Raw genomic sequence first — 42,503 nt, forward strand, 5'->3', positions numbered from 1 at the left:
GCGGCGAACGGCCGCTCACCCGCCGCCACAGATCGATCATCGCGCCTTGCGTGATCTTGTTCTGCGCGATGCGGATTTCACGGCGGACAGCACCGGGATCCTCCAGCGCGCGCATGGTGACGGCGGCGATGTCCTTTTCGCTGACGAATGTCGCCGGCACATCGCCGTCGCCATAGAGCGTCACCTCGTCCGGCGGCAGGGGCGTCGAACCAAAGCGCGTCAGGTCGCCCAGTGTCGCCACCCAGGTCGAGAAGAACCCGTTGGTGTAGATCACCGTATAGGGCAGATCGGCCTCCCTGACCGCATCGAAGATGGCTCTCTTGAGGTCGAGCGGTTCGATCGAGCCCGGCGCGGCGGCGGCAAAGTCGAGGCCGAAGCCGGCGGAAGGCACATAGCGTGAAACGCCCGCGTCCTTGACGGCGCGCACCAGCGTCATCTCGCTGGCCGAACTCACATGCACCGAGCTGATGACGCGATCGGCCTTGCCGACGGCGCGCACCAGGCTGTCATAATCGTCGAGATCGCCGACATGGACCGTGGCGCCGAGCTCCTTCAGCGGGCGCATCCGCTCTTCATTGCCCGCGGTTGCCGGCCGGACCAGCACATGGACGCTGTCGCCATCGCGTGCACTGGCCTTGGCCATCTCGCTGCCGAGCAGCCCGGTGGCGCCGATGATAAGGGTGCTGGTCATATCCGCCTCCCATTGCCAAGGATTGAACCGTCCCAGTCGCGCTCCAGGCCGATGTCGCGCAAACGGCGGTCTGAAAGCCGGGAAATCCGGCGCAGCGTGCGGCGGCGCTCGAATGTTGCGGCACTGCGCCTGGCAAGGCCGCTCATCGCCGCGCCGATGGGTCCAAGGGTGAAGGTCATTGTCCGTCTCCTGTTTCACTGTGCGCAAGCGCGCCGGTGCCGCCGCGAGGGCGAGCATGACGATTGCTCACACTGTGATTGGTCACTTCAGCGCATCCGGTGTTCCGAAGGCCGATCTGGATGCGCGCTACACCTGGATATTGGGTGTTTTCGGGCTGGACGACAAACGACTCTTTGTGCAGGATTTGTGAGCAACGCTCACAGGTCGAGATCATGCCGCGCCGACTGCCACCTCTAACCGCCCTGCCCGCCTTCGACGCTGCCGCCAGGCATTTGAGTTTTTCCAGGGCGGCGGAAGAGCTCAACCTCACCCATGGCGCGGTCAGCCGCGCCGTCCGCAATATCGAAGACAGGCTTGGCATCCAGCTTTTCGATCGCGGGACAAGGTCCGTACGCCTGACAACAGTGGGCGCTGCCTACGCGGTGGAGGTCGGCAAGGCGCTCGACCGGATCGCCGCCGCGACCATCGCCGCCATGCCCGACCGCTCGACGCGCATCCTCAACGTCAGCACGTCGGACGGCTTCGCCGGCCGCTGGCTGGTGCCGAGGCTGCACCGCTTCCACCGCGCCAACGCCGACATCGACGTGCGGCTCTCCACCTCCGGTGTGCTCGCCGATTTCGTCAGCGACGGCATCGACATCGCCATCCGCTACGGCCGGGGCGGCTATGCCGGCGTGACGGCTGAATTCCTTGCCGACGAGGAGGTCTTCCCCGTCTGCAGCCCGGAACTCCTGCAAGGCGAACATCCGTTGCGCCAGCCCTCGGATCTCCGGCATCACAAGCTGATCCACGACGCCTTTCGCATCGACTGGGCGACATGGCTGCAACAGGCCGGCCTCGAGGACATCGACCCCAAGCGCGGCGTGCGCTTCGATTCCGCCACCTTCGCGGTGGAGGCCGCCGTGCATGGCGAAGGCGTGCTGCTCGGCCGCAGCGCGCTCGTCTCGGCCGACCTTGCGACGGGACGATTGGTGCGGCCGTTCAACCTCGCGCTGAAATCCGCCGCCCGCTACTACGTCGTCTACCCCGAGGGGGCACTGCGCCAGAAGAAGGTCCGGGCGTTCCGCGACTGGCTGTTCGCCGAGATCGCGGCAGACTGGTCCGGTGCGACAAGCAGCAGTTGAGTGGCTAATGGCTGCACGTGCCTTATCCAGGCGCCACGCTATCGCTTCGAGAAGGACCTTGCGGACGGCATGCTGGTCGAGGTGCTGGCCGATTACCCGCCCTCGCCGACGCCGCTGTCGGCGCTCTACCCGCAGAACCGGCAGCTCTCGCCGCGCTTGCGCGTGTTCCTCGACTGGGCGGCGCGCATCTTCGCCGAGGCGAACTTGTAAGAGGCCCCGCAATCCGGCCCCTGCCCGCCGCGCTCGGGCGGCCAGGCGCTGCGCAGCGTGCCTCCTCTGCCGCGGCTTCGACCGACCCGACATCGAGGCATCGCAAATGCAGCGGTCTTCATCACTATGAAGGGGGACGCGAGCCGGCGGCCGTGAGATGATGTCTGGCAAGGCAAACACACGCTTGCCCGAAACCCAGGCCGCAAAAGGCGGACCTGTCCAGGTCTGGTCGCCATGAGCGGATTGATGCTCCCGACACTTGAGAGGCCTTTCCCGTTCGGCCGCGGCATCGCCGAACACAGCCGCCGCCGTCACCGCCTGCGAAAGATGTTCCGAGACGGAAATCGGAGGCTGCGATGAAGCGCCTCTGTCTCATGCTTGGCTGTCTTCTGCTGGGTCTCTTGCCGGCCGGCAGCACTCTGGCGGCTGGCGCGGTCTTCTTCGGCGATGATGAGTCCTATGGTTGGTGCTCCGGCTACACAAGCAGGGAAGCCGCGCGTAAATGCGCGCTCGAGCAATGCAAGGGAGCAGAAGGCGTCAATTGCCAGCTGGCTTTGGAATGCCAGGGCGGATGGGGGGCGGTCGCCACAGGCGACAATGGCGGCTATGGCATAGCCTGTGAGGCCTCCATGGAGGTCAACGCACGCATTCAGGCCCAACTGGCATGCACCTTCGCGGTGAAAGGCTTGTGCCACACGCAAACCACCTTCTCCGAGCGCAATCAGTCCATCAGCCAGGAGGATAACGCGCTGTTTGACCGCACGATTTTCGCGCAGGTCCTGCTGCTCAAACTGGGTTACTACAAGGGCCGGATCGACGCCCACGCGGGATCGGATACAAAGAGCGCGTTGAAGTCGTTTCAAAGCCAGGCAGGCTTGCCGGTTACCAGCGAACCTGACGAGAAAACGCTCGACCAGCTGACGGCCAAGCTCGGTGGCGCCGGCGCGCTCGTGGCAGCCATCCTGGAGGGGAATCGCAATGTCGACACTTCGGACTGGCACATAAAAACGGCAGCGCCGCGCGCCGAGGCCGTGCAGCCATCGACGTCGCAAAACATACCGACCTCCCCGCTCGACGCATTCGGCGTGAACGAGGAGGCCCTGAACGGTGCCCTGTCGGAAGGCATCGGCAACATCAATGGCCAGACTGGCAATAATTTCAGTTTCCAGGGAACTTTCACCTGCGGCCGCCTGGCGGGCGACAGCAAGATCAGGTGCACGGCGACGGTGACCGATCCGGCCAGCCCGGAAGCGGATGTCGTCGATCTCTACCATGTCGATGGATCGGACGTATTCGCGCAAATGGAGGCGATGGCCGACAAGAGGTCGCGCGAGGAAGGCGGCGCCGACCATCTTGACAGGAAGTCGCAGGCGACGTTCACCACCAAGGACGGAGAAAAACGGGTGGTCGATTTCGGTTGCGTGCAGCACTTCGGAGACCGCGTCTCGCACGGCATCTGCTATATCGAAGTCACGAAAAGCATCGGCTTGATGACGACCGTGGCGCCGCCGTCGCCAAATCGCGATCCGGGCGGCGTGAAAGCCACGGACGATGGAACAGCCGAAATGCAAAGAGCGTTCGACTTGTTGGGAGGAATGTCGCTCGCCCTGCTCGACGTTGCGTTGAAGAAGTAGGGACCCGTCTTGGCCCGCCGACGCCCTCGACAAGGAGATGGGGCGTCGATCGTTGCCCATCGGCGCCATGTGATGCCATTGTCGCCGCGACAGCGCGCCATGCGATGGAGCGCCGCCAGGGGAAGATTGCCATGACCAGGATTGAAACCGGCTTGCCGCGCTATGAGGACGCCGTTCAGCGCTTTCGCATCGAGGACGAAATCGCCACGCTCGATGCCTCTTTCAGGCTCGGTGCTATGTTACCGCGGTGACCCTGCCCGCTTTATTGAGGCGACAACTGACCTGCGCTTGCCGAACTTCGATGCCGCCCTGTCTTGCATAGTCTATTCGCACCTTGATCGGCGCCGTGAGTACACCTCCACGGTGGTGCAAGGCACCCGCGCTGACGGCATTGACGCGCACGGCGCCAAGCGGCTTCGCGGCGGACATGATCGCCGCGCGGCAGGCTCGCGCGATCGCGGTTGGCGTGCCGGGTTTCGCTGTAACGGGCTCCAGGGATCGAAGAGGGTATCCCGGGGTGGGGTCGCCCTCGCCGGCTTTGGAAGGCCTGAGGACGGGTGGCAGGAAATTCGATTGCCTGGTGGCCTTGGCGGAGGCAGTGGCTGTCGTGGCCGCGGCCGGCTTGGCAGCGGCCGGCTTGCCGGGAACGGTCGCCGAACCGTTTTCGGCGGGCGGGGCGTTGCCGAGGCCGAGACCCTTCGAAAGGCTTCCGCTTGTATTGCCAAACTTGCCGCTGGCACCAACGCCCGCGGCGGGTGATCGGTTATCGACGCCGACCGACGCGCCGACGTTTGCTCCGCCTGCGCCGCCCACCTTCGTGCCCATCCCCACGGATCCGCCTTGCGAACCGACGCTCGCTCCGGCGCCGACCCCGAGGCCGCCAACCTTACCGCCTACACCTGCATCGAGAGCCGAGGCGGGCCCAATTCCGATACCGATCGCCAACGCGGCGGCGAAGTACTCTTTCATCATCATCCTCCCCTGCGGGATGCATGTCGCTCGCTTGTCTTTCACTGCGCAGGTGGTCGGGTTGGGAGCAATGCAATGGGAAGAGCAATGGTTGCCAGCAACACAGTTTGCGGAGGCTTTGGACCCTTCACTTTCTGTTTTTTCGGCAAACCCGGGTTACGGGCTGCGCCCGAACGCGTTGATGAACTTGCAAGTGCATTCGTACGTGCCTTGGGCGCGCGCTCAACGGCCGCGCTCCGACGCTTATCCTTCGCGCGGTCGATTTCCTCACGCGCGGCACTGAGGCTGCGGGCTAAACCGTTGGCCCTTTCACGCTCTTGCTCCAGCGCCGCATTCAATTCCATCGAGTTCTGCTTCAGGGCATCGCGTTCCTTGCGAGCACTCTCAAGGTCACGGATGGCTGCGTCTGCTCGTTCACGTTCCAGTTTGAGTGCTTGCCCGGCTTGGTTTGAAGCGGCGTCGGCCACCTGCCGGGCCTTCACGGCCTTGGCCCGCTCCTGCGCGGCCAGATTTGCGCCTGTCTTGAGGGCATCGATCGTTTGACGAGCCGTGGTGAGTTCTTGTTCCAGGAGCTCTGCCTTATGGCGCTCGTCATCAAGCGCTCGCGTCGCGGCGGCCTGAGAGGCTTCGCTCGCGGGGTGCGCTTCAGCCATGGCGCCTTTCCCGCTGTCCCAGAGACTGGCTTCCGCCCTGAAGTTTTCGATGACACGCTGCGCCGTCTCCAGGTTGAGCGTGAGCGCTTCGTCCGTTTGCCGCTGCTCTTTCAGGACCTGCGCTTGCCTGGCCAGTTCGGCTCGTGCCGCGGCCAATTCGCGGCGCAAGGCCCCCTCATCCTCGCCGGGCGGCACCTTGTCCGGTTCTTTCGCGATATCGGTGTGGTCCGAAACCACGACCGGCGAGTGGCCATTGGCTGCGGCAACCGCCGACGCTTCGGGCGCCAGTTGACTGTTGGCCGGGGACGCCAACAGCAGAATGAGGATTGAAGGAACGAGGGACAGCATCGCGTTGCCCCTTCCAGACGTCCCATGACTTAAGATCAAGGGTCGTCTTTTGGTAAAGGTGAAGTCACTGCTTGGACATTTTGATCTGGTATCCGGCAAATCAATCATCACTTGATCCCACCTGTCGCGACCCTCACCGCGATTCTATTCTCCACTTGGTTCGAGCTGGGGCGCTCTATGCCGCCCCGCCCGCACGCTACCTCCTGATCCCTTGCTTGTTGTCATTCGAACGAACGAAGAGCGTTTCGCCGTCCCATCATTGCGATCGTGCGACAGACCTGCCCAGGGAGCGGGTGCCCGTGTCGCTCGGCCACCGCAACCTTGACTGCATGGACGCGGCAGTCTCTTGTTCGAACGGAATCCGCCGACAAGAGAGGTGCCACCATGGAGAAGATCATCCTGGACTGCGACCCCGGGCATGATGACGCCATCGCCATCCTGCTGGCGGCGGGCAATCCGAAGATCGATCTCCTCGGCATCACGACGGTTTCGGGCAACCACAATGTCGAGAACACCACGCGCAACGCGCTTTCCGTGTGCACCGCCTATGGCATCAAGGTGCCGGTGGCGAAGGGCTCCCCCGGCCCTTTGATCATCGATCAGGTGCTGGCGGTCGAGATCCATGGCGATACCGGGCTCGATGGCCCGGTGCTGCTGCCTGCCTCGTTCGAGCTCGACAAGCGGCATGCCGTCGACTTCATCATCGACACGGTCATGGCGCATGAGCCGAAGACGATCACGCTTGTCCCCGTCGGCCCCTATACCAACATCGCCTTAGCCGTCCGCAAGGACCCGCGCATCGTCGAGCGGGTGAAGCGGGTGGTCGCCATGGGCGGAAGCTACACGCGCGGCAACATCACGCCGGCGGCGGAGTTCAACGTCTATGGCGACCCGGAGGCCGCCGACGTGGTGTTCCGCGCCGGTTGGGACGTCACCATGGTGGGGCTCGACCTTACGCACCAGGCGCTGGCCACCCCGGAGCTGCAGGACAGGGTGCGCGCCGTCGGCGGCCCGATCGCCAGGTTCATCCTCGACATCTGGGAGTTCATTGCGACCACGCATGGCGGCCTGCTGCAAATCGAGTATCCCGCCGTCCACGACGCATGCTGCGTCGCCGCCATGATCGACGGAAGCGTCTTTACCACCGAGAAGGCCGACATCCGCGTCGAAATTGCCGGACGGTGGACCAAGGGCATGACGGTCTGCAATTTCGAGAAGATGGGTGGCATGCGCCATTTCGGCGGCACGGCGAGCGAGCAGGTCGACTTCCGCCATACCGTGGCGATGAAGCTCGACCATGCGAAGTTTTGTGATCTGATCGTGGATGCGCTCGAGCGGCTCACCAGCCAGAAGACGGCGTAATTCAAGCGCTGTCCGAACGAACAGGACGCGGCCGCCCGTAACGCGGAGGCCCAGCGGAACGGTAGACTGGCTTGCCACTGCGGTCATGGCTCAGGGAAGATGCGCCTGAGCGCGGCTGGCGTCCTAAGGATTGGCAGCTGGCGGTTTGATCTTCGTCAGGCGGGCCCTGGCTTGGGCCACATATTGCTGCGCGGACCTGATCCGGCTGCACAGCGCGATATTGATGCCGACACCACAGTCTTCATCCATCAATTCCTTGGCCCGGGACAGGGCCAGTTCAGCCCGTTTGACTCGCTGCCTTGCCCGCGCCAGTTCCAGGTTCATAAGTTCTATCATTGTTCCGCATCCGTTGCGGTCCCTTCGATCGTTAACCTCTCCCCGATGCTTTTGTTCCAGCCGTTTGTCAGCTCGGCGGCGGCCCCACGTTGCCTGGCTCCGTCGAGATCGCGGAGCCAGGCAAGTTGACGTCAGATCAGTAACCGCCGTTTTCGATCACGACGTGACGATGGTGATGGCGGTGGGATATGGACGTTGTCACGACCACATTATCGTGCCGATGATGCCGGCGGCCGTGATCGTAGAATGCGATCTGGCCATGGTGGCGGTGATGCAGGCGCTGGCCGTCCTCATTGATGACCACATTGGCGCGATGATGATGGTGATGTCTGTTGATGACGACGGTGTCTTGCGCCGAAGCCACAGCAGGCGCGGCCAAGCACAGCGCCAAAGTGCCCAAGATCATGATTTTCATTTTGAATTCTCCAAAAAACTAAGATGCCCTTCACCCGATAAACACCGCCCAAACGCTTTTGTTCCGGTTCGACTGAGAGATGTCGGTGAGAGGCCTTGTCCGCCGGTCTCGCCGCACAACAGGTGGTCCGCTTCATCTATTTGACTGATGCGTTGCCTTATCCTGAGGGCCATATTGAAGATGATCCTACCGGATCACTGAGTAATCCCGCAGCCAGTCCCTTGCGGATTGCTCCAAGGGCCCCGCTTGACTCCCGGTCGGCGGGGCTTTTCCATGCGTTCCACTTAAGCGCTAAAATGAGTGGCAGGCGCTCAGCGCAGGATCCTCTCTGCAATAGCGAGCTATCCGTTGGGCTCTCCGCCAGCGTGACTGACTGCCGCCGCTGCTGGACTTGTTTTTTCTTGCCGATGGCGCCGATCGTCCTCCCGGCCGGATATGCTCGGCCCACCCACCAAAAATGGCAAGGCGGCCTATGTCCTTTCAAAGCGCGTCGCCTCGAAACCGATTGAGGCGACGCGCTTTGGGGTCTTGTTTTATACCTGTCGTTCTCTCAAGACCGAGGTCACTTTTGCGCGACATGCATCAGGTCAAAATGAGAACGATCTTGAGTGAATCCGGATCGACGATCACGATCCGCCCGTCGGCGAGCACGAAATATTCGTAGGATTCGTAGGCCGGCACGATCTTGACGATGCGAGCAGGCAAGCGGTGCAATCTGATCTTGTGCCGCGGAATTTCCACGCCCACGGAAACGTCGAAATCGACATTGGCTACGGGCTGGACCTTCGTCTCCTTGATCACCTGCGTGATCTGGGTTTTCTGTTCAACCGTCACATTGTTGATCGAGGCAGTCGAAGTCTTGTCCTGGGTGGAGGCTTTGCCCTGCGCCTGCTGGTCGGTCTGGACCTTGGTCTTGTCCTGGGCCTGCTGGTCCGTGCTGGTGCCGGTCTTGCCCTGGGCCTGCTGATCGGTCTGGACCTTGGCCTTGCCCTGGGCCTGCTGGTCCGTACTGGTGCCGGCCTTGCCCTGCGCCTGCTGGTCAGTCTGAGCCTTCGCCTTGCCCTGGGCCTGCTTGTCCGTTTTGGTAGTGGACTTGTCCTGGGCCTGGCCGTTCATCTTCGAGCCGGGCTTACAGTTAGCCGTCCCGGAGGTGCAGTTCGTGTCCGCCCCTGATTGGTTGTCGGCCGGCTGCTGCGTCTGGGCCATTGCCGTGCCACAGCCGAGTCCGATCGCGAGCATGCTGGTGATGAGAACATGTTTCATAGGTAAATCTCCTTTGAAAGGTTCGCCCTTCAATGGGTAAAACTTCTCCAAAAAGGGATGGTTCCCCGGGTCAGGAGGCGATACCAAAGCGACCGGCGCGATCATGGCGAAACGATCCTGCCGTTCGTGCGATTTGCAGGGGCTTGTTCTGGCGGGACCTCACAAGCATGATCTGGAGGGCGAAAGGTCTTTCAGACGATCGGGCCGTGTGGAACGCTGTCCGACATCAAGCCTGCCATCAAGCCGGATGAAATTCCTGGCGAGATAGAATATTGAAACCTGTGAGGCTCGGCCCGAAACGAAAGCTGGGGATACGCCGTGACATCAAGCAGGCCAGTTCTGATCACCGGCGCGGCCGGTTTCATAGGTTTCCATCTCAGTCAGAGGCTGCTTGCCGAAGGCCGGCAGGTTGTCGGCCTCGATTCCATGAATGCGTATTATGACGTCACCCTGAAACAGGCCCGGCTCGACCGGCTGAAAGCATTCCCGAATTTTCGTTTCGAGCATGTCGACCTCACCGAACGAGACCGTATTTCGGCGCTGTTTCGGTCAACCGCGCCGGAGATCGTCGTCAATCTCGCGGCGCAGGCCGGCGTGCGCTATTCGCTGACCAATCCGCACGCCTATGCGGAAAGCAATCTCAGCGGTTTCCTCAACATCCTGGAAGCATGCCGGCACACCTCGGTCGGCCATCTGGTCTATGCATCGTCGAGCTCGATCTACGGCGGCAGCACGCGCATGCCGTTCTCTGTGCACGATCCGGCCGATCATCCGTTCAGCCTCTATGCGGCAAGCAAGAAGGCAAACGAGCTGATGGCGCACACCTACAGCCACCTCTTCGCGCTGCCGGCGACAGGCCTGCGCTTCTTCACCGTCTATGGCCCGTGGGGACGGCCCGACATGGCGCTGTTCATCTTCGCCAAGGCCATCCTGGCCGGTGAGCCGATCGACGTCTTCAACCATGGCAACATGCAGCGGGACTTCACCTATATCGACGACATTGTCGAAGGCATTGTCCGCGTGATGCGGCAGCCCGCGACGGCCAATCCGGAATGGACAAGTGCCGCGCCGGATCCAGCGACCAGCAACGCGCCGTTCAGGATCCACAACATCGGCGGCAATACGCCCGTTCAGTTGAGCCGGTTGATCGATGTGCTGGAAGACGCACTCGGGCGCAAAGCCATTCGCAACCTGATGCCGATTCAGCCGGGCGACGTTCCGGCAACGTTCGCCGATGTCAGTTCGCTCGAGGAGGCGACCGGTTTCAAGCCGAATATCCCGATCGAGATCGGGGTTCCGCGTTTCGTGGACTGGTATCGCGAATTCTATCGGGTATGAAAGCGCTGCCAGTTCGCTCGCAACGGTGAAGCCGCTCTCTCGCCTTCGCCGAGGTTGCTTCGGATTCGCACGAGACTCCTGCTCCGGCATCCCCTGTTTGCCGATCCGGTTCGGGCACGATCGCACGGGAACAACGCGGGAAAGCCCTCGTTGATGGACCGGCACGTTTGCTTTGGGATGCTCCCGATGAAGCTCCAGGATGAAGCCCGTCACAAATCCGAAGATGTGAGCAACTCCGTCCTTGCTGACGTCGTGCTGGCTTTGCAGCGACGCATCGAGGTGAACCACCAGTTCGATATCCCTTATCTTGCCGGTTACAGCAAGGACGGGCGAACCGTCTATATCGATCGCCACTTGCCGCGAACCATGGCTTGGCAAGGTCAGTCAGTAAAGCTTGCGCCCTTTTTGGTCACACATGAAATCGTCGAGAAATCCCTCCTTGACCAATTGCGGCTTCACTATCTGCATGCCCATCAGATAGCACTGCGGACCGAGCGGGATGCCGTGCGGGCGGCCGGTGTCTCATGGCGGGCCTACCAAGCCTTGATGAAGCGCAACGAGAAGCCGATTGACGAGGAAAAGGTGCAAGCCGTCCCTCGCGACCTCGATTTGACGCCCTACCGGGACTTGGAGGATTTCCCCGTACTGGATCGGCTGGTCAAAGCTGCCGGATGAGCGGAACACGGCATCCCGGGACGAACACCGGCCGCCGCGGAGCAGGCGAGCCTGGCTCCTCAACGATGAGTGCCGTTACCTCACGATAAGCACCGGGCGATTGGTCGTTCTGCCGAGGGCCAACGCTGGCACGCCGATAGCTACCGGTGGTGGTGCCTGTGATGGCGCCTGTGGTGGTAATAACGGTGCGGGTAATAGTACCGGTGTGGGTAGTAGTATCGGTGGTAATACCTGTGCCGGTAGCCGAAGTACGGCCGGTAAGGCTGGTAGTACGGATCGCCGTAATACGGACCGTAATACGGGTTATAATACGGGCGGTAGGCGAACGGCATCCCTCCGAAGCCACCAAAATAGCCGCCGAAGGGTGGGAAGAGAAATTGTGCCTTGGTCGGTGACGTCACAGCGGCTGTGGCAGCAAGCGCGAGCACGGATGAGAGTATCAGTTTTCTCACGGTTACCTCCATTAGTTCGGTCTTGAATAACGCGGATTCTGGCGCCTCGTTCCGCAATCCGTCCCGGCCGCCGCGGCCTGAGATTCGAGACCGCCTTCCCAAGCAGGGCAATTTCGTGCGGATTTCCCAGCACCGCGCCGACCGCAATCCTCGGCGGCGTCTCGTCTGCCGGTAAATTCCAAACACAAAGCCCGCCCCGGCTTGGCCGGGACGGGCTTTGCTCGTTCACAGTCCGGTGAATGAGCACTCGACGGGCACAAACCTTGTTCGAACGAAATAGTTCCTGCCTGTTCAGCCAATTGGCCTCTGGATAGAGCGCTGATACGGCGAAGGCGCAACACTGGCGCACAATCGCAACCGTCAAAGCATCGCGCCCTGAGCAGCAACGATTGCCCGGACGCGAACGACAAAGTCGCCCCTCGCCTCTCCAGCCGCGATCTGGGACTTTCTGGCTGGCGAAGATCGGCGCGTAGATCGCATCTCGACCATAAGCTTCGCCACTGTCACGCGGCCGGCCCAAGCCGGTCCGGCATCGAACCGCGAGCCGGCTAATCAATGCTTTCACCTACGGCCTTTCGGCCCAGCTCTTGCCAACCGGATTAGCTGGTCCGTTGGCTGCTGCCTCGTTCGCGCCCCTCCGCCAGATTATAGCCGCAAAGCTGCCCGATGGCTGCCAGGCCTGTTGATCGCCACGAAGAAAGGTTCTGTCATGCGCTTGGTCTGGACGGTCATGTTTGCGCTCGCGAGCACTGCCGCTTTCGCGGCGTCGCCCGAGGACGACTATATCACCGCGCGCGACAAGGCGATCGCGGCCATCACCGAGCTGAACAACTCGAATGCACCCGTGGAAACCCTCGATGCCGCCGATGCCAAGGCGCGGGCCGACCTCGAAGGGCGCCTGTCCGCCCTTCTCGGCCCCTTGGCGGTCAAGGATTTCCCGGCAAACGGCACCATCAATCTGGAAAGCCTGAGTGACTCCGATGTCGGATACGGCATGCTCGACGGGCTGCGATACACCCAGGGCGACGATGGCCCGAGCCTCGTGGCCACGACGCGGGGGCTGCTGGATCGCTGGCTCCAGGCCCGGGCCGCCGAGACCGACGAGGGCCTCAAATTGCCCACCAGCGTCGATGAGGCGCTGAAGCTCGATGCCTTCTACACCCAGGCGATCAACAGCGACGCCGCCTTCATGGGAACGCTCGACTTTCCGCTGAAAAAGCCCGAAGGCGCCGACATCGCCATGGCGCGGCTCGGCGGCTGGACGCAGGATGTCGGGCCGATCCACGAACAGCAGGTCGTCGTCACACTCGTCAAGGGCAACAGCGTCATGATCGCTTCGGCGCCCGCCACGCCACCTGTTCCCAGGATCCCGGCCTGCGAGGCCTTGTGGACGTCCGCGGACGAAGCCGCCCAGAAACTGGCCGCCCAGGCTTCCGAGACCAAGGACGAGAAGCTCTATGACACCGCCAATGCCGCCTGGGAAAAAGGCGACGGCGACTATCGCAAATGCATGGGCGACAAGCTGCCCAGCGACCCAGCCTTCCCCGCGCTGCTCACCCAGGCGCAGACGCTTGCCGACCACATGGCGGGCAAGTAGGGCGCAGGACGAGCGCCGGCGGCGAAGCTGCCGATCTCCCGCCAAGTGGGGGAGATGGCCGGCAGGCCAGAGGGGGGCGCTGTCCCGCCGACATCTTATAGCATTGGATTGCTCTAATCCTTGGAAGGACGCGTACCGCTCGGCCCGGCGAATGAGCGAGGCTGAGTTCCTTCGCGCCCCCCTCTGCCCTGCCGGGCATCTCCCCCACAAGGGGGGAGATTGGCAGTTCCAATGCCGTGCCCACCTTACCCCTTGTCGCCTTCGCACCACGTCACGATATTGTCGGTCGCGCTGGCCCCTGTTGAACGCGGTTGCCAGCGCAATTGAAAATGGTTGAAGGATGATCCCGGAACGTGCATGGCGCGGTGGGCAGAACGACTATGTGGGAATCTTGAAATGACGACGGATACCAAAGCGACGGAAACCAGGGCGTTCGAGGCGGATGTTTCGCGGCTGCTGCACATGATGGTGCACTCGGTCTATTCCGATAAGGACGTCTTCCTGCGCGAATTGATTTCCAACGCCGCCGACGCCTGCGAGAAGCTGCGCTTCGAGGCCGTCAGCCATCCCGAATTGCTGGCCGACGATCCCAAGCCGCGCATCTCGATCTCGGCCGATCCGGACAACAAGCGGATCGTTGTCGAGGACAACGGCATCGGCATGAGCCGCGACGACATGGCCGAGGCGCTGGGCACCATCGCCCGCTCGGGCACGCGCGCCTTCATCGAGCGCGTCGGCTCCGGCACCGAGGACACGCAGCTTATCGGCCAGTTCGGCGTCGGCTTCTACTCCGCTTTCATGGTGGCCGACCGTGTCGACGTCATCAGCCGCCTGGCCGGAAGCGAGGAGGCCTGGCGCTGGTCGTCCGACGGCAAGGGGTCCTACGAGATCGCCCCGGCCCCGCTTGAAGCAGCACCCAAGCGCGGCACCCGCGTCGTGCTGCATCTCATGGACGATGCCGCGTCCTACACCGGGTCCTACCGGCTCGAGCAACTGGCCAAGTCGCAGTCGGGCCATGTGCCGGTGCCGATCACGCTGGTCGAAAAACCCGGCGCGGAGGCGCGCGACATCGCCGACGGCACCGCGCTCTGGGTCCGGCCGAAGAGCGAGATCAAGCCCGAGGAATACACCGACTTCTACCGCGGCGTCGCCGGCCAGTATGACGAGCCGGCCGCCACCATCCATTTCCGCGCCGAAGGCCGACAGGAATACTCGGTGCTCGCCTTCGTGCCCGGCTCGCGCCCGTTCGATCTCTTCGACCAGGACCGCAAGGGCCGCATGAAGCTCTATGTGCGCCGCGTTTTCATCACCGACGACGCCGATCTTTTGCCGCGCTACCTGCGCTTCGTGCGCGGACTGGTCGATTCCGCCGACCTGCCGCTCAACGTCTCGCGCGAGATGATCCAGGAAAGCCCGCTGCTCGCCGCGATCCGCAAGGGCCTCACCAACCGCGTGCTCGGCGACCTCGCCAAGCTGGCGGAGAATGAAGCCGAGGCCTATGCCAAAATCTGGGATAATTTCGGCGTCGTCCTCAAGGAAGGGCTTTACGAGGATTACGAGCGGCGCGAGCAATTGCTGAAGCTTGCCCGCTTCCGCTCGACCGCATCGGGCGAAGGCTGGCGCGGCCTCGCCGACTATGTCGCGGCGATGAAGGAAGGCCAGAAGGCGATCTTCTTCATGGCCGGTGACGACCGCGCCCGGCTCGAAGCCTCGCCGCAGCTCGAAGGCTTCAAGGCGCGCGGCATCGAGGTTCTGCTGCTCACCGACCCTGTCGACAGTTTCTGGGTGACGATGGCGCCGGAATTCGATGGCAAGCCGTTCAAGTCGGTAACACAGGGCGTGGCCGAACTTTCCGACATTCCGCTGCTCGACGAGGCGAAGAAGCCGGAGACGGCGGCGACGCCTGAGGTCGATGGCTTTCTGGCTTTCGTCAAGACGGCTCTCGGCGACGCCGTCTCCGACGTCAAGGCCTCCGACCGCCTGACCGAAAGTGCGGTCTGCCTCGTAGCGCCGGAACATGGCCCGGACCGGCAGTTCGAACGGCTGATGAACGCCGCCGGCCGCCTCGACAAGGCAGCCAGGCCGATCCTCGAAATCAATCCGCGGCATGAACGCGTGCTGGCGCTGGCCGGCCTCGGCGACGACGAGCAGACTTTCAAGGAGGATGCGGCCCACCTTCTCTACGACGAGGCGCGCGTGCTCGACGGCGACAAGCCGGCGGATGCCAGGGCTTTTTCCCAGCGCCTTGCCCGGCTGATCGAGCGCGGCCTGCCGAAGGGCTGAGGGGCGCTTCATGGCCTGAACAGGATAAAGCCCGGGCGCCGCCAAGCGCCCAGGCTTTGATCTCGATCATGCCGGTTCAGTTTTTGCCGACGCCGGCGGCGGCCTGCTCGATGAGCTTGGCGACAGATGCGGGATCGGAGACGTAGACCGCGTGGCTGCCGGGCACTTCCACCGTCGTCGCGTCAGCCCTATTTGCCATCTGGCGCTGTGCCGGCGGCGGGATCATATGGTCGTCGGTGGCGACGAGATACCAGCTCGGCTTCACCCTCCAGGCCGGCTTGGTGACCTTGCCTTCGAGTGCGGCCACGGCCCACGGCACTTGCGAGTCCGCCATGAAGGAGGCGAGCGAGGGACGCACGTCGGCGGCGAACGAGGCGGCGAACTTGGCCTTGTCGAGCATCAGGAAGCCGTCGACGGGCGGCAGGATCGGCGGCACGGCCGCACCTGGAGGCGGGTTGGCGATCAGGGTCGCGACCGACTCGCCGGCATCCGCCGCGAAGGCCGCGATGTAGACGACGGCCGAAACCTTGGGATCGGTGCCGGCTTCCGACACCACGACGCCGCCATAGGAGTGGCCGACCAGGATGACGTTGCCGGGAGCGGCGGCGATGGCGCGCTTGGTGAAAGCGACGTCGTCGGCGAGCGAGGTGGTCGGGTTCTGCACGATGGTGACGTCGTAGCCGTCCTTCTTGAGCTGGTTATAGACCCCTTCCCAGCCGGAGCCATCGACGAAGCCGCCATGGACGAGGACGACGGAATTTGCTGCGGTGTTGGACATTTGAGTTCTCCTTTTCAAATCGCTGTTTGCGTTGGTTGCAGGAGGACTATGCGCCGGGGCCGCCGCGCCCGCTTTGAGGCGGCATTCAGGACCTCTTGATTTTCCCTTGAGAGGGCTTTGATTTTGCGGCCATGACACGTCTACAGTGTCCAAGTCAGCTTTTCCGCCTCATCTGGAGCCAGCAATTTGCCGTATCTTTTCGAGGATTTCGCTCTGGACGGCGACCGGCGCGAACTGCGTAGGGGCAACGAGCTGGTCCCGGTCGAGCCGCAGGTGTTCGACCTCTTGCAATATCTGATCCGCAACCGCGAGCGGGTGGTCAGCAAGGACGACCTGGTCGATGCGGTCTGGCAGGGGCGCATCGTCTCCGACGCCACGCTGGCCAGCCGCGTCAATGCCGCCCGCAGCGCCCTTCAGGACAATGGCGAGCAGCAGCGCCTTGTCCGCACCATCCTGCGCCGGGGCTTTCGTTTCGTCGGCACCGTGCGCGAGGAAGCCGGCGCCGAGGCGGCGGCGCCGGTGGAGAAACCGAAGCCCGACCTCGGCATTCCGGCCCGCCCCTCCATCGCCGTTCTGCCTTTCGTGAACATGAGCGGCGACGCGGATCAGGACTATTTTGCCGACGGCATGGTCGAGGACATCGTCACCGGCCTGTCGCGCATCCGCTGGCTGTTCGTCATCGCGCGCAACTCGAGCTTCACCTACAAGGGCCGCGCGGTGGACGTGAAGCAGGTCGGGCGTGAGCTCGGCGTGCGCTATGTGCTGGAAGGCTCGGTGCGCAAGGTCGGCAGCCGCGTGCGCATCACCGGCCAGCTGATCGACGCCGAGGATGGCAGCCATCTGTGGGCCGAACGCTACGACCGCGAACTGACCGACGTATTCGCGCTGCAGGACGAGATCACCGTCAGCGTGGTCGCGGCCATAGAGCCCAATCTGCGCCGGGCCGAGATCGAGCGCGTCAAGCGCCAGCGCCCCGACAGTCTCGACGCCTACGACCTTTTTCTGCGCGCCCTGCCCGACGTCTACACCTTCATGCCGCAGGGCGCGGCCAAGGGCCTGCCGCTGCTCGACCAGGCGCTGGCCATCGAGCCGAATTATGCGCTTGCCCATGGCTTTGCCGCCTGGGCGCATCAAACCCTTTTCATCCGCGGCGGCATGCTGGCACAGCACCGCGAGAAGTCGTCGCGCCACGCCCACGCGGCGATCGAGCACGGCTCGGGCGACGCCATGGCACTGGCCTTGGCCGGCTTCACCATAGGCCTGGTCGAGCACGACCGCAGGCTGGCCGACGAGGCGTTCGCGCAGGCCCTGTCACTCAGCGCCTCCTGCGCCTTCGTCTATGCCTTCGGCTGCGTGCCGGTGGCCTATGGCGGCGACGCTGCCCGCGCCATCGACTGGTGCGAGCAGGCGATGCGGCTCTCTCCGCTCGACGCCATGAGCTGCGTGCCGCAAGGCATTATCGGCTTCGGCAATTTTCTGTCCGGCCGGCACGAACAGGCCGTCGCGGCCGGCCGGCGGGCGGTCGAGCTGAACCCCGGTTTCAGCATCCTGCACGGCTGGCTGGCGGCGCCGCTGGTGAGGCTCGGGCGGATCGAGGAGGCAAGGGCGTCGGCCGCGCGGCTCCTGGCGCTCGACCCGCATTTCACCATCGGCCGCTGGGCCGCCGTCGTCGGGCTTGCGCCTGGCATAATCGACGACGTCACCGATGCCCTGCGCGTGGCCGGCCTGCCGGCGTAGAAGGCGATCTGCCGCCGACAGGTTCGGCGTCCAGCCGGCAACACGCGGATATCCACTGGCTCAATCGCCGACTGTAGACATCGGGCCGCCAATCACCCAATCTTGGCCCGGGAACAAAACAGGCGCTTCAAAGAAAGCGCGGACGTCCGGGTGCTCATGAAACGACGATGGACATTGTATGATCCGCGGCTAGCGTGGATGCTGGTCGCGCCGGTGCTCCTGCTGCTGATCTTCTTCCTGGTGCTGCCGATCGCCGTGATGGCGGCCTACACCTTCTTCACCTTCGTCACCGCCGGCGTGGAAACCAGCGCGTTGACGACCGCGAACTGGCACGAATTCCTGACCGACAGCTATTATTCGGGCTTCCTTCTGAAGACGTTGCGGGTCGGCGCGATCACCGCGCTGCTCTGCGGGGTGCTCGGCTATTTTCCCGCCTATTTCATCTGGGCGACGACCTTCAAGCACAAATGGCTGCTGCTTCTCCTGCTCATCGTGCCGTTCTGGATCAGCTTCACCATCCGCACATTTTCCTGGATCAACATCCTGGGCGAACAGGGCGTCATCAACGTCGCGCTGCTGAAGCTCGGCATCATCAACGAGCCGCTGCCGATGCTCTACAATGAGGGCGCGGTCATCCTGGGCATGCTGCACTTCTTGCTGCCCTACATGATCCTCAACGTCTATGTCAGCCTCGAAGGCATCGACCGCACGCTGATTTCGGCGGCCCGCTCGATGGGCTGCACCAGCGCGCAGGCGTTCCGCGAGGTCACACTTCCGCTGTCGGTGCCGGGCCTGGCGGCGGGCCTGCTGCTCTGCTTCGTGCTGGCCGCCGGCAGCTATGTGACGCCGCAGCTGCTCGGCTCCGGCCGCGACGCTCTGTTCGGCAATTTGATCTACGACACCATCATGGGCGAGCTGAACTGGCCGATGGGCGCCACGCTTTCGATCGTGCTGTTCGTCGTGCTCGGCTTCTTCGCCGCCGTCTACACCCGCTACATGGGCATGTCGCAGATCGTCAAAGGGCTTGGCGGATGAGAGGGACACGGCGCAAGCAGGAAGGCAGATGGGCTTGGCGGCTGACCGGCTTCGTCACGGTCTGCGTCTACATCTTCATGTTCGCGCCGATCGTGGCGACGGTGGTCCTGTCGTTCAACGCCTCGATGTTCGGCGGCTTCCCGATGACCGGGTTTTCCCTGCAATGGTACACCAAGCTGATGGCCAATGAGGCCGTGCTGGCCGCCTTCCGCACCTCGCTATGGATCGCGCTGGTCACCGCCGCCGTCACCACCGCGATAGGCGTCGTCACCGCGTTCGCGCTGGTGCGCTTCGAATTCCCTGGCAAGCAGGCGCTGAGCACGCTGGTGATCCTGCCGGCGCTGGTGCCGGAGACCATCCTCGGCGTCGGCCTGCTGGTGCTGATCAAGGCCATCGACCAGCCAAGGACCATGCTTCTGCTGGTGCTCGGCCATATCCTGCTCGCCGTGCCCTATGTGGTGCTGATTACCCAGGCGCGCATGGTCGGCATAAGGCGCGTCTATGAGGAGGCCGCACTCTCGCTCGGCGCCTCACGGCTTTCGTCCTTCCGCGAGATCACGCTGCCGCTGCTCATTCCGGCCGTGGTGGGGGGCGCCCTGCTCGCCTTCACCATCTCCTTCGACAACACCTCGGCCAGCCTGTTCTGGCGGCCGGCGGGCGTCGAGACCATGCCCACCCAGATCCTGTCGATGCTCAAGATCTCGATCAGCCCGGAGATCAACGCGCTCGGCACCGTGATGATCCTGGTGACCGTCGGCATCCCGCTGCTCGGCGGCCTGATCCTGCAGAGCCTGACAAGATTGAAAAGACGTGGCGAACCAAAGGAGGAGATGAAATGAAACTCACCAACAGCAAGCGGCTGGAACGGCTGCAAGACCGATACATGAACGGCGGTGTCAGCCGCCGCACCTTCCTGACGCTGACGGCTGCCGCGGCGGCCGCGGCGGGCCTCGACATGCCGTGGATGCGGCAGGCGCTCGCGGCCGTCGAACAGGTCCGTTTCGACGGCTGGGGCGGCACGGTGCAGGATGCGATCGACAAATATGCCTTCCAGCCCTACACCGCCAAGACCAAGATCAAGGTGGTCCAGGGCACGTTCGGCGACGAGGACGAGATCATCACCAAGATCAAGACCGCCAAGCCCGGCGACTATCAGGTCATCCATTCCTCCGGCGTCAACTACTACATCAAATACGTCAACGGCGGCCTGACCTCGGAGATCAACGAGGCCAACATTCCCAACATGGTGAATGTGCTGCAGCCGATGATCGAGCCGTTCCGCAAGCTGACGCCGAAGCTGTCGGCCGTGCCCTACGACTACGGCACGACTGGCATCGCCTACAACACCAAGGTGATCTCGCCGGAGGAAGCCAAGGAAAAGGGCGCGGCACTTCTGCTCGACAAGAAGTACGCCGGCAAGGTCGGCGGCTATGACGACATGACCACGCGCGTCTGGTACGCCGCGCTCGCCACCGGCCAGGACCCCAACGCCATCAAGGACATGGACACGATCTGGGCCAAGGTGCGCGAGACGCGCGACCTTGCCAAGAAGTTCTGGAGTTCCGGCGCCGAGCTGATGGACCTGCTTTCCAAGGGCGAGATCGTGGTGACCGACGCCTGGTCGGGCCGCATCGCCGCCTTGCAGGACCAGGGCCATCCGATCGGCTATCTCGATCCGGCGGGTTCCTATGCCTGGATGGAAGACATGCTGATCCTGAAGGGCTCGCCGATGGCCGAGTGCGAGGAACTGATCAACTTCATGCTCGACCCGGCGACCTCGATCGCGGTGGCCGAGGGCCAGAGCTATCCGCCGTCGCTCGACCCGACAAAGGTCAAGCTGACCCAGAAGATCGAGAAGCTGCCTGCCTTCGACAAGACCGGCACGATGAAGACGCTGACCTTCGCCGATCCGGTCTACTGGGCGACCAACGAGGACGCCTGGACCAAGCAGTGGAACAGGATCTCCAAAGGTGCCTGACAGCCAGAACCTGACCGAAGCACCCCGGGCGGAAACGGCCGGGGTGGCCAAAGCCGGCGCGGCGAGACCCGCCCCGATCAGCGCCGAGGCGAACAGCCCGGCGGTCGAATTCCGCAACATCGACATCGCCTATGGCAAGTTCGTCGCCGTGCGCGATTTCTCGTTGTCGATCCGCAAGGGCAGCTTCGTCACCCTGCTCGGGCCTTCGGGCTGCGGCAAGACGACGATCCTGCGCTCCATCGCCGGCCTGGTCGACATTTCGGGCGGCCAGATCATGATCGGCGGGCGGCGCGTCGACGACGTGCCGATCTACAAGCGCAACATCGGCTTGGTCTTCCAGAGCTACGCGCTGTTCCCGCACAAGACCGTGTTCGACAATGTCGCCTTCGGCCTGAAGTACCGCAATGTGCCGAAGCCCGAAATCAAGCGCAGGGTCGGCAAGGCGCTCGAGATGGTGCGGCTGCCGGGCAGCGAGAAGAAGCTGCCCTCGCAACTGTCGGGCGGCCAGCAGCAGCGCATTGCGCTCGCCCGCGCCATCGTCTTCGAGCCGCAGGTGCTTTTGCTGGACGAGCCGCTGTCGGCGCTCGACGCCAACATGCGCGAGGAGATGCGCGTCGAGATCAAGAAGATCCAGAAGGAAACCGGCATCACCGCCATCTTCGTCACCCACGACCAGGAAGAGGCGCTCTCCATGTCGGATCGCATCGTGGTGATGAATGCGGGCTCGGCCGAGCAGGTCGGCACGCCAGAGGAGGTCTACGAGGCGCCGGCCACCGCATTCGTCGCCGACTTCCTCGGCAAGGCCAACATGCTCGCCGGGACGGTGAGCGGATCCGGCCAGGGAACAGCGACTGTGGTGCTTGCCACTGGCCAGACGATCAACGTGGGCTGCCCAAGGCCGCTTGCCCAAGGCAGCAAGGTCACGGTGGTGGTGCGGCCGCAGAAACTGTCGGTCGGCGCGGCGGCGAGTGCCAACCGGCTGTCCGGCCACGTCGTCGCCGCCTCCTACCTGGGCGGCAGCGCCATCTACGAGGTCGATATCGGCGGCAAGAGCAGCATCCGCGCCAATGCGCCGATCAGTGGCCGCGTGCTTCGCGAGGGCGAGGCAATCGACCTCGGCTTCGATCCCGAAGGCTGCGTCCTGCTCGACGGGGACGGCCGGCGGATTTCGTGATGCAGCGCCATGCGGCTATCTGCGTTGCGGATCAACGCAACGCCTTGGCATGGCATCCGGCGACCTTCGCCGATGAAATCGAGCCTTCCAGCGATTCCCCGTGCTAAAGGAACTGTTTGAGCCCGGTTTCGGTCGTCTCCTGTGCGCCGTTCCACGGAGGCAGTTGAAGAGCGAAGATGACACATGAACCCGGCGAAAAGACAACGCGGTTCCTTTCGCAAGATCCTGAGCGGCATCGTTGCCACCATCGCCGCCGCCCCTGACCGCCCAGCGAAGCGCGGCATGAGCACCGCCACGCCGTCAATGGTCGCCGAATGGCCGCTGCCGCCATCGGCGACGCTTGGCTCCTCCTTGCGCCTGAAGGGCATCGAACGCGAAATCCGCGCCAGGCTGCCTTGGACGGTGAGGAAATTCGCCAGGGTCGAGACGGGCCGCATCGTGTTGCGCATGCCGCAAGCCGACGCGGATGCGTTCCAGGCCGCATCGGCGATCATCTCCGACACGCTGGAGGGGATCGAAGCCCTGGCCGTGCTTCCGCGAGAGGCGGAGGACATTCTCGCCATCTCTGCGCGCGAGCGCCACAAATGGCTGAAGGATGGCCGCCTGAAGAGCATCGGCACGCGCACCGTGAAGATGCGCGGGCGATCCAGGAAGGTAACCTTCCATGTCTTCGACCCACGGCACATCGAGGACATTCTCGATCGTGACCTTGCGGCCACCTGGCGGGAGGACGATGCGCAGGAAGTGTCCGAAAACAGACGGCGCGGGGCCGGCAAGGCGGCGCTCACTCGTGCAGGCAAGCGGACGGACAAGGCTCGCAAGACCAGAAATCCGGCAAAGGACGATGCTCCAGCGCCACGGCTCGAAGGCTGGGACGCGTTCGAGGCGGAAAGATTGCTCCGCTAAGGGGCTGCTCTCAGCCGCTTTGGCCCGCGAGACCGAACGCCGAAATCCGGGGCAACTGTCGGGAACGACCCTGGTCGTTCGTCCTATGGGTGCCAGGCGCAACGATCGAACCCGACCGATTACCCATCCGGAGCCTTTCCAATGACCCCCACCATCACCGCCTTTGCACGATCCCCCGACCGCGGCAGCGGACAGGCACGCGACATGCGCGTTCGCTGGGCACTGGAGGAAGTGGGCCAGCCCTACGACGTTCGCCTCGTGTCGTTCCGCGCGATGAAGGAGCCTGCGCACCGTGCGCTCCAACCTTTCGGACAGATTCCGACCTACGAGCAAGGTGATCTCGCGCTGTTCGATTCCGGCGCGATCGTGTTTCATATCGCCGAGCGCCATGCGGGCCTGCTGCCCGATGACGCGAATGCCCGAGCTCGCGCGGTCATGTGGATGTTTGCCGCCGTCAGCACGATGGAGCCGGCGATCGTCGAACGGGAAGTCGCCGTGCTCGTTGAGGGCAAGGAGAGCTGGCACGAGCAGCGCCTGCCCATGGTCGAGGATCGTATTCGCGGTCGCCTCGGCGAACTCTCCGACCGGCTCGGCGATGCCGACTGGCTCGATGGCGCTTTCAGCGCCGGCGACCTTCTGATGATAATGGTGCTGCGCCGGTTGAAGCGATCGGGAATGCTCGATGAATATCCAAACCTCGCCGCCTATGTCGCGCGCGGCGAAGCGCGGCCCGCCTTCCAGCGCGCCTTCGCCGCCCAGCTGGCGGTTTTCACCGCCGCATCGAGCGACGGATGAGGTCAGGCGAACATTGCCGCTGCCGGCGGCGGGTCGCGGTCGTCAGGCAGCGGAACGGGAGCGTATCCGACATAACGGGCGCTCAAGCGTGCCTGCCCTTTCGAACGTGACCGCAGTGTCTCCTCCAATTCGAACGTGGTTGCCAGCGGCACCATGGCGTTGATGACAATGGCGACATCGCGGGTTTCCTCTTCCCGGATCTGGCCACGGCGGCTTTTCAATTCGCCGATGATGCTCACGACAAAGTCCGCCGGCGTCACCACCTCGACCTTCATGATCGGCTCCAGCAGTTTTACGCCGAGATGCGGAGCGGCTTCGCGAATGCAGGCGCGACCGGCGATTTCGAAAGCCAGAGGCTCGATATCGTGCCAGGCGGCATCCACCAGGGTCGCCTTGACACCGATCATCGGAAAGCCCGCAAACGGCCCCGCCGAGAGGACGCTGCGCAGCCCTTTTTCGACCCCTGCAATACAATCGTTCGGAACCGCAGAGCCGACGATGCTGGACGCGAGCGCGAAGTCCGGTTCATACGCGTTCGGCTCGAACATGATCCTGACGCGGGCGAACTGACCCACGCCACCGGACTGCTTGTTGTGGGTGTAGTTCTGCCGATGGCTGCGGGTAATCGTCTCGCGATAGGCCACCTGCGGAGAGCCGATATTCACATTGATTTTGAACTCACCGCGCACGCGATCGATGATGTTGTCGAGCTCAAGTTTACCCATGAAGGCGATGATCGTCTGGCCCGATTCCTCGTCCCGCTTGACGTTGAACCAGGGATCCTCGTCCGCCAGCTTCGACAAGGCGATATGCAGTTTCTCCTGATCGGCTTTCGACTTTGGCTCGATCGCGATTTGCAGCAAAGGCCATGGCGCGGCGGGCGTTTCCATGACGATATGATCGCAGTTTGGCCAGATGTCTGCAACGGGAGAGGAAAGGCGCCGCCGTCTCCCTTCTCAGCTTCTCAGAGCCCGGCGCCTCCTGCGAATAAGGCAGGTGCGCTTACGGATATTTCATCTGACTTGCGCCTGCCGAACTTGTATCGCCCTGCAACTCCTTTGGCAGGGGACGGCTCGAGCATTGCAGGTGCACATTGCGGGCGAACAGTTTTCGCTGCTTCTGCTCATGCTCCTTGACGGCTGCTATAAGCCCCAATCCATACGGGCCGAGTGCTGCGAATTCCCAACCCGGGTGCTGTTTTTCGCGAAGCTCGTAGTCTGAAGCCGCCGCCCGGGCCTGCTGGCATGCCGGCGATGCCCATTTCTGCTCCTGCGGCGAAAGCGACGCTCCGTAGTCGACCGGAGAGGTCGCGCATCCAGCCACTGTCGCGGCCAATGCGGACATTGCAAGTCTCACCGCAATTCCCATCCGGAAGCCCCTTCCCGACCATTGTGGAGAGTACACGGAACTCTTGCCCTCACAAGGAGACCGCTCTGATAGGGCAGCCCGGGACGCGGTTGCACCAGGCCGGCGCATACAATCGCGAGCCGGGTGGCTGCGATCGGTCGCCCCTAGCTCCGCAACCCCGGCGCTTCCTGCCCCGTCCGCTCCACATACTCCGTATAACCGCCGCCATAGGTGTGGATACCTTCCGGGGTCAGTTCCAGCACGCGGTTGGAGAGTGCCGCCAGGAAATGCCGGTCGTGCGAGACGAACAGCATGGTGCCTTCATACTGTGACAGCGCCTCGATCAGCATCTGCTTGGTGGTGATGTCCAGATGGTTGGTCGGCTCGTCCAGCACCAGCAGGTTGGGCGGGTCGAACAGCATCAGCGCCATCACCAGCCGCGCCTTCTCGCCGCCCGACAGCACCCGGCACTTCTTCTCGATCTCGTCGCCGGAAAAGCCGAAGCAGCCGGCGAGCGCCCTGAGCGGCGCCTGGCCGGCCTGCGGGAAATTGTCCTCCAGCGTCTGGAACACGGTGCGCTCGCCTTCGAGCAGTTCCATGGCGTGCTGGGCGAAATAGCCCATTTTCACGCTCGGCCCCCGCGCCACCGTGCCGGTGTCGGGGTCGGAAGCGCCGGCCACCAGCTTCAAGAGCGTCGACTTGCCGGCGCCATTGACGCCCATGATGCACCAGCGCTCGCGGCGGCGCACCTGGAAGTCGAGCCCCTCATAGATGGTGCGGCTGCCATAGGCCTTGTGGACGTTCTTCAAGGTCACGACATCCTCGCCGCAGCGCGGCGCCGGCTGGAACTCGAAATTCACCACCTGGCGGCGCTTGGGCGGCTCGACGCGGTCGATCTTGTCGAGCTTCTTCACCCGGCTCTGCACCTGCGCGGCATGCGAGGCGCGCGCCTTGAAGCGCTCGATGAAGGCGATCTCCTTGGCCAGCATCGCCTGCTGGCGCTCGAACTGCGCCTGCTGCTGCTTGTCGGCGATCGCGCGCTGCTGCTGGTAGAATTCATAGTTGCCAGAGTAGGCGGTGAGCGAACCGGCATCGATCTCGACGATCTTGTTGACGATGCGGTTCATGAACTCGCGGTCGTGCGAGGTCATCAAGAGCGCGCCGTCATAGCCCTTCAGGAACTGCTCCAGCCAGATCAGGCTTTCGAGATCCAGATGGTTGGACGGCTCGTCGAGCAGCATGACATCGGGCCGCATCGACAGGATGCGGGCCAGCGCCACGCGCATTTTCCAGCCGCCGGAGAGCTTGCCGACATCGCCGTCCATCATCTCCTGGCTGAAACCCAGCCCGTCGAGCACCTCGCGCGCCCGGCCATCGAGCGCATAGCCGTCGAGTTCCTCGAAGCGGTGCTGCGCCTCGCCATATTTCTCGATGATCTCGTCCATCCGGTCGGCCTGGTCGGGATCGGCCATGGCAGCCTCGAGTTCCGCCATCTCGGCCGCCACGTCGCTCACCGGCCCGGCGCCGTTCATCACTTCGGTGACAGCGCTGTGGCCAGCCATGTCGCCGACATCCTGGCTGAAATAGCCGATGGTCACGCCGCGATCGACCTGCACCTGGCCCTCGTCCGGCTGCTCCTGGCCGGTGATCATGCGAAACAGCGTCGTCTTGCCGGCGCCGTTCGGACCGACAAGGCCAACCTTCTCGCCTTTCTGCAAGGCGGCCGAGGCCTCAATGAAGACGATCTGTCGGCCGTTCTGCTTGCCGATGCTTTCAAGTCTGATCATGGGTGGTCCGGGAAGCTCTAGCGGATTGGAGGATTTGCCCGCGCCCTTACGCGAATGACAGTGCGGGGGGAAGAGGCAGAAGCGCCGCAGATAGCCGATCTTCCCCTTGCGGGGAGATGGCCGGCAGGCCAGAGCGGGGGCGCTGTCCCGCCGCCCCTCTGGCCGTCGGCATGTGCGGAAGCGTTAGTAACTATGGCAACGCCGACGAAGTTGGTGATCCTTCGCGCCCCCCTCTGCCCTGCCGGGCATCTCCCCCACAAGGGGGGAGATGCGCAGCTTCAGCCTCCCGGAAACATTCCGGAAACAAGATTCAACACTTCAGAAAAACTGAGGAAAACATCAGCAGGCATATGCAGCGCGCGGCAGCCGGACAGCGATCGCCACACCAACGCGAAGGGATGGTCCCGACAATGCAACGACGTTCGACCGGATGGATGGGTGCCGTAGCCGGCATTTCGCTCGCCATGCTTGCGGTCGCACAATCGGGCGCGGAAGCGGCGGCTACCCGGAGCGAATATTGCAGCCGGCTCGGTCTTCAACTCGACGGAGCCATCCAGACCAAAGCCGCCCCCGGTGCCAATGCGAGCCGGATCGCCCAGGCAACGGCCCTCCAGGACAGAGCGAACCGGTTCTGTGCCGAGCGCAAGCAGGCGCAAGGCATCCGGACTTACGCCAACGCCCTGAAGCTTCTGGGCGTGACGCCGGTAGACCTCGACCAGTGACGGCAACCTTGACTTCCTCCCGGAAAAAGCGCCACCCGCAGAAGCCCGCAAAAACAAGCGCTTACGGCAATTGCACGATTCAGACCGTGAAACACACAGCGTCACCTCCGGGGCGGTGCTTGCCGTTCAAGACATCACCACGGCGGTCCCCTTGCCGTGGCAGGAAAGCCATCAGCATGAATCGGGTGTCGGCGCGCAGCGCACCATGCGAGCATCGATCCATCACGAGGATCGGCCATGCTCACGCTTCACGATTATCTGCCGTCGCAAAATGGCTGGAAAGTCCGGGCCCTGCTTGGATTGCTGAAGATCCCTTACCACACGCGCATCGTCTCGATTTTCGAGGGCGAGAGCCATACCGACGCCTTCCTGGCGCTCAACCCGGCCGGTGCGGTTCCCGTGCTTCAGCTCGAGGATGGCAGCGCCATCGCCGAATCCAATGCGATCCTCACCTACCTTGCCGAAGGCACGCCCCTGCTGCCTGATGACCGTTACCGGCAGGCGAAGGTCATGCAGTGGCTGTTCTTCGAACAGTACAATGTCGAGCCCGTCATCGGCTCGCTGCGCTTCTGGACCCTGACCGGACGACTTGAGCACAACCTGGCCATGGTGGCCGGCAAGCGCGAAGCCGGAGCACGAACGCTCGCCGCCCTGAACCGCAGCCTTGGCGAGACGCACTTCCTCACCGGAAACGATCTCACCATCGCCGACATCGCCGTCTATGCCTACAGCCACCGCGCCGAGGATTGCGGATTCCATCTTCCGGACTATCCGGCATTGCTCGCCTGGACCGGCCGCGTGCGCGACGCAATCGGACCCGGCTATCCCGTCCACCCCTATGGCATCGACCCGCATTCCGGAGCCTGAGGGCTCTATTTCTTGCCCTGTGGATGGATCGTCTCGCCGCGCTTCAGCATCGCGACGAAAGTCTCGATCTTCTTCCTGCGGCCGGCCTCGGTCTTCATGTTGTGGGTGCGGAAGACGAGCGCGAAGCGGTTCTGCGCGCTGAGTTTTTCGAACATCGCCCTTGCCTCGGGTTCGGCATCGATCGCCGCCTGCAGATCGTCGGGGATATTCATCTCCTTGCCGCTGCCATAGGCGCGCGCCCAGCGCCCGTCGGCCTTGGCCGCCTCGACCTGCTTGAGCCCATGCTCGGTCATGCGGCCCTCCTCGACCAGCCGCGCGACATTGTCGATGTTGATCTTGCTCCAGATGCTCCTCCTGCCGCGCGGCGTGTAGCGCTGCAGGAAGCTGTTCTCGTCCAGCCCCTTGCGCACCGCGTCGATCCAGCCGAAGCACAGCGCGACGTCGATGGCTTCCTTGGGCGTTATCGACTTCAGCCCCGATCCCACCTTATGCACCTTGATCCACACTTCGGTTTCCGTCGCGTGGTGCTGGCCGAGCCAGGCATGGAAACTCGCGGCATCCGGAAATTCCCGGACCTTGGCGGGATCGACCTTGACCGGCGCCATCAGGCGGCCTGCCTGTTCGGTGTTGGCGTCACTGTGATCTTGCCTCCGGCATCATGCGAGTTCCGGCATTATTGCATGTTTCACTGTCAGCTTTCGTCAGCAGCGGGACACGCTGCCGCGAAGCAACGGAACGCACCAACCGCCGTCGCGTTGCGGCAAGAGTCCAACGCCGAGGGAGATCGCCATGGCAATACAAACCATTTTTGCCCATGTCAGTTGCTCCGACCTGAAGGCCAGCATCGGCTGGTATGAAAAGCTCTTCGGCAAGGCGCCACTGCGCCGGCCGATGCCAGGGCTGGCCGAATGGCAATTCACCGAAAGCGCCGAGGTGCAGCTTTTCGAGGACAAGGACAAGGCCGGCACCTCGACGCTGACGCTCGGCGTGCTGCCGCTGGCGCCCGAGAGACAGAGGCTGGTGGATGCGGGCCTCGAACCGGGCCCGATCGAGAAGGCCGACGATTTCTGGATCATGCGCATGCGGGATCCCGACGGGAACCTGGTGGTGTTCGCGAGCGCATTGCGGGACTAGAGCAATTCCAGGAAAGTGCGTAGCGGTTTTCCGTCCGGGATTGCGTAAAAACAAAGAGTTAGAGCGGGTCAACGATTCTATCGTTGAACCGCTCCAGGAATGCCGGAATGCCGCTGGGCATACCCTCCCGCCTCGAAGGGCAAGATGCCTATGCCGGTGGCGGCGCTGCCGGCGTCAATCCGTGGCGACGCATGATCTCCACCATTTTGGCCTTGTCCGGCGGTCCGCCGGCGGCAGCGTTGAGCAAGCCGAAGGCCTCGCGGAAATAATCCGGACCGATCGCCGCCGGGGTGATGACGCACAGCGCCTTCACATCCGTGGTGCCGTTATTGTCGAAGCGGTGAACCGCGCCCCGTGGAATGCACAGTGCCTCCCCTGGCCCAACCTCGATCGGCCTGCCGTTCACGGTCCAGGTCAGCACGCCGTCGATGCCGTAGATCGTCTCCTCATAGTGATCGTGGCTGTGCGCCGGCGCGGGCAAGCGCTGTGCGCCGGGCACCATCAGTTCGAAAGTGGCGACGCTGCCGTTCGAACTCTCGCCCGACACCAGGAAACGAACCGACAATCCCTTGGTACCGATGGTCTCGTCGGCTGGATTGACCTGAAGGTCCATGGCTGGCATTGCGCAAACTCCTCCGGTAAATTACATTTACCAGCAATCAGTAAACTCAATTTACCAAGCGGTCAATGGCCACGTCCACCGAAGTTCTGCAGACCAAGACTGAGGATCTTTTGATCGGTGCCCTGCTGCGCGTGCCGGCCCAGGCGATCCAGCGCCGGCTGATCAAGGAGCTCAACGCCGCCGGTTTCGACGAATTGCGCTTGCCGCACATGGCGGTGCTGCAATTTCCCGGCCCCGACGGCGCGCGGCCCGGCACCATTGCCGAGCGTGCCGGCATGAGCAAGCAGGCCATCAACCAGTTGCTCAGCAGTCTCGAAGGCTACGGCTATCTCGTCCGCTCCGACGGCGAAAGCGGCGCGCGCGTCGTGCGGTCCACCGAACGCGGCCATGCCGCCTTCTGGAAGATGGTCGACATATTGCACGACATCGAGGAAGAGTGGCGCACCGAACTCGGGCCGGAGCGCTTTGCCCAGCTCAAGGCGCTGCTGTTCGTCGTCTGGGACAGCCCGCTGGCGCGGTGAGCGGGGCGGCATTCATCGCCGACCGCTTCCGCGCGTTGCCATTCCGCCGCTGCGCTTCACCATCGACATGCATCGGGTGGCCGTCGCCCGGCCTATTGCAGCTGCGGCTTTTTCAGGAAGCTGCCGCGGTCGGCGGACTTGACGCGCAGCCAGGTCTCGCGTCCGTCGCGCACGACGCGCATCGGGATCTCCGCACCCGCCGAGCCGCTGTCCCACAGCTTGCGATAGAAATCAGCGAGCCCGTCGACCGCGCCGTCGCGCACCTCGGAAATGACATCGCCTTCCCGCAGGCCGGCCTTGGCGGCCGGGCCGCCCTCGGTCACGCTCATCACCACCACCTTGCCGTCGCTTTCGGCCGACAGCGCGCCGAGCCACGGTCGCGGCGGCTTGGCCACCTGGCCGCGTGTCAGCAGATCGTCGAGGATGGGGGGCAACAGGTCGATCGGCACCACCATGTTGATATCGGCGACCTCGCCGGCACGGCTCATCTGCAGGCGCAGCGAGCCTATGCCAAGCAGCGTGCCGTCCGCGCCAAACAGCGGCGCGCCGCCCCAGGACGGATGCGCGGGTGCGATGAAGATCGCCTCGTCGAGCAGATACTCCCAATAGCCGGCGAATTCCTGCTTGGTGACGATCCTGGCCTCCACCGCCCGGCCGATACCGTCGGCAAGCACCACCGCATCGCCGATCCTGGCCTTGCCGGCATCGCCCAGCGCCACCGCCGGCAGCCCGGCCGGCGCCAGCGCCTGGACAAGGCCGAAGCCCGATTCCTGGTCGTAGGCCAGGGCGTGCGCGGGGATGACGCGGCCGTCATGCGAGGTCAGCCAGACCTCCTCGGCCTCGGTGATGAGGTAGCCGATGGTCAGCACCAGCCCGTCATCCCTGATGACGACGCCGCTGCCTTCCCGCAGCGTGCCCAGCGCGCCGGCCGTGAAGGCATCCTCCGGCACGGTGGCCCGCACGGCGACGACGGAGCGCGGATTGGGATTGATGGTCATGCTTTTGTCCTGCGATGCAAATGCCCTGGCGGCTTCTCCTATAGGTATGCCTCGGTGGGCATGGTGCAAGGGGAGAAGGGAAGAAGCCCCAGCGCCACATCAACAATAGTTCAACACAAGTTGAACTTCTACCTCGCCAACCCTAGTTGTACAGCGACCTATTCATTCCTCCCCACCGCCCGAGGCTCGACATGACCGACTACACCCCGCCGAAAGTTTGGACCTGGAACAAGGCAAATGGCGGCGCCTTTGCCAGCATCAACCGACCGATCGCCGGGCCGACGCATGACAAGGAACTACCCGTCGGCAAGCACCCGCTGCAGCTCTATTCGCTGGCGACGCCGAATGGCGTGAAGGTGACCATCATGCTGGAGGAGCTTCTGGCGCGCGGCCACCGGGGCGCCGAATACGACGCCTGGCTTATCCGCATCAACGATGGCGACCAGTTTGGCAGCGGCTTCGTCGAGGTCAATCCCAACTCCAAGATCCCCGCTTTGATGGACCGCAGCGGCGCCACTCCGGTGCGGGTCTTCGAATCCGGTTCCATCCTGCTTTATCTCGCCGAGAAATTCGGCGAATTCCTGCCTGCCGAGCAGCCGGCCCGCGCGGAAGTGCTGTCCTGGCTGTTCTGGCAGATGGGCTCGGCGCCGTATCTGGGCGGCGGCTTCGGCCATTTCTATGCCTACGCGCCGGAGAAGATCGAATATGCTATCGACCGCTTCTCGATGGAGGTGAAACGTCAGCTCGACGTGCTCGACCGGCGGCTGGCCGAGGTGGAATATCTCGGCGGCAAGGATTACACCATCGCCGATATGGCGGTCTGGCCTTGGTATGGCGGACTGGCGCTCGGTCGGCAGTATAATGATTCCGCCACTTTCCTGTCGGTGCAGGATTACAAGAACGTGCAGCGCTGGGCGAAGGCGATCGATGCCCGTCCGGCGGTCAAGCGCGGCCGCATGGTCAACCGCGCCTTTGGCGAACCGGCCATGCAGCTGCACGAGCGCCACGATGCCAGCGATTTCGAAACCAGGACGCAGGACAGACTGGCGGCGGAGTGAGCTGAACGGACGACGCGCCGGCCTTCCTCCCCGTGCGGGAGGTCGGCCCCTTCAACCCCCAGCTCTCTGCTCGACGGCCGATATCCATAGCCGGTCGATGTCGGCAAGAACCGTCTCGTCGATCTCGTCGAGATGGTTCCAGTACATGCCATCCTCATAGAAATAGCCGAGGTCCTTTTCGACCTGTTCGGCCTTTTCGGCCTGGTCGAGTTGAATGGTTCCCAGAATTTCCGCTTTCATTTCGGCGATCCGCGCCGGCGACAGGCCGCCGAGCTGGTCAAAGGCGAGGCTGGGAAAGACCAGCCGGCTGCGCGGCAGGTCGGACAGGTTGATGCACAGGCAGTCGTGCTTCAGGGCCTGGACAAGCAGGCGCGCCGACTTGGCCTCGAGGTTGCGCAGGGTAACGTCATCGCGCAAAGGGTCGGCACGGCCGATGCCATAGAAATGCGTCTTGCCCGGCTGGTCGTAGATCATGTCGCAGCCCAGGAATGCCAGCACATCCGGCTTCTGGCTGTGAATGGTCCAATAGGCTGCCGTCAGCGCCATCGTGGCGCCGGCATAGACGAAGCCACCGAAGGCGTTCTGGGCCGGGACATACTGCGTGGCGCTGAATATCTGAGCCTGCCGCAAGGTCGCGTCGTGAGGCAGGCGGTTCGGCGGGAAATCACCGGCATGGACGAGGAAATCCCAGTCGGGGCGCACGCGCCAGGCATTGTTGATGGCGACGATCCGGCTGAAGGCCTGCTTCGGCCAGGGCTCGCAACGCACCGCGTCGGGCGCGCTGCCAAGCAGAAGGATAATGCGGGCGCCCTCGCGAACATTCATCTCGGCTGGCTGGATGGTCATCGAAGGGCTTTCAGGTCTCAGCCGAGCGACAGGTCGCGCCTGTCATCGTCTGCCGCCTCGGGCGCAGCTGGCGCGGGAAGTTTCGCACGAGCGCAACCATGCACCTTGGCGGGCCGCTTTGCCAGCCCGGCCACGCGGCTGGCACAGACGATCCATGCCCACCCAAGGCCTGGTTCAACAAGCCTGTTTCAAAAGGGATTCAAAAAGGAAAGCCCGTCACAGGACCGTGACGGGCTTTTCCAAGGCGGGCCTGCGATGCAACTCAGTGCAGAACCTCGACGATCTGACGCGTGTCGGGATCGACCAGCACGGTCTGGTCATTGATGACCGCGACGCGGTACTTGACGTTCGGCACCTCGCGCAGCTCAACCCTGTCCGGTACCGGCGAGCCGAGCTTGAGTTCGATGCCCAAAAGGTTCACCGACGCCAACGGCTCCTTCTTGACGTATTCGCGTACGACTGTCTCCTGTTCCGGCTGCAGGACAACGGTTTCGGCCAGGGCCGCACCAACGCCGCCCATCAGAATGATCGCAGCAGCCGCACTTGAAAGATAATACTTCATAACAACCTCCTTGTCGGGATATCTGAAAGCCACCCTGCAAGGAAACTCCATCGCCGCTCCGAAGTTCCATCCGCAATTTTGGAACAAATGTGGCTACCGCAAGATTACAAGATGGCTTCTATTGATAGCGTCCACGCATGACATCAGCGAATATGCTTAAAATTCGCATCTAAATTTCGTGGATTACGGATACGGAACAATCGGAGATGGAACACAAGGTTCCCTTCCCGGAACAGCACAGCCGTGCCGCGTCGATGCTGAACCCGCTGTCCTGCCTTAGCAACAGCTAACGTGGAGCGTGCGGTGTCGTTCCAGGTGCCACAACCCTGTGCACAAAAAAAGCCCGCCCTGCCGGGAGCAGGACGAGCCTTCAATAACCGGCGGAGGTGGCAACCTCACCGGTCGCATCGGGAAACGCCCGCTTCAGCTTATGGTTCCACCGACAGGCTACTTGGTTCCAACCGGCATGCGTCATCGCCCGGACGGTGCCTTTGCAGGATCTGCGGGCGCACTGGCCGAATGGATGGTGGATGAGGTAGGGCTGCGCTTACAGCCAGTTCGGCAAGATCGCCGCACCGACCGGCGGACCGCAAGGTCGGCCATCTCGGCCACAGTCCAGGCCGGGCGCGAGCGTCAGAACGAGACACCATCCCGATGTAACGGCGGGACTGCGTCGATCGGATCCTGGCTCGTCACGGTATCTTGCGCGACGGCATCTTGTGCGCGCCTATGGATCAGCCCCACGACGAGCACGAAATATCCGGCCTGCAGGACAACCAGGGTCACCACCGTCCAGGTGAGCGCCTTCCAGAAGGAACCGGTGGCCATATAAGCCCAGACCGCGACAAGGATGGTCGTCGCCGACATCCCCACGAGAAACCGCCCAACATACATCGATGCCCAAATCGCCGAACATTCCAATTCGGCCGATTCCCCTGCCCGAATTCCCGATACCCGCGCCCAACGTTTCATTATTTTAGCAGCTACGCAAGTATGTGACCGGCCCGGTAGTGGGTCAGTTTGAAATCCAGCCTTTGAAGTGGCGCATGGCAGTGCCATATTCCTGGCATGAACCCCAAAATACAGATCAAGGCTTGGATCGTCCCCGTTTGGACCGAGAATGAGCCACCCATGGCTTTTTGCTGGATCGCGGGATATGGCGACCCAATCGAGGCGCAAGAGGCAGTAAGGCGAAAAATAGGGGAAGCCAACATTGGCAGCCCGTCCCCCGTATCAAATCCCACCGCTGACAAGTTGGGGGTCCAGCCGGGCGAGGTTTGGTTACTATGACCATTAAGCACCCAAAGCGCCCGCGCGATGCCAATCAGTTGGCGAAATCGATAGTAGATCTCGTTACGGGCAATACCGCCGAACCTGCCGATGACGGCAAAGACCCGGCGGCTGTCGGAAATTCCAAACTGACCCACTACGACCGGCCCCTATAGGATCGGCTTGGCGCCGACTCTCGAAATTTGTTGCACCCTGGCCCTATCGGGAGCAATTTGCTGCTCACGGACCGGGCAAAAACAAGTCCGATGGGGATTGGGAAATGACGCTCAAGCTGATCGGGGCCGGTTTCGGCCGCACCGGCACGTGGTCGACCTTTGCCGCGCTGAACAGGCTCGGCCTGCCTTCCTACCACATGCAGGAAGTCATCATGAACAAGGCCAACAAGGGCCATCTCGACTTCTGGCGCATGGTGGCCAACAGTCCGCCCGGCACCCAGCACGACTGGAACCGGGTGTTCGCCAACTATACGGCCACCGTCGACAATCCCGGTTGCTGCGTATGGCGGGAACTGCTCGTGGCCTATCCCGACGCCAAGGTGTTGCTGACGCTGCACCCGCGCGGCGCCGAAGCCTGGTACGAGAGCACGATCGACACGATCTATTTCACCAACAATGTCTGGCAGTTCAAGATCCTGGAATGGCTGACGCCGTTCGGCTGGAAATTCGGCGACATGTCGAAAAAGCTGGTGTGGGGCCGCGCGCTCAAGGGCGTGATGGACGATCGCGCCAGGGCGGTGGCCCGCTACAACGCCTATATCGACGAAGTGAAGGCCGCGGTGCCGCCCGAAAAGCTGCTGGTCTACAAGGTGACCGAAGGCTGGGGGCCGCTTTGCGATTTTCTGGGCGTCGCCGTGCCCAACGATCCCTTCCCCAACCTCAACGACCGCGAAACGATCAAGAAGATCATCCGCGACATCATCAAGGGCTCCTACATCATGCTGGGGCTGAGCGTGGCGGCCGTCGCGGCGGTGGTCGCCGCATTATGGTTGTGGCTGCGGTAGCCCGCCACCAAGGCAGACGGCAATCCGTGATGGGCCAGGCCCGTACTCGCGAGTGCGGGAACAAACGCCGGCAGCCCGAGTTTTGCCTCCAGTCTTCACAGGTATTGGAGGCCACAATGGCACCGCGCGGCAAACCCCGCACCGACGATGATGACGGCCCGCAGGCGGATAGCCCGACCATCGAGCAGCAGGATTGGGACGCCGTCAAGGGCGGCCAGATCCTGCCTGATAGCGTGCCGGAAAACGGCGACATGCGCTACGGCACCGAGAAAGAGGGCGACCTGCCGCAAGAGGATGACGACAATCCCTACCAGGAGAGTGACGAGGCCCTGCCCGACGACGAGGAAGAAGCCGCGATCACGCGAAACCCGACCCGGGAGGGCCGGTTCGACGAGACGTAATTGATCATCGAAAAACTCCCGCCGTCCCCGCAATGTTCGCGTAATGCTTGGAGCTACCCCGGCCGACAATAGCCGTGGCGCGTCGCCTTTTTGCCCGTCCAACGCCCGTATTCGCCTCTCAACAAGGTAAAGGCTTTATATTGCAATTGGCTAAAATAGCGGAACGTCCAATGGACATTGCCGGAACCGAACAGGCCCCCTCGGACCTTTGCGTGCGCGACCCAAGACCTTAGTCCCAGAAGAAAACGCAAAGGGCCGATGAGGGCCCCTCCTCCGGGAACATCCGGCCCCTGCCGCCGTTTGCAAAGGTCTGTGAACCGGGCTCATCCCCGGAGGGAGCGTGATGTCCCATCGGTCCATCATCATCAAGACAGGTCACGGTCCGGGCACGGCGGTTGCCGTGCTGGCGGTTGGGCTGGTGGTGGTCGGCATCGTGTTCCTCGTCCTGGGCGGCGCGCTCTATTTCGGCGAACAGCCGTCCAATCAGCATGCGCTTTCCTCCGTGCCGGCCCGATCAGTGCAGACGGCCGATCGTGCGGCGGAAAACTGATGAAAGCGCGGCAGGCGGCGCGGTCGCCTTGCAATAAACATTAGATATTGCGAATATAATGATCAACCGGCCAGTGCCAGAAGCCGGCTTGGCCCGGTGTGCCTTTGTTTGCACCTGGTCGCCGGGCCACTTTTCCTGCCCGCCGGCGACGCGCTCAGCGCGCTATCTTGCCGTCCTTCGCCACCGCCTTGCCACGTCGATCCACCGACCGCTCCTTTGCCACGGCCGCGACCGCTTGGGCACGTGCCGCGCCCGCATGGCGACGAAGTCGGCGCTGGCGCCAACCACGATGCCATGGCCTTCCAGCCCTTCGCGCTTCGGCGAAGCAGGCGTCGGATCCGCGCTGCTGGTCCTGCCTATTCCGCTTTCGCGGAAGTTTCAAACATCAGCCAATGTGCAATGGTGTCGTTGCGGCGGTACGAGCCGCCCTGGTTGACGCGGGCGCCCAGCACACCCCAACATGCGCCCCCCGCCCGCGTCGGCCATGGCGTTCAGCGCCATACAGCTTCTCAAGCGTGGCGTCGGCCAGCCTGCCGGCCAGGCGCGCCGGCGCCAGGCCGACCGGCCGTGGCAGGTCCTGTGACACCAGCCCGGCGGGCGAGCCGGGCGTCAGCCGGAAATCCTGCGATTGCGTCGCGTTGGCGCCGGCAAGCGCCAGCCCGGCGGGGTCGAAACCGCGAAGCGGTAGGCGCCGGGCGAGCGGATCACGGCGCTGGCCGACGACGTCGACTGATTACTTCAGCTCCACCCACACCGGCGCATGGTCGCTGGCGCCGTCCTGCCCGCGCACCTCGCGGTCGATGCCCACCCCGTTCAGCCGGCGGGCGAGCGTCTTCGACAACAGGATGTGGTCGAGCCGCAGCCCGGCATCGCGCGGCCAGCGGTTCCGCCGGTAATCCCAGAAAGTGTAGAGCGTTTCCTTCGGATGCTTCTTGCGCAGCGCATCTGTCCAGCCCTGTTCGAGCAGGGCGGCGAAGGCGGCGCGGCTTTCCGGCTGCACCAGCGCGTTGTCGTCATAGGAGCGGGTGGCGTAGATGTCGCGGGGCTCGGGCACGATGTTGAAGTCGCCGGCCAGCACCACCGGCAGGCCGGTGTCGAGCAGCTGTTCGGCATGGGCTTCCAGGCGCGCGTGCCAGGCGAGCTTGTAGGTGAATTTCGGCCCCGGCCGAGGGTTTCCGTTCGGCGCATAGAGGCAGGCGACGACGATGCCGTCCACCGCCGCTTCGATGTAGCGGCTCTGCCGGTCTGCATCGTCGCCGGGCAGCGCATCGCGGGTCAGGACGGGTTCGGATCCTCGCGCGAGTATGGCGACGCCGTTCCAGGTCGGTTCGCCCTTCCACACCGCGCCATAGCCGGCCGCGGCGAGCCTGGTCAGCGGAAACTGCGTGTCGCGCGCCTTCAGCTCCTGCAGGCAGACGACATCGGGTTTTGCCGTCGCCAGCCACGCCAGCAGGTTTTCGAGCCGGCTGTTGATGTTGTTGATGTTGAAGGTGGCGAGTTTCATTTTTGAATGCCGAAGGCGACCCTCGCTTCGTCATCCTCGGGCTTGACCCGAGGATCCATGCCGTGACCCTCGCCGTGGAACGCGGCGGGGCAAAACTCCGAACCTTTGCATCGCCTTGGCGTCACGGCATGGATCCTAGGATCTGCGCGCGTCGCTTCGCTCCTTGCTCAGCCCTAGGATGACGACAGTGATTGTCGCGCCACCCATGCCTTCACCGTGTCCGCCACCGTCTTCAGATGATCGGCGGTGGAGAAACCCGAAACGCTCTTGCGCGGCTTCAAATCGTGGTCGCCATCCTCCAGCCAGATCACCTTGATGCTGTCGGACAGCCCATAACCCGCCACCTCGTCCATGGTGCCGAACTCGTCGCGCGTGCCTTGAAAAATCAACGTCGGCGTCTTCAGCCCGGTGAGATGCTTGGTCCGCAACTGCTCGGGCTTGCCCGGCGGATGGAAGGGGTAGCCGAGGCACACCAGCCCGGCGATTTCGCCCTTGGCAAGCATCTCGTCGGCGACCATGGAGGCGACGCGCCCGCCCATCGATTTGCCGCCGATGATCAGCGGACCGGCGACGCCCCTCGCCCTCAGGTCGGCGATCGCCTTGATGTATTCCGGGTTCACCGTCTCGGCGCGCGGCGGCGGCTTGCGGTGGCCGTAGCGGCGCGCCGCCATATAGTGGAACTCGAAGCGCGCGACCTGGAAACCCGCGACGGCCAGCGCCTTGGCGGTGGCGGTCATCGAGGGCGAATCCATCGACGCCCCGGCGCCATGCGCGAGCAGGATGGTGACGGGCGCGGTGTCGTCGCCGTCGAAGAGGAAGCTGGTCATGGGGTGATGACTCGCGCGACGCCGACGCTGCTGATCTCCCCCCTAGTGGGGGAGATGCCCGGCAGGGCAGAGGGAGGCGCGAAGGAATGCCAGCCTTCGGTCAAATGTCCAAGAGGCGGATTCCTTTGAAAAAGGCCGATCTGTCGGCGGGGCAGCGCCCCCCTCTGTCCTGCCGGACATCTCCCCCACAAGGGGGGAGATTGGCTGTCATCTCGGCCTTCGCCAATCATGCTCACACCGCCGTCCGCGCCAGTTGCGTGTCCACGAACTGCACGCCCTTGGCTGCAACCCCGGCCCATTCGGACTCCGCGTCGAGCTCAAGATACCGCACCCAATTTCGCCGTGCCTCAACCAGATTGCCGGCGTCGAACTCCAGCCTGGCCAGGTTGAACACGGGATCGGCATAATTCCTGTCGAGCGCGATCGCTTTCTGCAGGTGCCTTCGCGCCGAAGCCTCGCGGCCCTCTTCGCTCATCAGCCCGGCGAGGTTGAACCAGGCTTCGACGAAGGCCGGGTCGAGTTTTATCGCGCGGGCATAGTCGTGCGCCGCCTCCGCCACGCGCCCGCCGGCGCGCAGGCAGTTGGCGCGGTTGAACGCGGCGATCGCGTCGGTGGGATCGATGGCAAGGCAGCGCTGGTAGAGCGCGGCGGCCCCGTCATGGTCGCCGCCCTCCTCCGCCGCTTCCGCCTCGGCGAACAGCTCTTCCAGCGTGTCGTCGCCTTGCGCGGCCGCACCCAGGTCGAACAGCAACTGGCCGTCGAGCTCGCTCTGGCCGCCTTCGAGATAGATCGCGTCCGGCCGGCCATGCTGCGAGCCGACATTGAGCGACTTGGCGGTGAGCGAAGCGACCGGGCCGGAGCGGTGCACGGAACGCGCGATGGCGCCCCACGTCGCCCCGCCGGCGACCAGCCCGGCATATTTGCGTGCCAGGATCAGGTCGCGGAAGGAATAGGGTTCCGCGTCGTGCTCGAAGGCATCGAACAGCGACAAAAGGTCAAGGTCGGCGCCGGAGAGCCGCGATTGCTCGATCAGCGATTGCCTGGAAAGGGACGACGCCTGCGGCGCCTTCATCAGCCCGAGCAGGCGCAAAAAGCCGTTCTCGCTGATCAGCGTGCGCCCGGCCGCCTGCTCGGCGGCGATGCGGCGCTCGATCCCGGCATCGCCGTTCCGGGTCAGCCCTGCCTTGGCAAGCAAAGTCCGGCCGAACACGATATGCGTGGTGCGCCTGGTGATGCCGCGCCGGAGCTGGCCGTGCTGGCGCTCGACCTCGCGCGCGGCAAGCCGCAGCGGAAACGCCGCCAGTGCGCCGATCGTGCCGAAGACGGCGCCCGGGACCGAGACGGCTCGTGCCGTCATTTCTTGCTCTTGCCGACCGCCTTCAGCAGATTGGCCTTCAGCGGATTTTCAGGCGCACCGCCCGCTGCCGCCTTCTTGGCGGGCTTGGCGGGCGCCTCCTCGGCCTTGCTCTTCGACTTGGCCGGCGGCTTCGACTGCGACAGGCTCGCCTTCAGCGCATCCATCAGGTTGATGACATTGCCGCGCTCGGGTGCGGCCGCGATGATCGGCTTATGGCCCTTGAGCTTCTCGCGGATCATCGCCATCAGCGCGATCTCGTAGCGGTCCTCGTAGTTCTTCGGGTCGAAGGTGGTTTCCTTCTGCTTGATCAGCGCTTCGGCGAGTTCCAGCATTTCCGGATCGGGCTTGCCGGCCGGGATGTTGCCGAAATACTCAGCCGTGCCGCGCACTTCGTTCGGGTTCCTCAACGTGCACACGAACATGCCGTTCTCGCGCGGGCCGATCGTCACCACCCGCTCGCGGCTGGACAGCACCAGCCGGGCGATCGCCAGCTTGCCGGATTTGCGCATCGCTTCGCGCAGCACCGCGAAGGTTTCCTCGGCCATGGCGCCATCGGGGGCCAGGTAATAGGGCGCGTCCTGATAGATGACATCGACCTCGCCTTCGTCGACGAAGGCCTCGATGTTCATCGTGTGATTGGACTCGATGCGCACCGCGTCGAGGTCGGCGTCATCGATGATGATGTACTGCTTGTCCTCATACTCGTAGCCCTTGACCAAATCGGCGCGCTCGACGAGCCCCAGTTCCGGGTCGACCGGCTTCATGTTGATGCGGTTGTGGGTCTTCTTGTGCAGCTGGTTGAACGAGATGCGTTCGCTGGCGCTGGTGGCGGGATAGAGCCGCACCGGACAGCTGACCAGACTGAGTTTGAGGTAACCTTTCCAACTTGCCCTGGGCGCCATGATACACTCCTACGCGGCCATGCACTGACAATATGTTGGAGCATGGGTCTTGTCCAAAAACCGGTTCCCACTTTTGGGGACCATGCTCCAAGCAGCGCTGTTCGTCCGCAGGACGAATAAGGCTGCGCAAATCCTACACCGGCCCCGCACTTTATAGGCAAATCCCTGACGAATGTTTTAGGGCGCCGGCGGGGTCGGAGGTGAGGATAATTCAAAATGTAAGAAGCGTCGATGGACTTGGGTTCCTCTCCCCCACAAGTGGGGGAGAGGAACCC

At 63.5% G+C, this 42,503-nt stretch carries 44 protein-coding genes and 2 pseudogenes (1 of these 46 running past the window's edge); 24 read left to right on the plus strand and 22 right to left on the minus strand.

Annotation, left to right across the window (positions count from 1 at the left end):
- Together FJ938_RS14185 and FJ938_RS14190 are read right to left on the minus strand one after the other, a co-directional pair.
- Positions 1-691: the 5' portion of an NmrA family NAD(P)-binding protein gene (locus FJ938_RS14185; RefSeq protein WP_140694632.1), read on the minus strand. 206 nt of this gene lie to the left of the window's left edge; 691 of the gene's 897 nt are visible here — the first part of the coding sequence; it begins with the start codon at positions 689-691; the stop codon falls past the left edge of the window.
- Positions 688-870 (minus strand): DUF1127 domain-containing protein, encoded by a 183-nt coding sequence (locus FJ938_RS14190; RefSeq protein ID WP_140694635.1) that lies wholly within the window; start codon positions 868-870, stop codon positions 688-690. Before FJ938_RS14190 ends, FJ938_RS14185 begins: the two co-directional genes overlap by 4 nt.
- A 56-nt stretch (positions 871-926) precedes the next feature.
- On the opposite strand from FJ938_RS14190, the gene FJ938_RS30275 reads away from it, so the two are divergent.
- From FJ938_RS30275 to FJ938_RS14205, 4 genes and pseudogenes are all read left to right on the plus strand, one after another.
- On the plus strand, positions 927-1,061 hold the full coding sequence (locus tag FJ938_RS30275) for a hypothetical protein (RefSeq protein ID WP_281407063.1): 135 nt from the start codon (positions 927-929) through the stop codon (positions 1,059-1,061).
- 22 nt (positions 1,062-1,083) lie between these two features.
- Positions 1,084-1,995, plus strand: a complete 912-nt coding sequence (locus FJ938_RS14195) for a transcriptional regulator GcvA (protein ID WP_140694638.1) — start codon at positions 1,084-1,086, stop codon at positions 1,993-1,995.
- A gap of 21 nt (positions 1,996-2,016) precedes the next feature.
- A pseudogene (locus FJ938_RS14200) lies at positions 2,017-2,205 on the plus strand (LysR substrate-binding domain-containing protein); the annotation flags it as partial.
- Between the two features lie 401 nt (positions 2,206-2,606).
- Positions 2,607-3,839: a peptidoglycan-binding protein gene (locus tag FJ938_RS14205; RefSeq protein WP_181169088.1), complete on the plus strand. Its 1,233-nt coding sequence runs from the start codon at positions 2,607-2,609 to the stop codon at positions 3,837-3,839.
- A gap of 234 nt (positions 3,840-4,073) precedes the next feature.
- Here the strand turns inward: FJ938_RS14205 and FJ938_RS14210 are convergent, their stop codons facing one another.
- Together FJ938_RS14210 and FJ938_RS14215 are read right to left on the minus strand one after the other, a co-directional pair.
- Positions 4,074-4,808: a hypothetical protein gene (locus tag FJ938_RS14210; RefSeq protein WP_140694644.1), complete on the minus strand. Its 735-nt coding sequence runs from the start codon at positions 4,806-4,808 to the stop codon at positions 4,074-4,076.
- 41 nt (positions 4,809-4,849) lie between these two features.
- Complete coding sequence (locus FJ938_RS14215; RefSeq protein ID WP_210243417.1) at positions 4,850-5,917, minus strand: hypothetical protein; 1,068 nt, start codon at positions 5,915-5,917, stop codon at positions 4,850-4,852.
- A gap of 276 nt (positions 5,918-6,193) precedes the next feature.
- On the opposite strand from FJ938_RS14215, the gene FJ938_RS14225 reads away from it, so the two are divergent.
- Entirely contained in the window at positions 6,194-7,171 is a 978-nt protein-coding gene (locus tag FJ938_RS14225) for a nucleoside hydrolase (protein ID WP_140694649.1), read from the plus strand.
- A gap of 123 nt (positions 7,172-7,294) precedes the next feature.
- Here FJ938_RS14225 and FJ938_RS14230 read toward each other — a convergent pair whose 3' ends face one another.
- The 3 genes from FJ938_RS14230 to FJ938_RS14240 form a co-directional block, all read right to left on the minus strand.
- On the minus strand, positions 7,295-7,495 hold the full coding sequence (locus FJ938_RS14230) for a hypothetical protein (protein ID WP_226890652.1): 201 nt from the start codon (positions 7,493-7,495) through the stop codon (positions 7,295-7,297).
- A gap of 148 nt (positions 7,496-7,643) precedes the next feature.
- Positions 7,644-7,922: a hypothetical protein gene (locus FJ938_RS14235; protein ID WP_140694652.1), complete on the minus strand. Its 279-nt coding sequence runs from the start codon at positions 7,920-7,922 to the stop codon at positions 7,644-7,646.
- Positions 7,923-8,504: 582 nt separating this feature from the next.
- Positions 8,505-9,185, minus strand: a complete 681-nt coding sequence (locus FJ938_RS14240) for a DUF1236 domain-containing protein (RefSeq protein WP_140611465.1) — start codon at positions 9,183-9,185, stop codon at positions 8,505-8,507.
- A gap of 318 nt (positions 9,186-9,503) precedes the next feature.
- Between FJ938_RS14240 and FJ938_RS14245 the strand changes: the two genes are divergently transcribed.
- The 4 genes from FJ938_RS14245 to htpG all read left to right on the plus strand — a co-directional run bounded on the left by FJ938_RS14245 (position 9,504) and on the right by htpG (position 15,530).
- Positions 9,504-10,523 carry an NAD-dependent epimerase gene (locus tag FJ938_RS14245; RefSeq protein ID WP_140694654.1) on the plus strand — a complete coding sequence of 340 codons (1,020 nt, stop codon included), beginning with the start codon at positions 9,504-9,506 and terminating at the stop codon, positions 10,521-10,523.
- 186 nt (positions 10,524-10,709) lie between these two features.
- Positions 10,710-11,198, plus strand: coding sequence for a hypothetical protein (locus FJ938_RS14250; protein ID WP_140611461.1), 489 nt, complete (start codon positions 10,710-10,712; stop codon positions 11,196-11,198).
- 1,161 nt (positions 11,199-12,359) lie between these two features.
- Positions 12,360-13,247, plus strand: coding sequence for a hypothetical protein (locus tag FJ938_RS14255; RefSeq protein WP_140694657.1), 888 nt, complete (start codon positions 12,360-12,362; stop codon positions 13,245-13,247).
- Positions 13,248-13,643: 396 nt separating this feature from the next.
- Entirely contained in the window at positions 13,644-15,530 is a 1,887-nt protein-coding gene (gene htpG, locus FJ938_RS14260) for a molecular chaperone HtpG (RefSeq protein ID WP_140694660.1), read from the plus strand.
- A gap of 76 nt (positions 15,531-15,606) precedes the next feature.
- Here the strand turns inward: htpG and FJ938_RS14265 are convergent, their stop codons facing one another.
- On the minus strand, positions 15,607-16,308 hold the full coding sequence (locus FJ938_RS14265; protein ID WP_140694663.1) for an alpha/beta hydrolase: 702 nt from the start codon (positions 16,306-16,308) through the stop codon (positions 15,607-15,609).
- Positions 16,309-16,494: 186 nt separating this feature from the next.
- Here FJ938_RS14265 and FJ938_RS14270 point away from each other — a divergent pair, with 186 nt between their 5' ends.
- The 7 genes from FJ938_RS14270 to FJ938_RS14300 all read left to right on the plus strand — a co-directional run bounded on the left by FJ938_RS14270 (position 16,495) and on the right by FJ938_RS14300 (position 23,933).
- Positions 16,495-18,045: a winged helix-turn-helix domain-containing tetratricopeptide repeat protein gene (locus FJ938_RS14270; protein ID WP_140694665.1), complete on the plus strand. Its 1,551-nt coding sequence runs from the start codon at positions 16,495-16,497 to the stop codon at positions 18,043-18,045.
- Between the two features lie 198 nt (positions 18,046-18,243).
- Entirely contained in the window at positions 18,244-19,080 is an 837-nt protein-coding gene (locus tag FJ938_RS14275) for an ABC transporter permease (protein WP_246673319.1), read from the plus strand.
- Complete coding sequence (locus FJ938_RS14280) at positions 19,077-19,919, plus strand: ABC transporter permease (RefSeq protein WP_140694671.1); 843 nt, start codon at positions 19,077-19,079, stop codon at positions 19,917-19,919. Before FJ938_RS14275 ends, FJ938_RS14280 begins: the two co-directional genes overlap by 4 nt.
- On the plus strand, positions 19,916-21,058 hold the full coding sequence (locus tag FJ938_RS14285; protein WP_140694673.1) for an ABC transporter substrate-binding protein: 1,143 nt from the start codon (positions 19,916-19,918) through the stop codon (positions 21,056-21,058). The genes FJ938_RS14280 and FJ938_RS14285 overlap by 4 nt, the downstream gene beginning before the upstream one ends.
- Positions 21,051-22,232 carry an ABC transporter ATP-binding protein gene (locus FJ938_RS14290; RefSeq protein ID WP_246673321.1) on the plus strand — a complete coding sequence of 394 codons (1,182 nt, stop codon included), beginning with the start codon at positions 21,051-21,053 and terminating at the stop codon, positions 22,230-22,232. Before FJ938_RS14285 ends, FJ938_RS14290 begins: the two co-directional genes overlap by 8 nt.
- Positions 22,233-22,415: 183 nt before the next feature.
- Positions 22,416-23,138 (plus strand): hypothetical protein, encoded by a 723-nt coding sequence (locus FJ938_RS14295; RefSeq protein WP_140694676.1) that lies wholly within the window; start codon positions 22,416-22,418, stop codon positions 23,136-23,138.
- Between the two features lie 141 nt (positions 23,139-23,279).
- Complete coding sequence (locus tag FJ938_RS14300) at positions 23,280-23,933, plus strand: glutathione S-transferase family protein (protein ID WP_140694678.1); 654 nt, start codon at positions 23,280-23,282, stop codon at positions 23,931-23,933.
- 2 nt (positions 23,934-23,935) lie between these two features.
- Here the strand turns inward: FJ938_RS14300 and fusA are convergent.
- From fusA to FJ938_RS14315, 3 genes and pseudogenes are all read right to left on the minus strand, one after another.
- Positions 23,936-24,829: pseudogene (gene fusA, locus FJ938_RS14305) on the minus strand (elongation factor G); the annotation flags it as partial.
- A 106-nt stretch (positions 24,830-24,935) separates the two neighbouring features.
- On the minus strand, positions 24,936-25,301 hold the full coding sequence (locus tag FJ938_RS14310; protein ID WP_140694683.1) for a hypothetical protein: 366 nt from the start codon (positions 25,299-25,301) through the stop codon (positions 24,936-24,938).
- Between the two features lie 143 nt (positions 25,302-25,444).
- Positions 25,445-27,067: an ABC-F family ATP-binding cassette domain-containing protein gene (locus FJ938_RS14315; protein WP_140694685.1), complete on the minus strand. Its 1,623-nt coding sequence runs from the start codon at positions 27,065-27,067 to the stop codon at positions 25,445-25,447.
- A gap of 410 nt (positions 27,068-27,477) precedes the next feature.
- On the opposite strand from FJ938_RS14315, the gene FJ938_RS14320 reads away from it, so the two are divergent.
- Both FJ938_RS14320 and FJ938_RS14325 read left to right on the plus strand, forming a co-directional pair.
- Positions 27,478-27,789, plus strand: a complete 312-nt coding sequence (locus FJ938_RS14320; protein WP_181169090.1) for a hypothetical protein — start codon at positions 27,478-27,480, stop codon at positions 27,787-27,789.
- 237 nt (positions 27,790-28,026) lie between these two features.
- Positions 28,027-28,656, plus strand: coding sequence for a glutathione S-transferase family protein (locus FJ938_RS14325; RefSeq protein ID WP_140694688.1), 630 nt, complete (start codon positions 28,027-28,029; stop codon positions 28,654-28,656).
- A gap of 5 nt (positions 28,657-28,661) precedes the next feature.
- Here FJ938_RS14325 and FJ938_RS14330 read toward each other — a convergent pair whose 3' ends face one another.
- Positions 28,662-29,261, minus strand: coding sequence for a YdeI family protein (locus tag FJ938_RS14330; protein ID WP_140694691.1), 600 nt, complete (start codon positions 29,259-29,261; stop codon positions 28,662-28,664).
- A 184-nt stretch (positions 29,262-29,445) separates the two neighbouring features.
- Between FJ938_RS14330 and FJ938_RS14335 the strand changes: the two genes are divergently transcribed.
- Entirely contained in the window at positions 29,446-29,790 is a 345-nt protein-coding gene (locus FJ938_RS14335; RefSeq protein WP_140694694.1) for a VOC family protein, read from the plus strand.
- 148 nt (positions 29,791-29,938) lie between these two features.
- Here FJ938_RS14335 and FJ938_RS14340 read toward each other — a convergent pair whose 3' ends face one another.
- Positions 29,939-30,412: a cupin domain-containing protein gene (locus FJ938_RS14340; RefSeq protein ID WP_140694697.1), complete on the minus strand. Its 474-nt coding sequence runs from the start codon at positions 30,410-30,412 to the stop codon at positions 29,939-29,941.
- 65 nt (positions 30,413-30,477) lie between these two features.
- On the opposite strand from FJ938_RS14340, the gene FJ938_RS14345 reads away from it, so the two are divergent.
- Positions 30,478-30,933: a MarR family winged helix-turn-helix transcriptional regulator gene (locus tag FJ938_RS14345; protein ID WP_140694700.1), complete on the plus strand. Its 456-nt coding sequence runs from the start codon at positions 30,478-30,480 to the stop codon at positions 30,931-30,933.
- Positions 30,934-31,025: 92 nt separating this feature from the next.
- Here FJ938_RS14345 and FJ938_RS14350 read toward each other — a convergent pair whose 3' ends face one another.
- Positions 31,026-31,931, minus strand: a complete 906-nt coding sequence (locus tag FJ938_RS14350; RefSeq protein WP_140694702.1) for a S1C family serine protease — start codon at positions 31,929-31,931, stop codon at positions 31,026-31,028.
- A 191-nt stretch (positions 31,932-32,122) separates the two neighbouring features.
- Here FJ938_RS14350 and yghU point away from each other — a divergent pair, with 191 nt between their 5' ends.
- On the plus strand, positions 32,123-32,989 hold the full coding sequence (gene yghU, locus FJ938_RS14355) for a glutathione-dependent disulfide-bond oxidoreductase (protein WP_140694705.1): 867 nt from the start codon (positions 32,123-32,125) through the stop codon (positions 32,987-32,989).
- Positions 32,990-33,040: 51 nt separating this feature from the next.
- Here yghU and FJ938_RS14360 read toward each other — a convergent pair whose 3' ends face one another.
- The 4 genes from FJ938_RS14360 to FJ938_RS29485 all read right to left on the minus strand — a co-directional run bounded on the left by FJ938_RS14360 (position 33,041) and on the right by FJ938_RS29485 (position 35,824).
- On the minus strand, positions 33,041-33,835 hold the full coding sequence (locus tag FJ938_RS14360) for a hypothetical protein (RefSeq protein WP_246673323.1): 795 nt from the start codon (positions 33,833-33,835) through the stop codon (positions 33,041-33,043).
- A gap of 262 nt (positions 33,836-34,097) precedes the next feature.
- Positions 34,098-34,397, minus strand: coding sequence for a DUF1236 domain-containing protein (locus FJ938_RS14365; RefSeq protein ID WP_140611421.1), 300 nt, complete (start codon positions 34,395-34,397; stop codon positions 34,098-34,100).
- 633 nt (positions 34,398-35,030) lie between these two features.
- Positions 35,031-35,369, minus strand: a complete 339-nt coding sequence (locus FJ938_RS14370) for a hypothetical protein (RefSeq protein ID WP_246673325.1) — start codon at positions 35,367-35,369, stop codon at positions 35,031-35,033.
- Between the two features lie 11 nt (positions 35,370-35,380).
- On the minus strand, positions 35,381-35,824 hold the full coding sequence (locus FJ938_RS29485; protein ID WP_181169091.1) for a hypothetical protein: 444 nt from the start codon (positions 35,822-35,824) through the stop codon (positions 35,381-35,383).
- 122 nt (positions 35,825-35,946) lie between these two features.
- On the opposite strand from FJ938_RS29485, the gene FJ938_RS14380 reads away from it, so the two are divergent.
- From FJ938_RS14380 to FJ938_RS14390, 3 genes are all read left to right on the plus strand, one after another.
- On the plus strand, positions 35,947-36,687 hold the full coding sequence (locus FJ938_RS14380) for a sulfotransferase family protein (protein ID WP_140611417.1): 741 nt from the start codon (positions 35,947-35,949) through the stop codon (positions 36,685-36,687).
- A gap of 116 nt (positions 36,688-36,803) precedes the next feature.
- Positions 36,804-37,088 carry a hypothetical protein gene (locus tag FJ938_RS14385; protein ID WP_140611415.1) on the plus strand — a complete coding sequence of 95 codons (285 nt, stop codon included), beginning with the start codon at positions 36,804-36,806 and terminating at the stop codon, positions 37,086-37,088.
- Between the two features lie 343 nt (positions 37,089-37,431).
- Positions 37,432-37,638 (plus strand): hypothetical protein, encoded by a 207-nt coding sequence (locus tag FJ938_RS14390; RefSeq protein ID WP_140611413.1) that lies wholly within the window; start codon positions 37,432-37,434, stop codon positions 37,636-37,638.
- Between the two features lie 733 nt (positions 37,639-38,371).
- Here the strand turns inward: FJ938_RS14390 and FJ938_RS14405 are convergent.
- From FJ938_RS14405 to FJ938_RS14420, 4 genes are all read right to left on the minus strand, one after another.
- Entirely contained in the window at positions 38,372-39,142 is a 771-nt protein-coding gene (locus tag FJ938_RS14405) for an exodeoxyribonuclease III (RefSeq protein ID WP_140694708.1), read from the minus strand.
- A gap of 173 nt (positions 39,143-39,315) precedes the next feature.
- Positions 39,316-39,969, minus strand: a complete 654-nt coding sequence (locus FJ938_RS14410) for an alpha/beta fold hydrolase (protein ID WP_140694711.1) — start codon at positions 39,967-39,969, stop codon at positions 39,316-39,318.
- 232 nt (positions 39,970-40,201) lie between these two features.
- Entirely contained in the window at positions 40,202-41,326 is a 1,125-nt protein-coding gene (locus FJ938_RS14415; RefSeq protein ID WP_140694714.1) for a tetratricopeptide repeat protein, read from the minus strand.
- Positions 41,323-42,228 carry a Ku protein gene (locus tag FJ938_RS14420; RefSeq protein ID WP_140694717.1) on the minus strand — a complete coding sequence of 302 codons (906 nt, stop codon included), beginning with the start codon at positions 42,226-42,228 and terminating at the stop codon, positions 41,323-41,325. Before FJ938_RS14420 ends, FJ938_RS14415 begins: the two co-directional genes overlap by 4 nt.
- Positions 42,229-42,503 lie beyond the last annotated feature (275 nt).

Origin of the sequence: Mesorhizobium sp. B2-4-14 (assembly GCF_006442155.1) — a bacterium.
In the GTDB taxonomy this organism is placed as follows: domain Bacteria; phylum Pseudomonadota; class Alphaproteobacteria; order Rhizobiales; family Rhizobiaceae; genus Mesorhizobium.

What these genes read in the sequence shown, in the direction of transcription:
- FJ938_RS14190 (WP_140694635.1), bottom strand. Translation starts at nt 870, where the DNA reads ATGACCTTCACCCTTGGACCCATCGGCGCGGCGATGAGCGGCCTTGCC.
- FJ938_RS30275 (WP_281407063.1), top strand. Translation starts at nt 927, where the DNA reads ATGACGATTGCTCACACTGTGATTGGTCACTTCAGCGCATCCGGTGTT.
- FJ938_RS14195 (WP_140694638.1), top strand. Translation starts at nt 1,084, where the DNA reads ATGCCGCGCCGACTGCCACCTCTAACCGCCCTGCCCGCCTTCGACGCT.
- FJ938_RS14210 (WP_140694644.1), bottom strand. Translation starts at nt 4,808, where the DNA reads ATGAAAGAGTACTTCGCCGCCGCGTTGGCGATCGGTATCGGAATTGGG.
- FJ938_RS14215 (WP_210243417.1), bottom strand. Translation starts at nt 5,917, where the DNA reads ATGATTGATTTGCCGGATACCAGATCAAAATGTCCAAGCAGTGACTTC.
- FJ938_RS14225 (WP_140694649.1), top strand. Translation starts at nt 6,194, where the DNA reads ATGGAGAAGATCATCCTGGACTGCGACCCCGGGCATGATGACGCCATC.
- FJ938_RS14230 (WP_226890652.1), bottom strand. Translation starts at nt 7,495, where the DNA reads ATGAACCTGGAACTGGCGCGGGCAAGGCAGCGAGTCAAACGGGCTGAA.
- FJ938_RS14235 (WP_140694652.1), bottom strand. Translation starts at nt 7,922, where the DNA reads ATGAAAATCATGATCTTGGGCACTTTGGCGCTGTGCTTGGCCGCGCCT.
- FJ938_RS14240 (WP_140611465.1), bottom strand. Translation starts at nt 9,185, where the DNA reads ATGAAACATGTTCTCATCACCAGCATGCTCGCGATCGGACTCGGCTGT.
- FJ938_RS14250 (WP_140611461.1), top strand. Translation starts at nt 10,710, where the DNA reads ATGAAGCTCCAGGATGAAGCCCGTCACAAATCCGAAGATGTGAGCAAC.
- FJ938_RS14255 (WP_140694657.1), top strand. Translation starts at nt 12,360, where the DNA reads ATGCGCTTGGTCTGGACGGTCATGTTTGCGCTCGCGAGCACTGCCGCT.
- htpG (WP_140694660.1), top strand. Translation starts at nt 13,644, where the DNA reads ATGACGACGGATACCAAAGCGACGGAAACCAGGGCGTTCGAGGCGGAT.
- FJ938_RS14265 (WP_140694663.1), bottom strand. Translation starts at nt 16,308, where the DNA reads ATGTCCAACACCGCAGCAAATTCCGTCGTCCTCGTCCATGGCGGCTTC.
- FJ938_RS14275 (WP_246673319.1), top strand. Translation starts at nt 18,244, where the DNA reads ATGCTGGTCGCGCCGGTGCTCCTGCTGCTGATCTTCTTCCTGGTGCTG.
- FJ938_RS14280 (WP_140694671.1), top strand. Translation starts at nt 19,077, where the DNA reads ATGAGAGGGACACGGCGCAAGCAGGAAGGCAGATGGGCTTGGCGGCTG.
- FJ938_RS14285 (WP_140694673.1), top strand. Translation starts at nt 19,916, where the DNA reads ATGAAACTCACCAACAGCAAGCGGCTGGAACGGCTGCAAGACCGATAC.
- FJ938_RS14295 (WP_140694676.1), top strand. Translation starts at nt 22,416, where the DNA reads ATGAACCCGGCGAAAAGACAACGCGGTTCCTTTCGCAAGATCCTGAGC.
- FJ938_RS14300 (WP_140694678.1), top strand. Translation starts at nt 23,280, where the DNA reads ATGACCCCCACCATCACCGCCTTTGCACGATCCCCCGACCGCGGCAGC.
- FJ938_RS14310 (WP_140694683.1), bottom strand. Translation starts at nt 25,301, where the DNA reads ATGGGAATTGCGGTGAGACTTGCAATGTCCGCATTGGCCGCGACAGTG.
- FJ938_RS14315 (WP_140694685.1), bottom strand. Translation starts at nt 27,067, where the DNA reads ATGATCAGACTTGAAAGCATCGGCAAGCAGAACGGCCGACAGATCGTC.
- FJ938_RS14320 (WP_181169090.1), top strand. Translation starts at nt 27,478, where the DNA reads ATGCAACGACGTTCGACCGGATGGATGGGTGCCGTAGCCGGCATTTCG.
- FJ938_RS14325 (WP_140694688.1), top strand. Translation starts at nt 28,027, where the DNA reads ATGCTCACGCTTCACGATTATCTGCCGTCGCAAAATGGCTGGAAAGTC.
- FJ938_RS14330 (WP_140694691.1), bottom strand. Translation starts at nt 29,261, where the DNA reads ATGGCGCCGGTCAAGGTCGATCCCGCCAAGGTCCGGGAATTTCCGGAT.
- FJ938_RS14335 (WP_140694694.1), top strand. Translation starts at nt 29,446, where the DNA reads ATGGCAATACAAACCATTTTTGCCCATGTCAGTTGCTCCGACCTGAAG.
- FJ938_RS14340 (WP_140694697.1), bottom strand. Translation starts at nt 30,412, where the DNA reads ATGCCAGCCATGGACCTTCAGGTCAATCCAGCCGACGAGACCATCGGT.
- FJ938_RS14345 (WP_140694700.1), top strand. Translation starts at nt 30,478, where the DNA reads ATGGCCACGTCCACCGAAGTTCTGCAGACCAAGACTGAGGATCTTTTG.
- FJ938_RS14350 (WP_140694702.1), bottom strand. Translation starts at nt 31,931, where the DNA reads ATGACCATCAATCCCAATCCGCGCTCCGTCGTCGCCGTGCGGGCCACC.
- yghU (WP_140694705.1), top strand. Translation starts at nt 32,123, where the DNA reads ATGACCGACTACACCCCGCCGAAAGTTTGGACCTGGAACAAGGCAAAT.
- FJ938_RS14360 (WP_246673323.1), bottom strand. Translation starts at nt 33,835, where the DNA reads ATGACCATCCAGCCAGCCGAGATGAATGTTCGCGAGGGCGCCCGCATT.
- FJ938_RS14365 (WP_140611421.1), bottom strand. Translation starts at nt 34,397, where the DNA reads ATGAAGTATTATCTTTCAAGTGCGGCTGCTGCGATCATTCTGATGGGC.
- FJ938_RS14370 (WP_246673325.1), bottom strand. Translation starts at nt 35,369, where the DNA reads ATGAAACGTTGGGCGCGGGTATCGGGAATTCGGGCAGGGGAATCGGCC.
- FJ938_RS14380 (WP_140611417.1), top strand. Translation starts at nt 35,947, where the DNA reads ATGACGCTCAAGCTGATCGGGGCCGGTTTCGGCCGCACCGGCACGTGG.
- FJ938_RS14385 (WP_140611415.1), top strand. Translation starts at nt 36,804, where the DNA reads ATGGCACCGCGCGGCAAACCCCGCACCGACGATGATGACGGCCCGCAG.
- FJ938_RS14390 (WP_140611413.1), top strand. Translation starts at nt 37,432, where the DNA reads ATGTCCCATCGGTCCATCATCATCAAGACAGGTCACGGTCCGGGCACG.
- FJ938_RS14405 (WP_140694708.1), bottom strand. Translation starts at nt 39,142, where the DNA reads ATGAAACTCGCCACCTTCAACATCAACAACATCAACAGCCGGCTCGAA.
- FJ938_RS14410 (WP_140694711.1), bottom strand. Translation starts at nt 39,969, where the DNA reads ATGACCAGCTTCCTCTTCGACGGCGACGACACCGCGCCCGTCACCATC.
- FJ938_RS14415 (WP_140694714.1), bottom strand. Translation starts at nt 41,326, where the DNA reads ATGACGGCACGAGCCGTCTCGGTCCCGGGCGCCGTCTTCGGCACGATC.
- FJ938_RS14420 (WP_140694717.1), bottom strand. Translation starts at nt 42,228, where the DNA reads ATGGCGCCCAGGGCAAGTTGGAAAGGTTACCTCAAACTCAGTCTGGTC.